The following is a 57,671-nucleotide window of genomic DNA, read 5'->3' as shown; positions in this document are numbered from 1 at the left end:
TATAGTTTGGTGTTTTTGTTTCACGGAAATGGTACAAGTTTAGGTAACTCTACAAGTGAAGTGGTTTGTGTAGGTGTAGATGTTTCATTTACTGTTGATGTAACAAATCAAGGAATTGGAAGAAATTACAGTGGTTCAAAATATAGGGTTGATTTTGGCGACAGTTCACCTGTATTGGAACTAACGCAGGCAGAATTAATGGCAAATCCAACCATAACTCATACATTTACGTCGGTATCATGTGCTAAGACTGATGGTAATTTTATTATAAAAGAAACTCTTTTAAATAAAGGCGTTTACAATGGTGGCGCTAATGCAAATTACTGTACTGAATTTTATAAAAATGGAAATGGTGTTGAGAAAAAAGTAAATGTAAGTTTAGCCCCAAAAGCAGAATTTCTTTTATCAACAAAGCAATGCATCAATCTAGACATTATTGCAACTAATAAAACAATGTTGGGGTCGTATGGGAGCAGTGGAACTTGTCTTGATAAAGCCACCTTTACATGGTATTACAAAAAACCCGGGGATGTGAGTTTTACGGAGGTTAAAATCTCTAGTTGGATTGATTCTTCGAATAATCTGAAAATTCCCAAAGCATTAATTACTATTCCAGGTTGTTGGGAAATAAAATTAACAGCAATAAATGACGATTTATGTCAGACTGTTTCTGAAGTTACTAAAACCATAAAAATAGAGATCTCACCAACAGCTACTTTCACGAATACACCAGAAACACCGATTTGTCCAAATACACAAATCCAATTTACAAATACTTCAAATGTAATTAATCTTAGTTGTCAAGAGCCAATCTATTTATGGACTGTTTCACCTTCTACTGGTTATCAATTTGTCAGTCCGTCTAATTCTGCTTCAAAAGACCCTGAAATAGTATTTACAGATCCTGGTATTTATACTGTGAAATTATCTGTTACAAATTCTTGTGGAACTGTTGTGTCGACACCAAAAATTATTGAAGTTTTAGGAAGCCCTACAGTAAGTTTTAGTCCTAACACAATATCAATATGCAATCAGGCACCACCCAATTATACAATCGATTTTAGTCAAGTCGGGACGAAGCCAAATTATAGTGTCGCTCCTTATGCTCCAACAAGTTTCTTATGGTCTATTTCCGGTAGTGGTGTCACTGCATCGGATTACAGTTTTATCGGCGGGACAACGGCTAACAGTCAGTTCCCTAAAATAAACGTTACGACATTTAAAACGTATAATATCACTGTAGTCGTTAATGGAAATTGCGCAGGCTCAGGTCAAGCTACTTTTACTTTTACATTAAATAAATTCTCCAGTTTAATTGTTACAGATCCCTTAGCAGTTTGTTCTCCTGGGACTGTAGACATTACAGTACCAGCCATAACATTAGGTTCTGACAACGGATTAATTTATAGTTATTGGACAAACGCATCAGCAACAACAGCGATATCAGCACCATCTGCGATTACAGTTTCAGGTACATACTATATCAAAGCAACGAATACGAACGGTTGTTCTATAATTAAACCAGTAACAGTAGTTGTAAATGCTTTACCAGTTATAGGAGGGACATTGTCTACATGTATTGGTGCTAGCTCACAATTATCAGGTACAGCAACAGCATCCACAACTTCACCTTGGTCATCTTCAAATCCGGCTGTCGCTTCAATTAGCGATACTGGACTAGTTACTGCATTCACAAGCGGAACTACAATAATTACGTATACAAATTCTAATGGTTGCCAGAAAACAGAAACATTTACTGTGAGTATTAATCCAAGTATTATAACCCCACAAAACCAAACCATCTGTTCCTCTACCGCTTTTTCAATAGTTCCTTCAGACGGTGTGGGAAATATTGTCCCGGTTGGAACCACCTATTCATGGTCGGCTCCTGTGGTAACTGGAGGAATTACGGGAGGTGCAGCCTTAGTAAATCAAACAACTATAAAGGGTACATTAATTAATCCAACAAATGATGTTCAAACGGCTACGTATACTATAACTCCTAAATCTGGAACTTGTACAGGGCCAACATTTACAGTAATAATTACTGTTAATCCTTCTCCAAAAGTCCAATTTTCGGGAGTAAATCAAACGCTGTGCTCTGGAAGTGACAGTTCACTAATAAGTTTATCAAGTCCTACTACCGGAAATGTTACCTTCAATTGGACGGCTACTATTCCTGCGGGAATTTCTGGCGCAACACCTTCGGGAACAGATACAATAGCAACTCAAACGCTGGTAAATTCAACCACAAATCCACTAACTGTAATTTATACTGCGACCGCTACTTTTAAAAATAATGCGGTTTCTTGTTCGGGGGTGCCTTTAGTTTATAAAATAACGGTAAGTCCTGCCATTATAACATCCAGTATTCCTTCTAATTTTAATGGATTTAATGTGAGTACTATTGGTGCAAGTGATGGAGCAATTAATGTTACCGTTACGGGAGGTTCGGGCGCTTATACTTATTTATGGTCAGGACCAAGCGGTTTTTCGGCTTCAAGTCAAGATATTTCACTTGTTCCAGCGGGCGCATACTCATTAACCATAAACGATGGACTTTGTAATCCTGTCATATTAAATTTTACCTTAACGGCACCATTAGCTTTGCTTATCCAGGAAGATACAGCAGCACAAATAAATGTTTTGTGTTTTGGTTATTTGACTGGAGCTATTAAAGTAGATGTTACACAACAATCTGTTGGACCTTATGATTATTTATTGACTTTGCAAGGAAGTGGAACAATTAATAGTATTGTTGATTCAGCAGCTACTACTTATACTTTTACGGGTTTGGGGGTAGGCATTTATGATATTAAAATTACCGATGCAAATGGAAGTGTGAAGACAATTTCTGGAATAGTAATTACGCAGCCTAACGGTATAACAGCTTCCATATCATATCCTACGAATATCAGTTGTGCTGGCAGTGCAACGGGTTCGGCAACGGTAACCGCAAGTGGTGGTGTAGGAACTTTAACCTATTCTTGGAATACGAATCCAATTCAAACTACGGCAACAGCGTCAGGTTTGAAAGCAGGAACTTATACCGTTACGATAACCGATGAAAATACTTGTTCGATACAAAAACAGGTTATGATTACGGAACCAAACGGTATTATTACATCCATTACATCTCAAACCAATGTGTTCTGTTTTGGAGATAACACGGGTTCAGCAACGGTTTCTGCCACCGGAGGTACAGGAACTTTAACCTATTCATGGGACACTATTCCAATTCAGACAACGGCAACAACAACGGGATTAGTAGTAGGTACTTATAATGTAACCATAACAGATGCCAATGGTTGTTCAAAAGTGCAAACAGTACTTATTACTCAGCCTTCTGCCGGATTGACCGCTATGATTTCGAATTCAACTAACGTGAGCTGTTTTGGAGGAAATAACGGAAATGCTACTGTCTTAGTTACTGGAGGGACTTCCCCTTATTCTTACTCTTGGAATACCAGCCCAATTCAAACCTCGGCAACAGCTATCGGGTTAAAAGCCGGAACTTATAATGTAACTGTTACTGATGCGAAAGGGTGCATTATTTTAAGCTCCGTAACAATAACAGAACCAGCAGGAATGTCTGCAACTATAACCGCTCAAACGGATGTTTTATGTTCAGGAAATAGCACCGGTTCAGCAACTGTGACTGCTACTGGAGGCACAGCGCCTTTCAGTTATTCTTGGAACACAACACCAGTTCAAACTTCAGCTGTAGCAATAAATCTGACAATCGGCACGTATACAGCCACAATTACAGATGCTAAAGGTTGTACTACAGCAGCACAAGCCACGATCACAGAACCAAACGGAATTATAATTTCAATAGCCTCACAAACCAATGTAAATTGTTTCGAAAATAATACAGGTGCAGTTACCGTTTTAGCAAGTGGTGGAACGGGAATATTGACATACTCTTGGGATACAATTCCAGTACAGACTTCGTTAAATGCAACAGGATTAATTGCAGGAACTTATCATTTGACCGTTACAGATGCTAAGAATTGCTCGAAGGTTCAAACAGTAAATATTACGCAACCCGACGATATTGGTATAACTACTGATTTAGAAAAAGACATTACTTGTTTTAATGCTGCCAATGGTGAAATTAAAATCACAATCACTGGCGGTACATTAAATTACAATTATGCTTGGACGAAAGATGGAATTTCTTATGCAACCACCGATGATATATCCAATTTAAGTCCCGGAATATATAAAGTAACCGTATCGGACGCTAATAATTGCAACCCAAAAACTGCGACATTTACCATAACAGAACCACCTGTATTAGCGGTTAGCCTAATCAGTAAAACTAATATATTGTGCTCTGGAGAATCTACAGGAGCGATACAGATTGCAGTAGTTGGAGGAACACCTACACTTTCGGGCTATAGCTTTGCTTGGACTGGACCTAACGGATTTACAAGTTCCAATAAAAATCTCACTGCTACTTCAGCTGGAACTTATAATGTACAGGTTACTGATAATTCAGGTTGTTCTAAAGTATTAAGTGTTACACTTACCCAACCAACTGCCATTGTTTTGTCAGCCACAACCACACCAATAATCTGTTATGGTTCTAATGATGCTTCTATACGTCTTGTTATAAATGGAGGTCTTGCACCCTATCGAATCGTGTGGAGTAATCTTGGCAGCGGCACGTTTCAGGATAATCTTACGGCTGGTGATTATCTAATCACCATTACAGATTCAAATAATTGTGTAAAAACACTGAATGTAAATATCCCCGAAGCCCCCATTTTTACGATCAATCCTGTAGTTAAAAACATTTCTTGTTTTGGTGCCCAAGATGGTAGTATAAATCTAAATATTATTGGAGGGATTGCTCCTGTAAAATTGGTTTGGGATGATAGTTCAGTAGCTGGAAATGTTAGAAACAATTTGAAACCAGGCTCTTACGTCGTAACTATCGTGGATGGTAAGCCTTGCGCAATCAAAAAAATTTTTATAATATTAGAACCTCAACCTTTAATTTTATCCGCTAATACTACCAATGCCTTTGATTGTGACAATGCCAATAGTGGTACAATAAATCTTCTGGTTGCTGGAGGGACACCACCTTTTACGTATTCTTGGTCAAATGGATCTACAACTGAGGATTTAGTGAATATTCCAGCAGGAAATTATCTGGTTACAGTAACTGATAGCAGAGGCTGTTCAAAACAGGCGCAATATAGCATCAATCGACCGCCACCTATCGTTATTGGAGTGGCAACCAAAACAGAATTTGATTGTGAAACCAAATACGTTAAACAAAACTTTGTAGCCCAAGTTTCGGGTGGGGTTCCGCCTTACCAATTGTCTTGGTCCAATGGAACGGTCAGCGGTTCAAATAATGAAATAATGAATACCAGTCAAAACGGAACGGCAATATTATATGTAACTGATGCCTTGGGCTGTAAAGCAAATTACTCCTTCAATGTTAAATTGCAGTCTCTTGGAACACCATCATTTAATGTAACATCATATTCTTATTTAACGTATGGTAGTTATTCTATAATGGATCCAATACAGTTTACCAATACCGCTACTGGTGATTACATCAGTATGATTTGGGACTTTAGCGACGGTAGCTTTTCAACAGATCTAAATCCAGTACATACCTTCATAAATCCAAAAGAATATACGGTAACACAAACAGTTACTTATCCGTTTGGATGCATCTATGTACAAAAAATTAGTTTTATCGTTGAAAAGGGGTATGTGTTGGTTGTTCCCACTGCTTTTACACCCAACAACGATATTGTCAATGATACATTCAGACCTGTGGCGAAGACCTTAAAAAATGTTCGCCTGGATATTTATGACACCTGGGGTTCACTTATTTATTCAGAAACCGGAGACACATTGAAAGGGTGGGATGGTAAAATAAAAGGCCAGAATGCGGAGAATGGTAATTATTATTGTAAAGTTAGCGCAGAAACTTTTTATGGAACTATTGTCACTGAAAATCACCCTTTTGTAGTAATAAAATAATCAACAACAGAGAATGAAATTAAAATTTGCTTTGTATATCCTGTTAACTTCCATATTTATTACAGAAGTTAACGCACAAGATCCTGTTTTTACACACTATTATTTTGTCCCAGAAACGCAGAACGGCGCGTTTACAGGAACCGTAAACACGTTAAACACCGGAATTTTACACCGAACACAGTGGCCCGATGGAGTTAGAAGAGTGGATACTGATTATGCCTTTATCAATGGTTCCATTGGGAATTTATCAGAAGATTCCCGTCCGAATGATTCAAATCTTCAAAATATTGGAATCGGTATCACCGTACTAAATCAGTATGAGGCTTTTACAAACTATAATTACACTCAAATTAACGGTGTGTTTTCGCTAAATCTTGACTTAGATAATTTTTATTCCGGATTAAGAATGATTTTAGGAGTAGAAGGGGGTTATGGAACTAAAAATTTTAATTTCAAAAGCCTTTTGTTTGAAGATCAAATTAATAGTAACGATGGTAGTATTGGTGATGGTAGTTCAGATCCAAGTCTTATAGGTCTACAAAATAAAATAGATTTCTTAGATATTTCATCTGGTCTTTTACTTTATACCGATGATTTTTGGCTCGGAGCTTCAGTGAAGCATCTCAATACTCCCAATATTGCCTTCGACTCTCAAGGTAAGCTCCCTTTAGATATGAACATTACTCTTCAGAGTGGATATGCATTTAATCTGGACAGTAATCCCGCTTTATCATTTTTACCGAATGATTCCAAATTAGTACTTACATCAAATTTCATGAAACAAGGACAATATAATCGATTGGATTTTGGTAGTATTGTTCATTTTAATCCATTTATTCTGGGAGTCATTGCTGCAACAAATCCTATGATTAAAAGTAGTGAAAGCCATATACTTACTTCAGTAAATCTAATTGGTTCTATTAAAATATATAACTTCACTTTTGGATATTCCTACGATGTAAGTACATCAAAAATAAAAAATACCCAAGGAGTTCATGAGTTTTCGCTTACTTGGCAGATAGGTAGGGAATGTCATAGTTGTAATAATTATTTAGCAAGAAGACCCTGGGGTAGGAATTATGATGATTAACATTTTAAAAGAAAAAACAATCAAACGAATTAATCATACTACAATCTTCTGCAACAATTAAAATTCTGAAAATTTGGTTGAAAGAGACGCGGTACACATGAAAACTACATTGCATGTTTGCCGTGTCTGTATCATACTTAAAGAATTATCAGCTCAATTCATAAAATTCGTCACTTCGGTGCTCACTGGAGTAATCAGAGGGCGATGTTTTTTGAATTATTTCCAATAAAAAACCCTAACATATTGATGTTAGGGTTTTTGCTTTGGTAGCGAGACCGAGATTTGAACTCGGGACCTCAGGGTTATGAATCCTGCGCTCTAACCGACTGAGCTATCTCGCCATAATTAGGGAAAAACCTTCCCTGAATGCGGGTGCAAATATAAAAATAAAAATATTGGATGCAACTATATTTTTAATAAAAAAATATATTTTTAAAAACACTTTTTTTATGTAGTTATATTCTATATATTTCCGAAAAATTAAATGTAGGTCATGGATCAAAAAGTACGTTACGAAATCGAGTTTCCCATAAATTCTTCTCCACAATTATTGTATCAGTATATCTCTACTCCATCAGGTTTGTCTGAATGGTTTGCAGATAATGTAAACTCTCGTGGTGAATTTTTTACTTTTATTTGGAAGGATTCCGAAGAAAAAGCAAGGCTTGCCTCTAAGAAAGCAGGTGAGAAAGTAAAATTCAAGTGGGTCGACGAGAATAGTAAAGACACGGAGTACTTTTTTGAATTGCATATTTTAGTAGATGAACTCACTAAAGACGTTTCTTTAATGGTAGTAGATTTTGCTGAAAAAGACGAGGTAGACGAGGCCACATTACTGTGGGAAAATCAAATATCGGATCTTAAACATCTAATAGGATCTGTATAGTAAAATCATATTTTATGACTTATATTTGCCTTGAATAAAATTTAGGGCTTCTTTATGATTAATTTTAATGGAACTATTGTGTCTCAGGACACCAATGTATTGTTTCAAAACCGTGCTTTTCTATATGGTGACGGTGTTTTTGAAACAGTTAAAATAGTAAATAATACAATTCTTTTTCTAGAAGATCATTATTTCAGGTTAATGTCTTCTATGCGGGTGGTGCGTATGGAAATCCCAATGAATTTCACCATGGAATACCTGGAGGAACAAATTCTCTCTTTAGTAAAAAAAACGGGTCTCTCTCTTTCCTCCCGAGCCAGAATTACAGTATATAGAAACGATGGCGGGTATTATTTGCCGCAAAATAATACGGTTTCTTTTTTGATCCATTCAATAGCGCTTGAGAACACTTTGTATTCAATTGAAAAGAAAGAATATGAGGTAGATTTATACAAAGACTTCTATATCACAAAACAATTGCTATCGTCGATCAAAACGACTAATAAAATTATCAATATAACAGGAAGTATTTTCGCTAATGAAAATGGCTTGGACAATTGCTTATTACTCAATGATAGCAAGAATGTAGTAGAAGCATTGCAGGGGAATATCTTTATGCTAATGGGTGATAAATTGATTACGCCTCCGGTTTCTGAGGGGTGTTTAAACGGCGTCATGAGAAAACAGATTTTAAGTCTGGCTAAAAAAATAGAAACTTTAGAGGTTGTCGAGGAAGTGATCTCTCCGTTTGACCTGCAAAAAGCGGATGAATTATTTATAACGAACGTAATAAAAGGCATTCAACCCATAACGCGATACCGCAAAAAAATATTTACGACTCCCGTATCGACTCAATTATTAGAAAAACTCAACGAAATAGTCCGAAATACTTAATTTAGGTATGGATTTTCCGGAGCATTAGACCAGATGAGGTATTCGCCGCCTAATTCCATAATCTGTTCTTTCCAGAAATGAGTGGCTGATGTTCCAATTATTTTGTTTTCATAGCTGTTTGCCGTTATAATCCACGAGCGACTTTCCATTTCGCTTTCTAGTTGGTTTTCATGCCAGCCGGTATAACCTAAAAAGAATCGGATATTGTCTTTGCTTATTTCTCCTTTATTGATGAGCTCTTTAGTCGCTTCAAAGTCACCACCCCAATATATTCCGTTAGATATTTCAATGCTATTTGGAATTAATTCAGGGATATTATGAATGAAATACAAGTTGTCTTGTTCTACTGGACCACCATTATAAATCTTAAATCGTGCCGCTATCTCCGGAATTAAATCGTGGATAGTGTACTTTAAAGGTTTATTAATTATGAACCCTACGGATCCTTCTTCATTATAATCAGCTAATAAAATTACCGATCTATTGAATGATAAATCCCCAATTATCTTAGGCTCTGCTATAAGCAAATATCCTTTTTTTATCTTATCTGTTATCATCGGATTAGATTTTTCATTAAATTTAGGTTTTTTATTTTAAGGGCGCCATATAAAATCGTTGAAACGTATAAAAAAACCTTCCAGATGGAAGGTTTTATTATATTTAGGAAGGATAAAAATTAGTTTACTGCACCTTCTAATTCTGCTCCAGCTTTAAATTTCACTACATTCTTAGCAGCGATTTGAATAGTTTTTCCTGTTTGAGGATTTCTACCGTCTCTTGCAGCTCTGGCAGATACTGACCATGATCCGAAACCTACTAAAGATACTCTTCCACCTTTTTTCAAAGTTCCGCCTACGTTACCTAAAAATGACTCTAAAGCTAATTTTGCTGCAGCTTTTGTAATTCCTGCATCAGCAGCGATAGCATCGATTAATTCTGATTTGTTCATAATAATTAGTTATTAATTGTTGGTTAAAAAAAATTGTTAATACACAAATTTAGTAGGAAATACGTTCCTTGCAAGCGTTTTGTGTTAATTTAGAGTATTTTGTTGATAACTTATTTTTTTTGTTGATAAAGTAAAGATTGTTTCTTGTTAAAGTGTATGAGGTGCCCTTTTTGTTGGTGTTAATAGACTTTTGCGTCAACAGAAAATACAATCCCGTTCAGAAATTCAGAAGTATTCATTTTCTTTTTGCCTGGAAACTGTAGAGTAAGTATTTGGATAAATCCTTTTTTTACAGCTACCCTCATTTCTTTTTTGGTGCAAATTAAACTCCCGACAGCATAATTATGTTCCTCAGTGATTATTTTGGCTTCGTATAGCTTTACATTCCACTCTTCACTCTTGTCGCCAAAGTAACTCCAAGCCGCTGGGTACGGACTCAAACCTCGGATCAGATTGTTTATTTCCTGCGCTGATTTTGTCCAGTCTATTTTGCAATTCTCTTTGTTGAGTTTGTAGGCTGTTTTGATATCGTTGGTGTCTTTTTGAATCACTGTCGATACACTTCCTTTTTCGATCAGTGCCAAAGTGTCAATAACGGTCTCGCTTCCTAATTCCATTAATCGGTCATGCAAATGTCCCGCATTTTCGGTTTCATCAATTGGAATTTCCGAACTTAAAATCATTGCGCCTGTATCAATTTTATCATCGATAAAAAAAGTGGTGACACCAGTTTTAGTTTCTCCATTAATGATTGCCCAGTTTATGGGTGCCGCGCCGCGATAATTCGGCAGGAGCGAAGCATGAAGATTAAAAGTGCCTAAAGAGGGCATTTCCCAAACTACTTTTGGCAGCATTCTAAACGCAACTACAGTTTGCAAATTAGCATTCAACGCTTTTAATTCAGCTAAAAAAGTTTCGTCTTTTAAGTTTAAAGGCTGCAATAAAGTTAGATTATTGGCTAGTGCGTATTCCTTTACTGCTGAGTATTTTAATTTTTGTCCGCGACCTGCAGGTTTGTCTGCAGCAGTAATGACACCTACGACTTCGTAGTTGTTTTTAAGTATCGTGTCTAATATTCCCACGGCAAATTCGGGCGTACCCATAAAAACTATTCGTAATTTTTTCATTATGATCGTAAAGTATATTTATTATTTGGTTTAACCAAAATTGTGTTGTTTTCTAGTAAATCCTGAAGTACAAAGATAACTTCGTCTGGACTATTTTTAGTTTTATTTTGAATGTCTCTTGAGTTTAAATCTTCTGCTTGTAATAACGCAATTATTTCTTTGGAAAGTACCGATACCTCTTTTTTCTTTATTTTTTTAGTAATGCAAAAGGAGCAAACGCCGCAATCAACGGTTGTTTTTTCGCCAAAATAATTTAGAATCAACTTATTTTTGCATACTTTTTTTTCACTTATATACTGAATTACGGATTGAAGCTGTTCTTTTTTTAACTGATTTTGATTTTCTAAATGCTTCGAAACTCGATTGATGGTTCTGTCATCTTCCCGAACTTCATTGAAAATTAATGTGGCGTCATTATTTTTCGAATGGTACTCTATAATTTTCTTTTCTTTTAATTTATGTAAAACAGCCTGAATTTCAGTTTCCTTATGGTTTGATTTTTTAGCAATCAGTTGCAGGTTGAATGCTGTTTGCATTTCGTAAATTCCCGGATACGTGCGCAAAATGGCTAAAATAATTTCCTCGTCATTTGGATTTAAACTCATATACCGAATCACTTCTTTGGAGGGAATAAGAAACTGCATGGTGATTTTTTCTGAAAATTCTTGAGACAGGCTAATAATTCCTTGTCGGTCCAGGAATTGCATTGCATGGTACGTTTTTAAGGTTGGGAATTCATATTTTAAACAAAAATGATGTAAATTGAAGGTAAACTGTTCATTGATTCCTTCTCCGTAAGCGATTTGAAAATAGTTGCAAAGCTTGACATACATGAGATTCAAAAACTTTTTATCAGGAAGAATAGTGATAAATTGGCTTTGAGCCTGAATGATGTCAGAGGGACTGGTTAATAAAACCGCAAAAGCTCTTTCTCCGTTTCTACCCGCACGTCCGGCTTCCTGATAATAATTTTCCATATTTTCCGGAAGCTGAATGTGAATGACCGTTTTTACATTGGCTTTGTCAATTCCCATTCCAAAAGCATTGGTTGCCACAATAACCTGTACATCCTCATTCATCCAGGATTCCATGTTTTTATCTTTTTCTTTGGACGAAAGTCCGCCGTGATAATACGTAGCTTTAAATCCTAATGAATTCAATTGAGAGGAAATATCCAGACACGATTTCCTGTTTCGTACATATATTATGGAAGGTTGTGGATTTTTCTTCAGGATTTGTTCGATTCGGAACAGTTTATCCTCGACCTCAAAAATCATATAAGCAATATTTTCTCTGGCAAATGATTTTTCAAAAATCTGTGGTTTATGTAGTCCCAGTTCTGCGATGATATCTTTTTTGACTCTTGGCGTTGCAGTAGCGGTTAAGGCTAAAAATGGTACTGTTGGAAAATGCTTTTTTAGTTCTGAAATTTTTAAATAAGCTGGTCGGAAATCATGTCCCCATTGGGAAACGCAATGCGCTTCATCGATTGTGATTAAATGGATGGGAAGATTTTTTATTCGTTCTAAAATCCAATCGGATTGAAGACGCTCTGGCGATAAATAAAGGAATTTGTAATTTCCGAATTGGCAATTGTCCAATAAATCAATCATTTCTTCGGATCGAATTCCGCCTGTCAGCGCTATGGCTTTGATGTTTCGCTGTTGCAAATTGGCGACTTGATCTTTCATGAGCGCTACCAATGGCGAGATAACCAGGCAAATGCCTTCTTTCATCATTGCCGGAATCTGGAAACAAATTGATTTTCCACCGCCGGTTGGCATCAATGCAAAAGTATCTTGACCACTTAAAACGGAATCGATGATTTCCTTTTGCAGTGACCTGAATTTGTTGTGCTTCCAATATTTTTGAAGAATAGCTTCTGCTTCTTGCATAGAGTATAGATTTCATTTCATTGAAAAACAGTCCAAAGCATAGATCCTAAACCTGCAGACTATCTGGAAATTTCATCTAAGATAAAAAGAATTCGGTTATCCATCGTATCTTTTGGAACTTCTATGAGTTTGTACCCATAATTTTCATAGGTTTCAGTGAGATGATTGTAGATGAGTTTCGCTTGTTCGAAGTTTTCATAACGTTCGTGGTCGCTGATATAAATTTCTTCCCAAGGTGGGAGTATGAATATTTTTGAGTAGGTGTGTTCGCGGCAAGCCGTATCAAAAGTAGCAGGATAACTATCGCCTATGTAATGCATATAGGCCAAAACATCCGGAATTCCTCTGTCTATAAATACAATATCGTGGATTTCTTTAGAAGCATTTTGAAATTGTTTTTTTCTTCCTTCAAGAAGCAATTCGCTGAATAACAGTGGTTTTTCTAGGAATAATTGCTCGATTCCTTGTTTTTTTGCTTCCAATGTTACTTCCCGGGAAATTTCGGGATAACAACAATGTCCCTGAGCTATCAATCCATCGATGATAGTAGTTTTACCGGTTCCTGGACCGCCAATGATAACTATAATTTCTTTCTGCACTTTTAAAAAATAAGGGGCAAATTTACTTAAACTTATTGGGATTTGAAAAAATCATTGCGGTTAAAGTGCGATTAGACAAAAAATCATATTTCAAAATTCATAATTCACGTTTGAAACCGTATATTTGCCTTTATTTTTAAATAAAAAATGGATAAGAAGACGGAAGAATTTTACGATAGATTAAAAGTAGAGTTGGATATGAGCAATACATGGCCAGCAGAATATTTATTTAAATTTATTGTGCCAACAGAAAGTGATAATGTAGAACGTGTTGAGTTGGCTTTTGATTGTATGGGAGCAGTTATCAAAACCACAAAATCCAAAACAGGCAAATTTACCAGTATATCTGTTGATGTGACTGTGAAAGATGCACAAGAAATAGTAGATAAATACCTAGAAGTCTCTACAATAAAAGGCATTGTTTCTCTTTAGATATAAAAAAATTGGGATGGGTGTTCGAATGATTCCACTATTCGAAAAAGAAAACACGTAAATCAAAAAAATATATACATTCAAATATGAATTCAAAATATAGTAAAGAAAATGCGAACGATGTAGTGCATCATTTGGAATACAATGCAGAGCGATCGCATTTGATTATTCCGGAGTACGGGCGTCATTTGCAAAAATTAATTGATCAGGCAACTAAAATTGAAGATGATGTAGAACGCAATAAAGCGGCAAAATACATTATTCAGGTCATGGGTAGCTTGAATCCGCATTTGCGTGATGTTCCTGATTTTCAGCACAAATTATGGGATCAAATTTTCATAATGTCTGATTTTAAACTAGTGGCGGATTCGCCCTACCCAACTCCATCTCGCGAAGTCTTGCAGCTGAAACCGGATGTGTTGAGTTATCCTCAGAATTTTCCTAAATACAGGTATTACGGCAACAACATAAAATACATGATTGACGTGGCCAATAAATGGGAAGATGGCGATATGAAAAGTGCCTTGGTGAAAGTAATTGCCAATCACATGAAAAAATCATATTTGAGTTGGAACAAAGACACAGTAAAAGATGATGTCATTTTTGAACATTTATTTGAACTCTCTGATGGCAAGTTGAATTTGATTCAAAGTTCAGAGGAATTATTAAATACCACTGATTTATTACGAACCAATAAGCGGGTTTCGAATAAAATATTGCCGGTAGGACAACCCAAAATTCTTAGCAATAAGAATACAAAAACAGGAAAACCAAATCCGATTCACAAGAACCAAAATAGGAAACCTTTGTAAGTCAGTTATAAATTGGAGTTATAAGTTTTGAATTTTGTTCTATTACTTTTAGCTCGTAACTTTTTAACTCATAACTAATAATTTATAACTCATAACTGTAAAAAATGGGAATTTTCAAAATAGAAGGTGGCATCAGTCTAAAAGGAGAAATCACGCCACAAGGGGCAAAAAATGAAGCGTTGCAAATTTTATGTGCCGTTCTTTTAACACCTGAAAAAGTAATTATCAATAATATTCCTGATATTATTGACATCAATAAACTAATTACGCTTCTAGGAAATTTAGGAGTAAAAATTCAAAAAAATGGATCAGGCTCGTATACTTTTCAAGCTGATGAAGTGAATATAGAGTATCTGGAAACCGAAGCATTCAAGAAAGAAGGCGGTTCTTTAAGAGGTTCTATCATGATTGTTGGACCACTTTTGGCACGATTTGGAAAAGGATATATCCCAAAACCAGGTGGTGATAAAATAGGCCGTCGAAGATTGGATACGCATTTTGAAGGATTCATCAATCTGGGCGCTAAATTTCGTTACAACAGAGAAGATCATTTTTATGGCGTTGAAGCACCAAAAGGATTAAAAGGGGCCGATATGTTATTAGACGAAGCCTCCGTAACCGGAACCGCAAATATTGTTATGGCTGCCGTTTTGGCCAAAGGAAAAACAACAGTGTATAATGCAGCTTGTGAACCTTACTTGCAACAATTGTGTAAGATGTTGAACTCTATGGGAGCTAAAATAACTGGAGTTGGGTCTAACTTATTGACTATTGAAGGAGTTGAAAGTTTAGGTGGTTGCGAGCATAGAATTCTTCCAGATATGATTGAAATTGGGAGCTGGATTGGCCTGGCTGCAATGACAAAATCAGAGATTACAATAAAAAATGTCAGCTGGGACAACCTTGGTGTTATTCCTACGACCTTTAGAAAACTTGGAATTACGCTGGAACGTCGTGGCGATGATATATACATTCCTGCTCACGTAGATGGATATGAAGTAAAAACAGATATTGACGGTTCTATTTTGACAATTGCTGATGCACCTTGGCCCGGATTTACTCCGGATTTATTGAGTATTGTGCTTGTAGTTGCCACTCAGGCAAGAGGTGATGTTTTGATTCACCAAAAAATGTTTGAAAGCAGATTGTTCTTTGTGGATAAATTGATTGATATGGGAGCAAAAATTATGTTGTGCGATCCGCATAGAGCAGTTGTGATGGGGCATGATTTCAAATCGCAGCTCAAAGCCACCACAATGTCATCACCGGATATTCGTGCGGGAATTTCATTATTGATTGCTGCGCTTTCCGCAAAAGGAACGAGTACAATTCAAAACATTGAACAAATCGACAGAGGATACGAACGTATTGACGAACGATTGAGAGCTATTGGTGCAAATATTGTACGTGCATAAATAACATAAATCATAAAAATTTTCGTTTAAGTAAGCCAGAAAGAATTTAAATCTAAAATTTAATTCGGTTTACTTAAACGATTTTACTTTTATTTCATCTTTAAACAAAGCGCATGTCAAGCGAACAAACAGCGATCAAGGCGACTTATTTTAGCATTATAGGGAATACTTGCCTGGCTATTATTAAAGGGTTGGCCGGTTTTTTCGGAAATTCGTATGCACTAATTGCAGACGCAATTGAATCAACGACTGATATTTTTGCTTCTTTTTTGGTGTTGTTCGGAATTAAATATTCCAACAGGCCAGCGGATAAAAATCATCCGTACGGACATGGTAGAGCAGAACCTTTGATTACTTTTCTGGTGGTAGGTTTTTTGATTACTTCGGCCACAATTATTGCCTATGAAAGTATTGTAAATATTGGAACGCCACATCAATTACCAAAACCATGGACATTACTCGTTCTGGCTGCAATTATTATTTGGAAAGAATATTCGTTTCGACTGGTGATGAAAAGAAGCATTCAAACCAATAGTTCCTCACTACGAGCTGATGCTTGGCACCATCGAAGTGATGCCATAACTTCTGTGGCGGCATTTGTTGGAATTTCGATTGCCTTGATTTTAGGGGATGGTTACGAATCTGCGGATGATTGGGCTGCACTTTTTGCTTCGGGATTCATACTTTATAACAGTTACCTTATTTTTAGACCCGCTTTGGGCGAAATAATGGACGAACATTTATACGACGATTTAATAGCTCAAATCCGAATGGTTTCCATTCAGGTTGACGGAATTATCGATACCGAGAAATGTTTTATTCGAAAAGCCGGCATGCAATATCATGTAGATTTACATGCTACGGTCGATTCAAATATTACCGTGAAAGAAGGACACGATCTGGCTCATAAACTAAAGGATACTTTGCTAGAGGAAATTCCGGAATTGGGACAGGTGTTGATTCATGTGGAACCAAATGATTAATATTGTGGTGTATGATAAAACTAAAAAAGACACCAAAACTATTTTCGAGTGCCTTTTTTTAATTCGTTATGTTTTTGTCACATCGAGCGCAGTCGAGATGCCGTTATATTTTCCGACTGTACTGCAACTGACAAATAGATTCTTTTTTATTCCAATATATTCAAAAATTTGAGCCCAAATACTACTCCGTCTCCTTGAAATCCATTTTGGTACGAACGAACATAATCGATACGGAGCATTTTAAATTTACCGAAACCTAAATTGTCTAACCCAACTGTAATTTCAGTATAAGGTTTGTTGTTTGGCGTAGACAGCGCGTGAGCACCCAGTGTCAAAGTTGATTTTAGTTTGTTCAATAAAGGTATTTTATTCATGATATAGCCTTTGTCGTTGTATTCCGTATGCACTTCAAAATAGCTGTCGTTCGTACTGTTAGAGTAATACGGCAGTAAGTTAAATACATTCAAATAGCGCGCTGACTGCCCAATGTGGGTTTGATTGCCATTAAAATGCTTGTAATCTATAAAAGCAATGTTATCTGCATTCAGAAACTTCCCCGCTTTTAGATTCAACCCTAAAACACCTTTATTTTTCAATGTCAAATCATACGTCAATCGGCTATTGAAATGGTCAAACTCATACTTCTTTTCATTAGCCGCAATTGCTTTTTCATAGCCTAAATAAAGAGTTGGATATTTTTCATTTCGGATGTTAAATTTTCCATCGGGACGGGAGGAATATTTGTTTCCAAAATTGATTTTTGCAAGTAAATTAATTTTCGTCAAATGGTGTTTTTCAAAACCGGGAGTGGTGAAATCATTTGGTACCAACGGATTATTCGAAGTGTATAATTCGTCCTTGTTAAAAAAAGAAAAATCCGTATTGTTGAATACTGGTTTGCGTTGCTGGTATTCTATCTTTCCATTGAGATTCACGCCATTTGCAACATCTTGGCTGTAGCCAATTGCCGCTGATTCCAGATTATACAACTTCATAAAATTGTTCTTGAATGCTAGGGAACTGATTGTGTTTATTACTTTACTGATGGGTTCATTCGGATTAAATTGCTTTACAGAACTGCCTCCTGTCATATATAAAGTGGCATAATTCTGATTGTTGAACCGGTGGATAAATTGTCCGGTGACACGCAAACGATCTTCGGCAAAACCGTAATTGAGTTTTGTACTTATGGAAGTGTAGATTCCTTTACTTTCCTGATTTTTCCAGTTGGTGTATTTAAATCCTGAGTCAAAATTATATCCTTGCACCGTATTGAAACTCAATGAACCAAGATTTAATAATCCTTCATAACTAAAACTGTGTTTTTTGCTACTGTTTTTATAGGTGTAGCCGCTCAGTAGCTTCAAGATTTTGAACTTGTTCTCTTTTGTGTCTACTGAATCCAGGTATTTTTCGGAATTTCGGACCTTGTAAATGCTGTCTTTTCTAAAATAATCCATGCTTTCTTCATTTGTTAACGGAATGGGTCTGTTGGTATTCCAGAATAAGCTGTCTTTTTTATTGGCATTTATTTCGATTCTCGTAATTTCATTTGTAAATGTTTTGGGTGCAAAAGCATTTATGAATTCATAATTGCTATACACGTAATTGTATTTTCCGGTAAATTTTATCCCAAAAGCACCTGCTGTGATTTCGAGACTTTGGGTATTTTTGGCCCAGATTTTATTGCTGTTGTTGTAACTGAAATTTTGTTTTAAGGTCATCACATCCATAAATTCTTCTTTTATTCGGTAGCCTTTTATATCCAGATCAACGGCGTAAATCGCCCAGGAGTCTTCCACTATATAAATGTACCCTTCAAAAACGGGTTCACTGTCGCGCTTTGCAATCACTTTTATTTTGTTGATCATGTTTGTATTCTCGTCAAAAAAAGTGCTTTCTAAGGTGTAATTATAGTAGTTGAACGCGTTGTTCGCTATTGGAGAAATCATTTGGACACTAAAATCGATGGTGTTGTCATAAAAATCGTAGAATGAAGATGTAGCCGTATTGTAGCTGTAGCCATTGTCTCTGCCACTTACTTTTGAGGCAGTAACTACTTCTTTTAAGTTATTGGGTTTCTCAAATGCTATTTTTGAAAACGTTTCAGATAAGGAAATGATTCCGGTTCCGGTAGAATCCAGTGCGCCATCAAGATCACCAATTTTTTGGCCTAATATTTTTTTTGGGGCATTTTTTAGTTTAAAAATACCGCGGGAATAAAAGTTAGCGTTGAATCGATTTGTTTTTTTGGTGTTTTGTTTTCTGCTGGCAATGGCACTTTTTATTATCGCTAAAGCCGGATTGTTTTTTTTGTTGATGATTACTTCGTTCAGCGAGAAACTTTCTTCGATCATTTTGATGTGCAACGAATAAGGGAGTTTGTCTGTTTGTATAACTACTTTCTGGGTTTTAAAACCTAAAAATTGAAAGACAACTGTTTGTTTTTCCTTTTTCTTTAAGTTGAATTCATAGTTTCCTTGCTCGTTTGAAGTGGTTCCATTATAGGTGTCCTCCTGAAAAATAGTCACAAAAGGCAAGGGATTTCCTTTTTCGTCCGAAACGGTTCCTTTAATTTGTGCAGTACTGACAAATGAAACTAATAAAAGCAGTAGTAAGTAGTATTTTTTCATGAAAGTTTTTTCTTTCACAAAAATAGAAGAAGTTACAAAAGAGCGTATTAATTATTTGTTAAAGATTTATCTAATGGCTTATTTTATTTTGATACTACAAAAATGACTGAATCGCCAGCTCATAACTCTTTAAACCAAAACCCAGAATAACACCTTTGGTATTTCCAGAAATATAGGATTGATGTCTAAAACTTTCACGGGAAAACGTATTCGAAATATGAACTTCAACCACTGGAGTGGTAACGGCTTTTACAGCGTCGCCAATTCCTATAGAAGTATGTGTATACGCTCCGGCATTTAGGATTATGCCATCAAATGAAAAACCAAATTCCTGAATTTTATCAATTAATTCCCCTTCAATGTTACTTTGGAAATAAGTAAATGCTATTGCTGGGTATTTAATTTGTAAAGTAGTGAAATATTCTTCAAAAGTTTGATTTCCGTAAACTGAAGGCTCGCGTTGACCCAGAAGATTGAGGTTCGGTCCATTGATGATACTAATTTTCATAAGTAGTTGCTATTTGTTTTTTATTTGAATATCGAATTCCCATGTGGCTTATCTGGTTTTCATTACATTTCCGATACGCTCATTTTATAATTCCTGCTTCTGTAAAAATAAAAAAACCGTTCCACTTTATAGAACGGTTTTAATAAATTTAATTTTTTATTTTTTTAGAATGTAAATCCTGCTGAAATTTGAAGAACAGAGTTCTTAACTTCTGCTTGTTTTGAAGCTTCAGTTAATCCTAACACATAACGACCTTGAAGGAAAATGTGTTTAGTTACATTTAGAGTTAAACCACCGGCTACTCCAAATTCAAAAGTTTCTGCATTTTTTACATCAAATTCTCTTCTTTCACTCAATAGGAATGAGGCCTGAGGGCCAAGATCTAAACTGACTGTTTTGTTGAAATGAAATTTAGCCATCACTGGAATAGATAAATATCCTAACTCTTTTTTGAATTCTGTAGCCGCATATTTATATGATGCTCCCTGAGTGGAATACAATAATTCGGGTTGTATCGAAAAACCATCTGTCAATTTCAGTTCAGCTACTAGACCCGCATGATAACTCGTTATAGCTTCTTTATCATAATTACCGCTGTTGATGGTGATATCAGTTCCTGATTGATTGGCGTAATTTAAACCCCCTTTAAACCCAAACTTTATCAATTGTGCTTGCATGTCTACTGACGCGGCAAGAAGAACTACTGTAACAAGAATTATTTTTTTCATATTTTTTTTTTTAAATTAATTTAATGAGTACATTTATTACAAACTGTTTTGTTTGATTATTATTGTTGTCTTCTCTCTAATCAAAAATTAGTCCACATTTTGTTAATAGGAATAATAGTTATTTTTTTTAATTATTATTCTTGGTTAGTTTGGATTAAAATGTTACAATTGAGTGCGTTGTGTATTTGTAAATTTATAATTATATTTTTTATGTGAAGAAAAATACTGTGAATTTTAAAAGTTATTTTTTTCATAAAAATCGTACAAAATATTTAGCATTATCTACTTTCGTTCCAATAAAAACAAATCAATATGAAAAAAATTATGCTGTCCGGTATTGCCTTTTTTGCTTTTTTAGTTGCTCAAGCTCAAGAAAATGAATTGCAAATGCAAGGAAATCAAGGTTCTAACGGAAAATGATTGATTGAAGCAAATACAGGTTTTGGGCAAAATGTAGGCAATACTTCTTTGTACTTTAAAACATCTGATGGTGTTACCGCCTATAATATAGGGCTTGAAGGGGGTTATTTTATTAAAGATAACTTAGCAATTAAAGTGGGATTAGGCTATGGCGACGATGGTGTCAGTACTCTCACGGACCCAATTGCGTATAAATTAGGATTGAAGTATTATTTTAAAAGTAAAATTCCGGTCGAGATTTCCTATAATGGTGTAGGCTTTGGCGATACAGATGCAAATCCTGCCTACATTGGTTTTCAAGCAGGATACGCTTTTTTTCTTGGCAAAAATGTAAGTATGGAACCAGGTATTCGCTACAATAATGCGGTTAACAAATCGTTTTATGATTCAAATTTTCAATTTAATATGGGTTTTGCATTGCATTTCTAAAGTTTGCATAGTTACATTCAAAAGCCTCTCAATTTGGAAGGTTTTTTAATGAATAAAAGTGTTACTTTGTGTTTATGAATTGGACTGCTTACATAAAAAGGTATCAATCGTACTTAAAAATTGAGCGCGGTTTGTCTCACAACACAATAGAAAATTATTCGTTTGATGTACAACGATTGTGTCTTTTTTTGACTGAAAATAAAATGGAAGTTTCACCCATTCAAATTGATGAAGAAATACTTCAACAGTTTATTTACAGTGTTTCAAAAGAAGTGAATCCCCGTTCACAAGCCCGAATTATCTCTGGTCTTAAAAGTTTTTTTGGTTATTTAATGTTTGAGGACTATCGAACAGATAATCCATTAGAACTTATAGAAACACCCAAAACGGGCAGGAAACTTCCAGATATTTTATCTGTTGATGAGATCGATACTCTTATTGCAGCCATTGATTTGACCTCTAATGAAGGGGAACGCAATCGCGCTATGATGGAAACCCTTTATGGTTGTGGGCTTCGGGTTTCGGAATTAGTGGCATTAAAAATGTCCGACTTGTTTTTTGAAGAGGGTTTTATAAAAGTTACCGGAAAAGGAAACAAACAGCGCTTTGTACCTGTAGGGGATTATACTCAAAAATTCATCATTATCTACAGGGATACAAAACGAAATCAACTGAATATAAAAAAAGGTTTTGAAGATACGTTGTTTTTAAATAGAAGGGGAAGCCAATTGACAAGAGCCATGATTTTTACGATAATCAAAAATTTAGCGTCAGTCATAGCGTTGCACAAAACAATTAGTCCACATACCCTGCGGCATTCTTTTGCCACACACCTTTTAGAAAACGGGGCTGATTTGCGTGCAATACAATTGATGCTTGGTCATGAATCAATCACCACAACGGAAATATACGTACACCTTGACAGAACATTTCTTACTCAGGTTCTAAATACTTTTCACCCAAGAAAGTAATATTTTTATTAGCTTAACCTGTTGGTTGTAATTAGATTTTGATGAAAATTTTCGTCAGTTCGAGTGATCCCGCTTTTAGGCGGGATTATATCGAGAACTAGAAAATTAGTATTAATAACGATTCTCGATACACGTCACTTCGAGTGCGAAGCGTATCGAGAAGTTTTGTTCCGTTTTACTCTACAAAAAACACTCGAACTGACGTTTTGAACAATTGTACCCAACGGGTTAGTTTAGTTTAGTTGAAATTTTATAAAATTGATACTTTTTTTATGTTTGAATAAAAATAAAATCTAAATTATAATCGCATTTAAATGATATAAAAAGTAATTATGGTTTTTGATGTTCCCTAAAACGAAAATTACCAAGAGATAAATAATTTTTAAAAACCGTATTTTCAGTGCAAAAAAAAACTTCTCCATACGGAGAAGTTTTTTTGTTTCTTATAATGGGAATAAATTATTTAGCAATATTCACAGCTCTTGTTTCCCGTATTACGGTTACTTTAACTTGGCCCGGATAGGTCATTTCTGTTTGAATTTTTTGTGAAATATCGAAAGATAAGGTAGCCGCATTTTCATCCGAAACCTTTTCGCTCTCTACGATAACCCGAAGTTCTCTACCAGCTTGAATGGCATAAGCATTTTTCACACCGCTAAAGCCGTACGCTACTTCCTCAAGATCTTTTAGACGTTGTATATAAGAATCCAAGACTTGTCTTCTTGCTCCTGGTCTTGCACCTGAAATAGCATCACAAACCTGAATGATCGGGGATAGTAATGATTTCATCTCTATCTCGTCATGGTGAGCACCAATCGCATTACAAACCTCTTCTTTTTCACCGTATTTTTCAGCCCATTGCATTCCTAACAACGCGTGTGGTAAATCACTTTCAGCATCTGGAACTTTACCAATATCGTGCAATAAACCAGCTCTTTTAGCCAGTTTTACGTTTAAGCCAAGTTCAGCTGCCATGATTCCACATAGTTTAGAAACTTCCCGGGAGTGTTGCAATAAATTCTGTCCGTAAGAAGAACGGTATTTCATGCGTCCTACTACTTTAATCAATTCAGGGTGTAATCCGTGAATTCCTAAGTCTATAACGGTACGTTTACCCACTTCTATAATTTCATCGTCAATTTGTTTGGCAGTTTTTGCTACTACTTCTTCAATACGAGCCGGGTGAATTCTTCCGTCAGTCACTAATTTATGTAATGCTAAACGTGCAATTTCTCTTCGAACCGGATCAAAACAGGAAAGGATAATCGCCTCCGGGGTGTCATCTACAATGATTTCTACTCCTGTAGCTGCTTCCAGTGCACGGATATTTCTACCTTCACGGCCTATGATTCGTCCTTTTACATCATCAGATTCAATGTTGAATACTGAAACGCAATTTTCTACTGCTTCTTCGGTTCCAACTCTTTGAATGGTGTTGATGATTATTTTCTTAGCCTCTTGTTGTGCTGTAAGTTTCGCCTCTTCAATCGTGTCTTGTATGTGAGACATTGCTTTGCTTTTAGCCTCGGCTTTAAGTCCTTCAATCAATTGATTTTTTGCTTCCTCAGCGGATAAGCCGGAGATTACTTCCAATTGTTGCAATTGACTCTTATGAAGTTTGTCCACTTCAGCCTGTCTTTTGTCTAAAATATCTATTTTAGAGTTGTATTCTACCGTTTTTGCTTCAAAATCATCATTTACTTTTTTAGCTTTTGATAATTCATTTGAAATTTGAGATTCTTTGTCCCGAACTCTTTTTTCTATTTCAGCGACTTTTTTATCACGAGAAAGGATCACTTGCTCATGTTCTGATTTTAATTCAATAAATTTTTCTTTCGCTTGAAGAATTTTATCCTTCTTTATATTTTCAGCTTCAAGATTGGCATCTTTAAGAATCGATGCGGCTTCTTTTTTTGAATTCTTAATCAAGTTAGAGATATTGCTTTTTTCTATCATTTTTGCGATGGCAAAACCGCCTGCAATACCTATAATTCCCGTAATAATAATCGTTAATATGTTGTCCATGTTTGTTAAAATTTATAAATAAAAAAGCCTACATTAGTTGTGTTGAATAAACTCGGAAAGACAAGTTTTGAGCTAACTCACTGTTCAAGTTTCCTCGCCGGGGCGTGGCATGCTTTAGTAGTGATGATTTGCTCATTCTAAATTGTTAGTGTTGAGTTTACCAAATGTGAACTAATGTAGGCAGTATCTTAGTTTTTGTAAAGAACGTTTATTTGTCGAGATATTGATCTAAAACCGCATTGATTTTTTTAATTCTTTCAATGGTTTCTTCTCCATCAATTGCATTATCAATTTGTTTTTGTTCCGTTTGTGAGGCAAATTGCAGGGCACACATTGCTAAAACATCCTGCTTATCACGAACGGCATAGTTTTCTTCAAATTGCTTTATCATTTTATCAATTTTTTTTGAAGCACTTCTCAGTCCTTCTTCCTGTGAAAGATCAACCGTTAACGGGTAGACTCTGTCTGCAATTGATATTTTAATTTTAAGCTTTTCGTCCATATCTTTTATTAGTCTGATAGCTGGGCTATACAATAATCAATTTCGCGAATTAATGAATTTATTTTAAACTTGGTATCTCTTTTATTATCGTCACTGCCTAGTAATGCATTCGCTACTTTGAGTGTTTCATACTGCGTTTTTAAGGCCTCAATCTGTTGTGATTGAGTTAGTATTATAGATGCAGTTTTTGTTAATTCGTTTCTTAAATCTTGATTGTTTTGTTCCAAACTTTTCATTTTTATGAAAAGTTTTTCAACTTTATTTTCAAGAGTATCAATAATTTCTGCAATTGCACTCATTATATATTCTAATTCATTACATAATCATACAAAGTTAGTATTCCTTTTTAATTTTGCAATATTTTATTATTTTTTTTGCATTTATTTAGTTAAATAACAGTTAAACAATTGATTAGGAACTGTTTTTTTTTAGAACTGTTTTTGCATACTTTTTTTTTACCTTAGCAAAAATGTAAACAATGAAATTTTCTCTTTATTTAGTATTTTTTTGCAACTTTGTTTTTGCGCAAGCGGAGTATCCAAAAGATTATTTTAGGTCTCCATTAGACATCCCGATGCAATTGTCAGGGAATTTTGGAGAATTACGACCCAACCATTTTCATGCAGGATTTGATTTAAGAACCCAGCAAAAGGAGGGTTTCAAGGTGTATGCAGTAGCCGATGGGTATGTGTCCAGAATAAAAATTTCTACTTTTGGTAATGGAAAAACAATTTATATTAATCATCCTAATGGTTTTACATCCGTTTATGGGCATTTAAAAATGGCCAATGGTGCCATTGAAAGCTACATCAAAAACAGCCATTATAAAGAGGAATCATTTGAAATTGAAATGTTTTTTAAACCCGATGAAATGCAGGTTAAAAACGGGGATGTTATCGCTTTTTCTGGTAATACAGGATCTTCTCAAGGTCCTCATCTGCATTTTGAATTTCGAGATTCCAAAACGGAGTTCATAATCAATCCCATGCTTTTTGGCTACGATACATATTTAAAAGACACTAAAAAACCAATTGTTTCAGCCGTTTACGTGTACCCTTTAGATTCAAAAACAACAGTTAACCATTCCAAACGACCAATAGCCCTCAATGTTTCGTTACAAAAAGATGGGACATACCTGTCTGATAAAGTAACCGCAAATGGCGTGATTGGTTTTGGTATTTCCGCTTCTGATAGTGATGATGTCTCGTTTAATGTTAACGGAGTGTACAAGGTGCACTCCTTTTATAATGGGAAACCAAATTTCGGGTATGAATTCAATACCTATTCCTTTGATGAGATGCGTTACATTAATGCTTTGATTGATTATCCCAGATATAAAAAAACGCAACAACGGGTTCAGAAACTTTTTATGAAAACTCCGTATAATTTGAGCATTATTCAAGCCGATGAAAATAAAGGTGTGTTGCAAATAACGCCAAATTTAGCTTCGTTGTATCGCATTGAAGTGTCGGATTTCTTTGGAAACAAAAAAATAATAGCGATTCCTATTCAATATGATTTATTGCCAACGGTTATAAGCCCGGAACCTGCGGTGTCAAATTATTTTGTGAACGCTAACGTAGATAGCAATTTTGCTTTAGAGAACATGTCAGTTTTCTTTCCTGCGGGAACATTTTACGATGATTTTAATATGAATTTTGATGTAAAAAACGACATTTTATGGTTGCATGATGATACCGTTCCTGCCCATAGTAATTTTACTGTTTCTATTGAAGACACAAAAGCTACGGAACTGCAAAGAGAGAAAATGTTTATTGGCAGAATCGACGGAAAAGCTACAAATTACAATCCAACATATAGAAAAGACAACGTATTTAGCACCAAAGTCAAAATTTTGGGCAAATATGCTTTGGTTTCTGATACCGTTGCTCCTAAAATCACCATGAATGCACCTGTAGAAGGAAAATGGATCAGTACACAAAAAAGGATTCAGCTTTCTATATCCGATGATTTGTCAGGCATCAAATCATACAATGGGTATTTGAACGGAAAATGGGTATTGTTTGAATATGATAATAAAATCAGAAAAATTACTCATTATTTTAGTGATGGGATTGTTGCTGAAGGCGCCAATGATTTAAAAGTGGTAGTGACGGATAATGTAGGAAATTCAACTACCTTTGAAACGCATTTTTTTAGAAGTCAAAAATAATAAAAGCCAAACCATTTGAGCACGAATCGATTATTACCTGTATTCTTTTTTTTTCTTCTGAGCCTTACTGCAGTAGCCCAAACGGCTAGGATCAAAGGGGTGATTTTGGATGAAAACAACCAGCCTGTGGCAAGCGTAAATGTTTCGTATTCCGGTAGTGGAACAAGCTCCAATCAAAATGGATTTTATGCGCTAAAAGTTCCTGCGAATAAACAAATTACGCTTGTTTTTACACATGTTTCGCTAAAAAAAATAACGGTGACTTTTGTATTGGAACCAAAGGAGGAAAGAGAGTTCAACCCTGTAATGACGAATCGGAAGGAGCAAATGGGAGAAGTTATTATAACGGCAAATAACAGAAAACAGATCCAGGGAATTACTACAATTGAGCCAGAAATGATCCGAAAAATTCCTGGGGCTAACGCGGGTGTCGAGAATATTTTGAAAACATTGCCGGGAGTAAACTCAAATAACGAATTGAGTACGCAATACGCCGTACGCGGTGGTAATTACGATGAGAATTTAGTTTATGTGAATGAAATTGAAGTCTATCGTCCGTTTCTAATTCGGTCGGGGCAACAAGAAGGGTTGAGTTTTACCAATACGGATTTAGTGCAAAATGTTGATTTTTCAGCGGGTGGTTTTCAAGCGAAGTTTGGAGATAAATTATCCTCGGTTTTAGATATTACGTATCGAAAACCGATTAAATTTGGCGCAAGCCTTGAAGCGAGTCTTCTTGGCGGAAGCCTTTCTGTAGATGTGGTTTCCAAGGATAAAAAATGGTCTGCGGTTACGGGAGTCCGCTATCGCAACAACAGTCTTCTGGTGAATAGCCAGGAAACACAAACAAATTTCACGCCTTCCTTTGCAGACATTCAAGCCAATATAAATTATAATGCTTCGGCGAAATGGCAATGGAGTTTTTTAGGTAATATTTCCCAAAACAAATACCAGTATCAACCATTAACCAGACAAACTAATTTCGGAACTATAGATAATCCAATGCGTCTTTCTGTTTTCTATGAAGGACAGGAAAAGGATCAGTACGACACGTATTTTGGCGCGGTGAAAACAACCTTTAACGTTTCGGATAATTTTACGTTGAAATTTATTGGTTCTGTTTTTCATACTTTAGAACAAGAATATTTTGATATTTTTGCCCAATATCGCTTAGGCGAAGTGGATTCCAGTATTGGTTCTGAAACCTATGGCGAAGTCGCTTTTACAAGAAGAATTGGCTCCCAGCTCAATCATGCCAGAAATGACTTAGATGCACTGATTGTTAATACGGAAATAAAAGGATTTCAGGATTGGAAAGAAAGCCAATTTGAATGGGGAATAAAGTATACACGAGAATCCATCCGGGATCGAATTATAGAGTGGGAGGTAATCGATTCAGCCGGTTTCTCGTTGAATCCACCTGTTATTGATTTGCCTAAAAACGACCAGCCCTACTCGCCTTACACAGGACCGTTAGTGCCCTACCAAGACATTCGTGCGACTAATTTTAATTCGATCAATAGATTTTCAGGCTATGGCCAATGGAGTTTGAAAAGTACTATTGGCAGGAGTGAAGTTTGGTATAATGCCGGAGTCCGGATGCATCAATGGGAAGTATCAGGTGCTACTATAATTGGTAAATCCCAAATAACGATTAGTCCCAGAGCACAATTTGCCATAAAGCCGGATTGGCAGCTCGATATGATCTTTAGACTTTCCGGAGGTTTATACCATCAACCTCCGTTTTACAGGGAACTGAGAAATGCAGATGCACTGGTGCAGCCCAATACCAAGGCGCAACAATCCATTCATTTTGTGATTGGGAATGATTTTAGTTTCACGATGTGGAATCGCCCTTTCAAACTAATATCTGAGTTGTATTACAAATCACTGTCGCATGTAAATACCTATACGATTGACAATGTGCGCATTAGGTATGCCGCTAATAATAATGCTACAGCGTACGCGCAAGGAGTAGACATTCGGTTAAACGGGGAATTTGTTCCCGGAACCGAATCATGGTTTAGTTTTGGGTATTTGAAAACAGAGGAAAATAGCAATAACCAGGGTTTTATCGCAAGACCAACAGACCAGAGATTAAAATTTGGTCTGTTGTTTCAGGATTATATGCCCAATATTCCAAGTATTAAATTGTATTTGAATTTAGTGTATAATACGGGACTGCCGGGAGGTTCGCCGTCTTATGCAGATCCTTATGCATACCAAAACCGATTGAATGATTACCGCCGTGTGGATGTAGGTTTTTCTAAAGTTTTTATAGATAACACAACAGTAAAAAAGAATACGGGTTGGTTTAAAGATTTTAAAGAGTTGGCGGTAGGATTGGAAATTTTTAATCTTTTTGACAATCAAAATGCCATTACGAATACTTGGGTTCGCGATGTATATTCTAAAAATCAGTATGCAATTCCTAATTACATGACTACCAGAGTTTTTAACGTGAAATTGAGTGCTAAATTATAGTAGTATGCGATATGTCGTATTTTAGATAAAAGTCGGACTCTATTTTAATTAGATAAATCGACAACGGAATACGATTGTCATTTTTTAAAAATGATTATATTTGAATTTTAAAGCACAGCATCATGAAAAAAATACAGATCACTCTTATAGGAATAGCCGTTCTGCTTTTGACCAGTTGTAAAGAAGAGGTTGAAAAACCTAAAGTAACTTACGATGGAACGAGCAAAGCAAAGGTAATTGCCCGAGTGGATTCTACTCAAATACAAATTGCTGACTTACCATTGCAAATGGAAGGGACGGATTATTTGATTCATCCTGTGGCCGATTTAAGTATCCGTGAAAGAGGAACTAAAGCGCGATATGGATCTTCGAGTGTAAATGATTTAAGTTTTACGATTTCTAATTATGGTGAATTTGAAATCACCGGTTTTTTGCAAAATTTAAAATTTCAAAAAGTAGATTCGGATTCCATCAGGAAATTGACAGACAAACCTGTTTTGATTCAAACAGCGACGTATTTGAAGTCCGTTGCTGACAAAACCAATAACCAGATTATGGTCTATACGATGGTCGATGTGGATACTAATAAAGATGGAAAACTAGACACAAGCGATATTAAGGCCTTGTATTTAAGTGAGATTAGCGGCAAGAAGTTCACAAAGATGTCACCTGATTTTCAGGAATTGATCGATTGGAAATTGATCGGTTCCAAAAATCGTTTGTATTTTAGGACCGTTGAAGACACTAATAAAAATGGTGAATTTGATAAAAAAGATGTCGTGAATTATTACTATATCGATTTGTCCAATAAAGAGTGGAAAATAATTGGGTATGAGCCCGTTTAGAAGCACTGATTTTAGATCAAAATATCACTTTCCAAGTCTGATTTTTCAATGGTAAAATTAAATCCCAGTTGTTTCACTAACTGAATGACCAGGTTTTTATACCAGTTTTCGGATTTGGGATGGATGTATATTTTTTCAATTAACTGATTGATGTCTACATTGATTTTTAAACCATCATTAATTTTTATATCGCTTTCTCCAATGTCCGTGATGATGCGCACTTCACCTTCATATTGAAAACTTTTTCGCTTGAACAAAAAAGGAAAAAATAGATCATCAAACGGGATGTGTTCTTTTTTGTAATCAATATAATTTACTTCCCCAATGTATTGATTAAAATTTGTTTCCGGACCAAGTGCTTGCTGTAAACGCCCAATCGTAGATTGAATGGCTAAACCTTCACTGTTTTGCGTGAAAATTTGCCACATAGCAAATGATTCATATTCGTTGATGTGCCAGCTGCTAATCGCTACTTTTTCCCGATGTGTTTTATAGTAGTTTAAAAAGTCAGGATTGTCAATAGAAAGTTTTTTTATTTCCTCAAAAGTAGGCTCGCTAAAAGTGCCTTCGTATTGATCTTCAAATTTATCGGATCGGGACATAAATAGCTTTTGTGACAACAACAAGTCCAGAAACTTAGACAAATCGAGGTATTTCCAAACAACAGTATTGGGGTCCTCGGGAAGATTTATGTTTGGATTATTAATGTACATTTTTAATTTAAAGATTTAAAAATCTGTCAAAATCATGTTTTTACTGTCGCAAATTCATTTCATCAGCGTATCATAAGACGCAAGAGTTATTCGAATGACTGCATCGTCACTAATTTATGATAGGTTCCATCAAGAGCAATTAATTCGTCATGTGTTCCTTGTTCTACTATTTTTCCTTTTTGCATCACCACAATTTTATCCGCTTTTTGAATGGTTGATAGTCGGTGCGCAATCACAATCGAAGTTCGGTTTTGCATCATGTTCTCTAAAGCGACTTGAACGAATTTTTCGCTTTCGGTATCCAATGCTGATGTGGCCTCATCCAGAATCATAATTGGTGGATTTTTCAAAACGGCTCTGGCAATCGATAAACGTTGTTTTTGACCTCCGGAAAGTTTGTTTCCGCTGTCGCCAATGTTCGTGTGAATCCCTAACGGTAAATCTTTTACAAATTCATAGGCATTGGCAATTTTCAACGCTTCGATAATTTCCTCATCGGTTGCGTCTAATTTTCCCAGGGCAACATTGGCTTTGATCGTATCATTAAACAAGATGCTGTCCTGCGTAACCAAGCCCATCAAGCCCCGAAGCGATTTTAAACTAAAATCTTTTATGTTAACTCCATCAATGGTGATTTCGCCTTCACTGGTGTCATAAAAACGGGTGAGCAAATTGGCAATGGTACTTTTTCCGCTCCCAGATTGCCCAACAAGAGCCACCGTTTGTCCCTTTTTTACTTCAAGAGTAAAGTCTTTCAACACATTCTCTTTTTCGTATTTAAAGTTAATGTTTTTGATTGTGATATTGGAATCGAAAGTGTTTTTTTCGATTGCATTTTCTTTTGAAATGATTTCGTTTTCGACTTCTAAAACTTCAAAAACTCGTTCTGCAGCGGCTAAACCATTTTTCACGGCATACGATGCTTTCGAAATAGCTTTGGCAGGAGTAAGAATGTTGAAGGCCAGCGTAAGAAAAACAATAAAAGCGGCACCTTCAAGGGTTTTGTCAATTAAGACTAAGTTTCCACCATACCATAGCAAGGCAGCAATAGTCGTAATTCCTAAAAATTCGCTCAATGGCGTTGCCAAATTATTTTTGTCGCCTATACTATTGGATAAATTCAATAATCGGGTTACCGAATCGTTGAATCGGTTTTTAAAATTAGGTTCGGCATTATAGCTTTTAATCACTTTTAAACCACCTAGGCTTTCATCAACTATTGAAATCAGAAAACCACTTTCTTTTTGTGCCTGTAAAGATTGTGCTCTCAGGTTTTTAGCGATTTTTGAAATGATAAATCCCGAAATCGGAATAAAGATCAAAACGAAAAACGTTAGTTCAACGCTTATGAAAAACATGGTGACTATTGCAAAGACTATAGTCAAAGGTTCTTTTACGATAAGTTCCAGTATTGAGAAAAAAGAGTTTTGAACCTCATTGACATCGCCCAGCATTCGCGCCATAATGTCTCCTTTTCTTTTTTCGGAATAATAGGATATGGGCAATTCAACTATTTTATCATACATTGATTTTCGTAAATCGCGTAATACACCATTTTTAAGGTGCATGATGTGATGCGAAGCGAGGTAATTGAATAAATTTTTGAATAAAAAAGTGACAATGACTAATGAAACGACTAATAAAAGCGCAAACTGAGCACTATTGTCTTTTGTTAATTCGGTTATTTTAAAATATAAAAGATCAGTCCCGTAGTCTTTTATATTCCCTATTCCGGTATATATTGGCTCTTTTTCTACTGTTTTGACTTTGCCAAAAAGCACCTGAAGTACTGGAAGCAGCGTCAACATTGAAATGGTACTAAATAAAGCATACAAAATATTGTACACCACATTCCAGATAATATGTGTTTTGTATGGTTTTGTAAAGGGAATTAATTTGATTAAATTTTTGTCCATTAGTTCAATTGCATTGCAATAATAATATTTTTAATTTTCTCGTTCAATACGGTTTCTACTTCCTGAAAATCTTCTACTGAATATAGTTCAGCATTTACACTGATGTAGAATTTTATTTTTGGTTCCGTACCGCTTGGTCTGGCACAAATTTTAGACCCGTCTTCCGTGTAATAAATCAACACGTTCGATTTTGGAATGGTCATTGTAGACTCGGATCCGTCCAAAAGGTTTTTAGCGATTGATGATTGGTAATCTTCCAGCATAATCACGCGTTGTCCGTTGATCTCTTTCAGTGGGTTCTCCCTCATGTCAACCATCATCTGATTGATTTCCTGTAAACCATCCATTCCTTTTTTAGTCAACGAAACCAAGTGTTCTTTATAAAATCCGTTATCAACATAGAGTGTTAATAATTCTTTGTACACCGTACTTCCTTTGGCTTTAGCCTGAGCTGCAAGTTCGCAAATCAATAAAGTAGCTGCAACAGCATCTTTATCCCGTACCGCATCGCCCACCATATAGCCAAAACTTTCTTCACCACCACCTATGAATTCCAATTCAGGAAAGTCTTTAATCATTTTGGCAATCCATTTAAAACCAGTCAAACCCACTTTGCATTCTACATCGTAGTTTGTCGCTAATTCCATCATCATAGGTGTGGAAACGATCGTAGAGCCCACAAATTGTTTGCCATTAATTTTACCTGCTTTTTTCCATTGTTCCAATAAAAATGCAGTCATCAAAATCATGGTTTGATTCCCGTTTAGCAACGTCATTTTACCTTCATTGTCTCTAACAGCAACTCCCAAACGATCACAATCAGGATCCGTCCCAATAACAATATCCGCATTTACTTTATCGGCAAGTGCTAACGCCATGGTCAAGGCTTCCGGTTCCTCCGGATTTGGCGATTTCACAGTAGGGAAATCACCATTGGGTACTCGTTGTTCTTCCACTATATTCACATTTGGATACCCCGCTTGCGCCAAAGTATCAGGAACTAGTTTTATAGAGGTTCCGTGCAAGGAAGTAAATACAATATTCAGCTTTTCTTTGGCTACAGCCGAAGTTCCAAAACTAGCATTTTCGATCGTCGATTGGATAAAAGCCGTATCAATTTCCGTATCTATATAATGAATCAAATCTTCATTGGCAGTAAACTTGATCTGATTGTAATTTAAATTTTCAATGACAGTAATAATTCCTTCATCTTCCGGTGGCACAATTTGTCCACCATCTTGCCAGTACACTTTGTATCCGTTATATTCCGGCGGATTGTGTGATGCCGTAAGCACAATGCCACACTGGCACCCCAAATGTTTCACCGCAAAGGACAATTCTGGTGTAGGTCTCATCTCCGAGAACAAGTACACTTCAATCCCATTGGCACTAAAAACATTCGCAACTAACTTAGCCAACGTATCGCTATTGTGACGGCAATCATAAGCAATAACCGCTTTCAAAGGCTGGTTTGGAAAGACAGTGTGCATATAATCCGAAAGACCTTGCGTGCTTTTCCCAAGCGTATATTTATTGATCCGATTGTTTCCTACGCCCATGACACCGCGCATTCCGCCGGTTCCAAATTCCAGGTTTTTATAAAAACTTTCCTCCAGCTCTTTTGGTGATGTAGTCATCAATTCAGTAATTGCTTCCTGAGTCGCAGTATCAAATGTTGGCGTAAGCCATTCATTTACGGCGTCTAAAATGTGTCGTTTAATTTCCATTTTTATAAATTTTTCGGAGCTTTTTCCTGCTATTCATTTCAATCTTTTTTTCGGTAAAAACCTCAAAAAAGGATTTCCATTGCTATCAGGGCTAGTACTCGTTTTTTCAAAAATTATTTTTTGTACCCAATTCTATTTCGTTCAGAATCCTTTTGAGTCGTATTATCTTTATTTACCAAATAATTTAATGCGTTGTAAATATCCAGACTCGAGTCTGAAAGACGAACAGGCGAAAGCAAATTGATTTTCTATTGCTTTTTTTAGACAATCAAGAGCATTGCGATCCCTTGTTCTGTAAACGCAAAAGGCAAAGCAACACTAATATTGCTTTTTTAGGGTGTCACAGCTTGTGATACCAGTTAGTTTGTCTCAGTTGCGGTCAGCATAAACATAAAATTTCTGGGGAATCGAGAGCTGTTTCTTCGTACGACTTGCTATAAAATGCGTGTTTCAACATTGTATAACAAGGCTAAACCAAAATCAAGCATCACGTTGAATTCTCTTATCTCCACTATTTTTTTGTGTATAATTTTTAATTCTATAACTTCTAAATGTTTGAGGTCACAATTTGGGACCTTAAAAAAAATAATTATACAAAAAGATTGATCTCGTTAATTCAGTTCTTTCGAAATTTTATAGCGTTCCTCATTATTTTTTGTTCGCAAAATAATTTCGCCCAGAAAGCCAGCTAAAAACAATTGTGTTCCCAAAACCATTGTCGTTAGCGCAATATAAAACCAAGGATTATTCGTTACCAGGCTATAGCGCATGTCATTGTACATGTGGTATAATTTGGAAACACCAATATATCCGGCAAGCATAAACCCAATGATAAACATCAACGATCCCATGGCGCCAAATAAATGCATCGGTCTTTTTCCAAAACGAGAAAGAAACCAAATGGTAATTAAATCCAGGAAACCATTGATGAAACGTTCCATTCCAAATTTTGTTTGTCCGTATTTTCTAGCTTGATGTTGCACTACTTTTTCACCAATTTTTCCAAAACCGGCATTTTTTGCCAAAACCGGAATGTAGCGGTGCATTTCACCCGAAACTTCGATATTTTTTACCACAACATTTTTATAAGCTTTCAATCCGCAATTGAAATCATTCAATGCTACACCAGAGGTTTTTCTGGCAGCCCAATTGAATAATTTAGACGGAAGGTTTTTTGCCACTACGGAGTCGTAGCGTTTCTTTTTCCATCCGGAAACCAAATCATATTTGCCATTGGTGATCATATCGTACAAACCTGGAATTTCCTCCGGGCTATCTTGTAAATCGGCGTCCATGGTGATAATTACATCACCCTGCGCTTTTGCAAAACCAGCATGCAACGCTTGTGATTTTCCAAAATTTTTCATGAAACGAACTCCCTTTACATGAGGGTTCTCTTGGGCAAATCCTTCTATAAGTGTCCAGGAATTATCCGTGCTTCCATCATCCAGAAAAAGGATTTCATAAGAATAATTATGAGATTGCATCACTTTGATAATCCAGCGGTAGAGTTCATTAAGGGATTCCTCTTCATTAAGAAGCGGTATGAGTATAGATAAATTCATTACTTTTATTCTTGTGTAGTGTTACTTTTAAAGAATGCTGCCATGATTAATCCTAATATGGCACAAAAAAAGAGTACGAAAACAGATCCTTTTAATTGTTCAACGATCGAATACGGATCCGTTTCTCTTAATTTTGAAACGGTTTCATTCAATGAGGATGCCGGAACCCCAAACTGTTCAGACGTACTAATTAAATATTTTATGGTTAAGTCTAAAAGAGTCTCCTTTACGGAAGGATCAATAAAATTAAATAAAATGATTTTAAAAACAACAGAAATAAGAACGGCAACCACTGCTGATATAAAATAGGTAGTAAAGGCCTCTTTAAAAGAAAGAATGCCATTTAATTCCTTTTTTGTTTTTGACAGCATTATGATAGGAACGATTATAAAAACAGAGAAGCTTAAAAGGGTAGTCCACCATGCGATGAATAATTTGATATCTATAGCGTACATAACAGCAGTTATCAATGATAATAGTACTCCTGCAATTACACCGTAGGTTACACCGTTTTTTTTAATTATTTCGTTGATCATTATGTGTTGTTTTAGAATTAATCTACAAATATAACAATTCCCAATATATTCGGGACTAAAAATCACTTTTTACGATTATATAAAAAAAGTGAGACAAAGATTTGTTTATTGGAAAAAAATTGTAAATTTGCAGACTCAAAATAATAGTGTAAAAACAAAAAGTTATAATACATTTATACCTTTTCTGTCAGAAGAAAAGCTTCAAAATGACTTATAGCCAAACAAATAAAAAAGAATAACAAGATGAAAAAAGGTGTACACCCAGAAAATTACAGATTAGTTGCTTTTAAAGACATGTCAAATGAAGATGTTTTTATCACTAAATCTACTGCAGATACAAGAGAAACGTTAACAGTTGACGGAGTTGAATATCCAGTTGTAAAAATGGAGATCTCCAGAACTTCTCACCCTTTTTACACCGGTAAATCTAAACTTATCGATACTGCAGGACGTATTGATAAATTTAAAACGAAATATGCTAAACACGCTAAATAATAAAAGCTTGTTTTTAATTATAGTAAAGCCTTCCTCCCGATACTTCGAGATGGAAGGCTTTTTTTATTTTTATCTATTTGAAAACTTTGTAACTTTGGCACTGCTTAAAAGTACGGACAAGTCACGACTTGTCCGTACGGATACATTTTAAAAAAAAATATATGAATTACATACTTTTTGACGGTCCCGCTCGAAACGCCTTACTGCCTTTTACGTTTACACGTCCTGTTGCGGATATTCTTATTGGGATTATGACCATTCGTCAAAAATGGGAAATGCATTTAGGCTCTACCACAACTACTTTGACGGAGGACTATTTGTCTGAAAAATTCCCTATGGTGGAACTAGAAGAAAATGTGATGATCAATGCTTCTTTTCTGCCCAATGCTATTTTGGTAGAAATGATTAGTAATCTGGAACCCAATCAGGCCATTTTTAGAGCAGATGAAGTGATTGCTTTTTACACCACTGAAGAACAAGAAGAAGTAGATTTTGATTCCTATGAAATTATAGAATTTCAGGACGATTGTTTGACGGTTCAAAATACATGGGATATTTTTTCGAAAAATGATGCCGCCATTCGGGAAGATTTCGAAATCTTAACCGAAGACCGCAGGTCACAGCCCATCCCAAAAAGTGTCAACGTCATCGCTCCCGAAAATATATTTATCGAGGAAGGCGCAAAGTTAGAGTTTGTTACTTTAAATGCTTCAACAGGTCCAATATATATAGGTAAGGATTCTGAAATTATGGAAGGTTCTGTCATCAGAGGTCCTTTTGCCTTGTGCGAAAACGCAACCGTAAAAATGGCTGCCAAAGTCTACGGAGCAACAACCGTAGGTCCGCATTCCAGAATTGGAGGCGAAGTTAATAATTCGGTATTGTTTGGGTATTCGAATAAAGGACATGATGGTTTTTTAGGGAATTCTGTTCTTGGCGAATGGTGTAATATTGGCGCGGATAGTAACAATTCAAACTTAAAAAATAATTATGAAGAAGTAAAATTATGGAGTTACGAAACCGAAGGTTTTGCTAAAACCGGACTTCAGTTTTGTGGATTGATGATGGGAGATCATAGTAAATGCGGAATTAATACGATGTTTAATACCGGAACGGTAGTAGGCGTAAGTGCTAATATTTTTGGCAGCGGCTTTCCACGCAATTTTGTACCGAGTTTTTCTTGGGGCGGGGCGTCCGGTTTTACGACCTATATTACCAAGAAAGCATTTGAAACAGCCCGATTAGTAATGAGTCGCCGAAACGTAGCTTTTGATGAAAGAGAAGCGGCTATTCTTGAACATGTTTTTGAAGAAACTAAAAAGTGGAGGAAGGAGTGATGGGATTAGTTAAATAGGTAGATTTTTAGACTTCTTAGATTGAATCTATATTTTAAAAATTCGATAATTCACATAGTAATCTATGTGAATTATCGAATTTTTAATTTTAAACAAAATGTATTTTTTTTTGGATTGTCTAACCGTTAAAAATTTGCAATAGATTCTAAAAATCTAATTGTGTTGTCCAATTCTTTAATTAATCTATCTTTGCAACTTCAAAAAAAAAGGTTTAATCGGGAAATGACAACTTTAAATTTTTGAACATTAAACTTTAAACAAAAATAATGATTACAGTTAACGATATTTCCGTACAATTTGGTGGAACGACACTTTTTAGTGATGTTTCTTTTGCCATAAATGAGAATGATAAAATTGCCCTAATGGGCAAAAATGGAGCAGGAAAATCGACGCTTCTTAAAATTATTGCGGGTCAAAGTAAGCCTTCAACTGGGAATATTTCGGCACCAAAAGATGCGATAGTTGCTTACTTGCCTCAGCATTTATTAGCTACCGATGGCGCAACGGTTATGGAAGAAACCTCTAAAGCCTTTGGTGAAATCTTTGGTATGAAAGCCGAAATCGATGAAATCAATGAACAATTGACGATTCGCACCGATTATGAAAGTGATGCTTATATGAAATTGATCGAAAGAGTTTCTGACTTAAGCGAGAAATTTTATGCTATTGAAGAAGTAAATTATGAAGCCGAAGTGGAGAAAATTCTACTTGGTCTGGGATTTGTTCGCGAAGATTTTAACCGTCAAACTACGGAATTTTCTGGTGGTTGGAGAATGCGAATTGAACTTGCCAAAATTCTTTTGCAAAAACCAGATTTAATTTTGCTGGATGAGCCTACCAATCACATGGATATTGAAAGTATTCAATGGTTAGAGGATTTCTTGATTAATTCCGCCAAAGCGGTTGTGGTTATTTCGCACGATAAAGCTTTTGTCGATAATATTACGAATCGCACCATCGAAGTTACAATGGGACGTATTTATGATTATAAAGCCAAGTATTCACATTATTTAGAACTCAGAAAAGACAGACGTGTGCATCAGCAAAAAGCGTATGACGAGCAACAGCGCATGATTGCGGATAACAGGACTTTTATTGATCGTTTTAAAGGAACTTTTTCTAAAACGGATGCTGTACAGTCCCGTGTAAAAATGTTAGAGAAACTCGTTATCGTTCAGGTAGATGAGGTAGATACTTCTGCTTTGAAACTAAAATTTCCACCAGCTGCTCGCTCCGGTCAATATCCCGTAATTGTAAAAGATTTATCAAAATCGTATGGAGAGCATGTTGTTTTTTCGAATGCAAATATGGTGATCGAAAGAGGCGAAAAAGTGGCTTTTGTAGGGAAAAATGGAGAAGGAAAATCGACGATGATCAAAGCCATTATGAAACAAATCGAAATCAATGGTGGTAGTTTAGAAATTGGCCATAACGCCCAAATTGGTTATTTTGCTCAAAATCAAGCCTCTTTATTAAATGAAAATGCGACTATTTTTGAAACCATCGATGACATTGCCGTGGGGGATGTTCGAACTAAAATAAAAGATATTTTGGGGGCTTTTATGTTTCAGGGCGATGATGTAACCAAAAAAGTGAAAGTGCTTTCCGGAGGAGAGAAAACCCGTTTGGCAATGATTAAATTATTATTGGAACCGGTGAATTTATTGATTCTGGATGAGCCATCGAATCATTTGGACATGAAAACCAAAGACATCATCAAAGAGGCTTTGCGCGATTTTGATGGTACATTGATTATCGTTTCTCACGATAGGGATTTCTTAGACGGATTAGCCACTAAGGTTTTTGAGTTTGGAAACAAAAGAGTAGTGGAACATTTTGAGGATATTGCGGGTTTCCTAGCGCACAAAAAAATGGACAGTATGCGAGAGATAGAGAAGTAATCGCTTGAAAATCTGCATAAAAAAAGAGGCTGTATTCAAGAATATAGCCTCTTTTTTTTAGAGTCTGATTCCCGGAGGAAGCAACTCTTTGTAAATAGGGTTCTTTTTAAAAAAAACAACTATTTTTGGAAGGATAGGAACAACTTTAAATTTTCGTTCTATCGCAATTTCCATAATGTTTTTTAGAAATTTAGAAATGAATTCCTCATCTTCAAAGGATTCCGGTACATTTATTTTTGTCAAAAATATTTTTTTCTCCTGAAACGAATATTCAACAGAAACTAATCCTTCGTCGACCATAGTTTCAAATTGTCTTGCAAAAGTGTTGTCTTTGATTTCCATAGTGATTGCTGCCTCCATAATAATTAACGCTAATTCATTGGTACCTCTACCAAAAGTATTTTTGATTTGGTAATAATCTTGATTTCAAATGCCTCAAAATCGGTTATTCCCATGGCATCTCTTGCCTTCAAAACATGGTTGTTAACTTCTATTTCGCCTTCGATTAAAAATAAGTACACACCGTTATTAGGAATTCGAACCTGATAGGTCGAACGAGTGTTGCTGTCAAAAATTCCTAAATGAAAAAAGGTTTTCTGGTAAACCCAAAGTGCATTGCCATCATTCATATCATTTGGCGAAACGATATTTACAAAGGTATTGATTTGATTCTCAATATCAAATGATTTTTGGTCGTATCTTGGTGTAACTTCTTCTTTGTCAGGAAAGACCCAAAGCTGTAGCGTTTTGGCTTCGTCTATGTGGCTTGCGTTCATTTCAGAATGTTCTACTCCAGTCCCGGCACTCATTACCTGAACTTCTCCAAAACCAATGACACCTATGTTTCCCATGCTGTCACGATGTTTCAAGCCGCCTTCAAGAGGAATGGTGATAATTTCCATGTTGGCATGACCGTGAGTCCCAAAACCCATTCCGCCCTTGATGATATCATCATTTAAAACACGTAACATTCCAAATTGCAAACGTTCCGGATTGAAATAATTTCCAAAAGAAAAAGAAAAATTGGCTTTTAGCCAGCCAAAATCAGCTTTGCCCCTAGTGTTTGATTCAAATAGTTGTGTAGTCATAAATTATTAATAATATAAGATGATAAGTAATAACCATGGTATAATGTCGTATTTTAAAATCAGGATAAAATTATGTAACAATCTGATTTAAAGCTATTTTGCTTAAAGTTAATTCTTTTGACTTTACAACTTTTAAACTTTCGACTTACTTAGTTACAGCAGGTTCCAATAAAAAAATTAATTTTATACAAAATTCGCTATAAAAAAGGGGAATGTTGTTATAAAATCGTTAAAACAATTATGAGTAAAATTCCAGTTTATTTAATGCCAGGATTAGCGGCAAGTACCGCTATTTTTGAACGAATTGCACTTCCGGAAGATCGTTTTGAGATCCATTTATTAGAGTGGGAGATTCCGTTGGACAATGAAGCGCTGATGGATTATGCCAATAGGATAGCTAAGAAAATCAAGCATAAAAATCCCGTTTTGATAGGCGTTTCATTTGGAGGTATTTTGGTTCAGGAAATCGCCAGATGTATAGCTGTCTCAAAAGTGATTATCATTTCGAGTGTCAAAAGTAATTTAGAATTTCCACGCCGATTAAAAATTGCTAAAACAACGAAGGCTTATAAGCTGATTCCTATGAGTTTGATTTTGAATCTGGAAAACCTGGCTAAATTTTCGTTTGGAGAAAAAGTGAATCAAAGATTAAAATTGTATAAAAAATTCCTTTCGGTTCGGGATATTCGCTATTTGAATTGGGCAGTAGAGCAGGTTGTTCTTTGGGACAGAACAGTTGCAGACCCAGACGTGATTCATATTCATGGAGATATGGATGATGTGTTTCCTATAAAATATATTAAGAATTGTATCGTTGTAAAAGGAGGAACACATATTATGATTTTGAATAAATACAAATGGTTGAATGAAAATTTGCCTTCCATTATATTGGAAACCAAAAAAGAAACAAACGCACTTTCGCAACTACTCTAAAGGTATAAAAAAGAAAAGATGAAAGTAATGAATAAAGTGATTCTAGTGCTTACCGTAGTTTTTGCGAGTGGGATATTAGTTTTTGCCACTACAAATCCGGACGTTGAAAAAGTGTTAAAAAGAGAATCGGCATCTTTTTTTTCTGAAAAACTGAATTTTTCAGGGGAAGCAACTCCGTTGAAAATAGCAGATGTCAAGGAACGATTTGACCGGGAATTACAGGTGAATGTCAATTTACATGCTTCTACAATTTTGGCAATAAAAAGAGCCAGTCGTGCTTTTTTAGTAATTGAGCCTATTCTAAAAAAGAACGGTATTCCGGATGATTTCAAATATTTGGCCGTTATTGAAAGTGGATTAGTGAATGTAGTTTCTCCGGCAGGGGCAAGGGGAATCTGGCAATTTATGCCGGAAACGGCCAAAGAACGCGGCATGGAAGTCAATGAAAATGTGGATGAGCGTTATGATCTTGAGAAATCAACCCAGGCAGCGTGCAGTTATTTTTTGAGTGCCAAAGGTAAATTTGGCAGTTGGACTTTGGCAGCAGCCTCGTATAATGGCGGAATGACAGGAGTAAACAAACAAATTGAGATTCAAAAAGTATCGAATTATTATGATTTGTTACTTACCGAAGAAACGTCCCGCTATGTTTTCAGAATTTTAGCCTTGAAAGAAATTATGGAAAATCCAGAAAAATACAATTTTAGGATTGCTCCCGAAGAATTATACGCAACGCTGCCCACTCGGAAAATAGAAATTGACAGTTCGATTGCAGATTTAGCTGATTTTGCAAAAAGCCAAGGGATTAACTATAAGATTTTGAAAATTCATAATCCTTGGCTTAGAGAAACAAAATTAATAAATGATACCGGTAAGAAATACCAAATCGATATTCCGTTAAAAGGATATTAACTGATTTTTTTGAACCATATAAGGCATTTAAGAAAATAGAAATGTCCGCAAAGTGTGCCAAGCATTTTTTTGACACGGATTTCAAAGATTTGCACAGATTTTATTTTGTATTTAAGAAATCAGTTGAATCTTTTTAATCTGTGGCTAATTTTATCAATTTAGTATTAATAACGGATATTGATATAAGAAAACATGAAGCAGTTTTATTCCAAAAATTAGGATATATACCAAAGAAAAAGGGTCAAATGTGTATCATTTGACCCTTTTTTCGATAATTATAAAAACTATATTTTCTTCATTTGTTGTTTCATCATAGTAATCTGCTCTTTCAGCATATTCTGTTTGTCTAATTTTTTGGCTTCGTTCAATAGGGAAGTGGCTTCAAGTTTACGACGACGTGTCATGGCAACTCCGGCCAGATTCAATTTGGCTACAGCCAAGTCCATGTCCATTGATAATCCGAGTTCAATGGCTTTCTTAAAATATTTCTCTGCTTGATTGATATTCGTTTGCGAAAGCATGATCCCGTGCAGGTAATTAAAATAGCCTTGCTGTTTTTGTATCAAAGCCGTTTCCGGATTTTTGATGTACGCCAACCATTTTTTGGCACCTTCAAAATCTTGTTTTCGTAGTTTTAAGAAGGCTAATAAGATGAATTCGTTTTTAAAGTAAAGGAAAATAGGGATTACAGCTAATAATATAAGGAATATTCCATTCCCAATATTACTTTCTTTAAATTGCCAAATGCCAGTAGCTATAATAAGTCCGGCGATAATAAGTTTAATATTTCTGTGAAACATAGTGTGATTATTTTAAGATGACAAATATAGTAAAATGAATTGAAAATATTTTTACAAAACTACTTGTGAGAAAAAAAAGTCTTTGTATATTTGCACTCGGTTTTAGAATAACAGTTATTCAAAAATAGGAAGACATATAAATAAGATTTTAAAGATACAAAGCAATGAGCAAAAGAACGTTTCAACCATCGAAAAGAAAAAGAAGAAATAAGCACGGATTTATGGACAGAATGGCTTCTGCTAATGGAAGAAAAGTTCTTGCGCGTAGAAGAGCTAAAGGAAGACATAAATTGACTGTTTCTTGCGAACCAAGACACAAAAAATAATGTTTGTATAAACATAAATAAGGCGTTACTTTTTTTAGTATCGCCTTTTTTTATACCTAATCGTTAAAAAATGTTTAAGATTTACAGTTAAAAGATTTGAGTTCAGTAATTTTAATCTTTTCAAAACAACAACTACACAACACTATAATTACACACAATGCCAAAAGATACATCCATAAAATCAGTTTTAATAATAGGTTCAGGTCCTATTGTTATTGGTCAAGCATGCGAATTTGATTATGCGGGATCGCAATCTGCACGTTCTATTCGTGAAGAAGGAATCGAAGTTATTTTGATCAACTCGAATCCGGCAACAATCATGACCGATCCTTCAATGGCGGATCACATTTATTTATTGCCTTTAACGACAAAATCGATTATTCAAATTTTAAAAGAACATCCTCAGATTGATGCAGTCCTACCTACAATGGGAGGGCAAACGGCTTTAAATCTCTGTTTAGAAGCCGATGAAAAAGGGATTTGGCAGGATTTTGGCGTGAAATTAATTGGGGTGGATGTTAACGCCATTAACATTACTGAAGACAGAGAACAGTTCAAACAGCTTTTGAAAAAAATCGGAGTGCCATCTGCTCCAGCAGAAATATGTACGTCTTATCTGAGAGGAAAAGAAATTGCTCAGGAATTTGGTTTCCCATTAGTAATTCGTCCTTCGTTTACTTTAGGTGGAACAGGAGCGGCTATTGTTTATAAAAAAGAAGATTTTAACGAACTTCTAACCCGAGGTTTAGAAGCATCTCCTATTCATGAAGTCTTAATTGACAAGGCTTTAATGGGTTGGAAAGAATACGAATTGGAGCTTTTGAGAGATAAAAACGATAATGTTGTGATTATCTGTTCGATCGAAAATATGGATCCAATGGGAATCCACACCGGTGATTCCATCACTGTGGCGCCAGCAATGACATTATCTGACACGACTTTTCAAAGAATGCGTGATTATGCAATCTTGATGATGAGAAGTATCGGAAACTTTGCCGGAGGTTGTAACGTGCAGTTTGCCGTTTCTCCTGACGATAAGGAAGACATCGTAGCGATTGAAATCAATCCTCGTGTATCTCGTTCCTCTGCTTTGGCATCAAAAGCAACGGGATATCCTATTGCAAAAATCGCTTCCAAACTAGCTTTGGGGTACAACTTAGATGAACTGCAAAATCAAATTACCAAATCGACTTCGGCATTATTCGAACCAACTTTGGATTATGTGATTGTAAAAATTCCACGTTGGAACTTTGATAAATTCGAAGGAGCTGACAGAACGTTAGGACTTCAAATGAAATCTGTTGGGGAAGTAATGGGAATTGGACGTTCGTTCCAAGAAGCATTGCACAAAGCGACTCAATCATTAGAAATCAAAAGAAATGGTCTGGGTGCTGACGGAAAAGGATATACTAACTACGAACAGATTATCGAGAAACTGACTTTTGCGAGTTGGGATCGTGTTTTTGTGATTTATGATGCTATCGCGATGGGAATTCCATTGAGCCGCATTCATGAAATCACTAAAATCGATATGTGGTTCTTGAAACAATACGAAGAGCTTTATACGTTAGAGAAAGAAGCCTCTACTTATAAAGTGGATTCTTTACCCAGAGAATTGCTATTAGAAGCCAAACAAAAAGGTTTCGCCGACAGACAAATTGCTCACATGGTAGGTTGCTTGGAAAGCCAGGTACATACGCTGCGAACTACAATGAACATCAATCGTGTATTCAAATTGGTGGATACGTGTGCGGCGGAATTCAAAGCAAAAACGCCTTATTATTACTCGACTTTTGAAGCCGAAATAGAAAAAGCGGACGGAACCCGTTACGTTGACAATGAAAGTATTGTTACCGATAAAAAGAAAATAATCGTTCTTGGGTCAGGCCCAAATAGAATTGGACAAGGAATCGAATTTGATTATTCTTGTGTGCATGGTGTGTTAGCGGCTAAAGAATGTGGCTACGAAACGATTATGATCAACTGTAATCCGGAAACAGTTTCGACGGATTTTGATACAGCAGATAAATTGTATTTTGAACCGGTTTTCTGGGAGCATATTTACGATATTATTCAACATGAGAAACCAGAAGGGGTAATTGTGCAGTTAGGAGGTCAAACGGCCCTGAAACTAGCCGAAAAACTGTCTAAATACGGTATTAAAATTATAGGAACGAGTTTTGATGCATTGGATTTAGCCGAAGACAGAGGTCGTTTCTCAGAATTGTTGACCGATTTAAAAATTCCTTTTCCACAATTTGGAATCGCTGAAACAGCGGATGAAGCTTCAGCTTTGGCGGATACTTTAGATTTTCCATTATTGATTCGTCCTTCGTATGTGTTGGGTGGTCAAGGAATGAAAATTGTAATCAACAAACAAGAACTGGAAGAGCACGTAATCAATTTATTGAAAACGATTCCAGGAAATAAATTGCTTTTAGACCATTATTTAGATGGTGCAATTGAAGCGGAAGCTGATGCGATTTGCGATGGCGAAAATGTGTACATCATAGGAATTATGGAGCACATCGAACCTTGCGGAGTGCACTCTGGAGATAGTAACGCGACTTTGCCACCGTTTAACTTAGGTGAATTTGTAATGCAACAAATAAAAGACCACACTAAAAATATTGCGTTGGCTTTGAGAACCGTTGGTTTAATCAACATTCAGTTTGCAATCAAAGATGATATCGTTTACATCATTGAAGCAAATCCTAGAGCGTCTCGTACGGTGCCGTTTATTGCAAAAGCTTACGGAGAACCGTATGTGAACTATGCGACCAAAGTAATGTTAGGGCATAATAAAGTAACCGATTTTAAATTTAATCCGCAATTGAAAGGATATGCCATCAAGCAACCGGTTTTCTCTTTCAGCAAGTTCCATAATGTGAACAAAGCATTAGGACCAGAAATGAAATCAACAGGAGAAAGCATCTTGTTTATTGATGACTTGAAAGACGATCAATTCTACGAATTGTACTCCAGAAGAAAAATGTATTTGAGTAAGTAGAAACTTGAATTTATTATATGTAAAAAGCCCCGATTGGGGCTTTTTTTGCTTAGATATGAAAAATGGCGGATAGCCATAAATGCTTTTTTTAATGGCACAATTTGATTTTATTTTTAACAATTTATAGTTATTTGAAATTAACGATTTCGAAGCACAGAACTGTCAACTTCCACTAAAGTTTAATTGTTAAACAGAACTTCAATAAACCGCTAATTTCTTAAAGACACTATTGTTTGCTGGTCTTCTTCTTCCGTCTGTTTTATAGAATTGTATTTTATTTCTTTAATGTTTCTGAAAATTTTATTGCTATTGATGTTCCTATTATGAAATTATTGTTTGTTGGTGTTGTCTTAGTTTCAAAAATTTTGTCTTTACTGTTTAACCAACGTCCTTCAAGTCTGCAAATTATATTTCGAGTCGGGGAGTAATCAAGATTGACTGAAAGTCCTGTTGTCTTAAATCCGTTTGGCGTGGTTGTTGGGATAATTATTCCCGTTTCATCTTGATAATATTCTGCTCTTATGGCTGTTTTCCAATACTTATTTATGGCATATTGTCCGATAATTATTGGGCTATACCATAAGTCACAATCTGAACTTCCTTTCATGCTTTGCTGTATTCCAATGTCAAGCCCTGCGATTAAGCCAAATTTTTTTGTCAATTGAAATTGTCCATAAAAATTGTTGAAGTATCTCATTCTTCTTATTATGTCAGGGTCGTCTGTTCCAATGAACGTACTCCAATTAAGAATAACTTTTTCAGTCGGACTAAATTTTATTTGGGTGCCAAAAGAAGGTATTGAATTTCCCTGAAGTCGCTGGATGCGTTGCCAACCGTTTACAATTAGACCTGTTATTTCCCATTTATCGTTTGGGTTATAGGTTAATTTTGCTCCTGATAAAAAATAGGGTGAATTTTCAGCTAACAAGGAACGTGTCATTGTCCAATTGTCACTGGAAATAGCACTTTCAAAACCAATATGTGAAGCAAAAATACCGGCATCTATCCAAAGATTATTTTTTTTATTTAATGACAAACCAACATTCGCTTCAAAAATATTTTTCAATATACCTGGCTCTGCTGAATAGTTGTCGTTTGCATACGTTCCAGTCTGTAAAGCTAAATTTGCTCGATACTTTGAATGTTTCACATCAAGTTTTACAAAACCTAAGTTTAAGTTAAACTCGTTGTGGCGGTTGTGGTTAAATAAAAATGTTTGTCTTTCTGTTTTTTGTGGTTGGTTAAAATCATATACATAAAAAACATCCAAAAAGCCCGAAATATTCAGTTCAGGCTTTTGGTGCCAAATGCTATCATTTTGAGCAAGAAGAATACTACTTGAAAAACAAGAAATAAATAGAAGTAAGCTCCTAACCTGTGATTTAAAATTCATTTATTTCGATACTATATATTTTCTTAAATCAGAGGTTAGGATGTCATTTAATTCCTTTTTATTACTGGCAGCACTTTCAATAAAAGCAAATCCAAATACAGGATATTTATTTATATCTAATTCTCTAATTACTATCGGTTTTTCAAAATCTTTAGCAAGACCTGAATAGTTAAATCCTAAAATATCCGAAGGGATTATTCCCGAATTATTATCCAAAATAATGACACTAAATGTTTTATTCTCTTTTCCTTTAAATATAGTATCCCAGTCTGGTTTTTTGTTTTCACAAAAGCATTTGTATTCATTAAAACCTAAAGTTACTCCTAGAAGGTCGGCCGTGGTGCAAAATCCACCAAAGCGTAAAGGGTTTACCTCGATAGGGATTATTTTCCCATTTTCATCAATGCGGACTTCTGCATGAGCCGGGAAATTTTTTAAATGTAACTCTTTACCAATTTTACTTAAAAAATATTCAAGATCAATTTTATACTTTTCAATGATTGCTTTGGATGTTGAATAAACCCGATCACTTGTGTCTGTTCCGGATGAAAAGAGGTGGTGTAAAACGTTTAACAAAACAGCATCTCCATTATTGTCGTAATAATAATCGATTGCATATTCTTCTCCACGAATAAATTCTTCAATAATAAAATTACTTGTGTTTAATACATTTTCAGGAAATATACTTTTAAGTTTATCAGGTTGTAACTCACTTTTAGCTTTTATCCAGTCTTTCTCGTTTTCTACGATATGAACTCCTATGCTAAAGAAACCAACAGCAGGTTTAATTACAAATGGGAACCGAATCTCATCATCGGACAATCGTTGGATTTCTTCAATACTTATTTGCTTAAAATAAAAGTCGGGAAACAACTCTTTTATAAGTTCTCTAAACTTTACTTTATTTTTAAAAACGTGTAATTGACTTGATAATTCACTTTCTCCATAGTATTGATCGATCCAAGCTAATGCGTTCTCTGAATTGCTATAAAGAGAAATTTCTGGATTATTTTTTAGTAAAGTGATTGCTTCCTCTTCGGCTATCCATGCCAAAGAATCATCTTTTACCAATTCTTTTGCTACTTTGGTTGCAATTATTTTATAATTATTATCTTTTATTGTTTTGATAAGAAAATCGGAAACAAATGGCTTGTCTATTAAGAACATAATAGTTAGTTATTTTTTACTTTTTATTTCAATAGTTAAAGCAGGACGTTTGGCACTTTGAGCAACTCTCCATCCGGTTTCATAAATCCACTTTGTCATCTTAGTAAGTTTTACGTAGTCAATTTTATCTGGGCTATCGAAGGGGGTATGGTAGTCAGGGTGTAATAAGGTGGTAAAAAATATTGCTGGAACATTAGCTTGAGCATAGGGAAGATGATCGCTTCGGAAGTACCAATTCTCTGGGTGATCTGCAGCATCCCAAGAAGTATCTACTTTGAAGTTGGCAATACTTTTATTAGCTGCTAAAGTGATAGCTACAAGGTCAGAAGAATTAAGATGAGGTTCTGTTACGCCTAATAGCGCCGCAGAATCAGGTGCATTGCGTCCTATCATATCACCATTTAAAACAGCAACTATGGAGGGCAGTTTAACGGTGGGATGGCTAACAAAATAGCGAGAACCCAATAAACCCCTTTCCTCAGATCCGTGCCACACAAATAAAGCCGATCGCTTAGCGGGTTGTGTACTCCACGCACTCCCTATTGCAAGCATCGCTACCGTAACTGATGCATTGTCATCAGCACCGTTCCAGATAGGATCCCCGTTAACAGCAGGTCCTACTCCGTCATGGTCCTGGTGACCGCTGAATAAAACATATTCCTCTTTCAGTTTAGGATCAGTTCCATCAACCTTTGCAATAACATTAATAGAAGGATAGTCAAAATTCTCTACCTTCAAATTAGTTTTTAAATAAGCGCCTTGTTTAGAAAATATATTCTGTAATTGTTTACTTGCCAATATAATTGGTACCGTAGCTGCAGTAGAGGAATCGGCACCTTCAATTCCATAACTTCCTTCTTGATAATGAAATCCCGTAAATGAGATAAGTGATTCTACAGTATCATCAGCAACAAAAATTATAGCAGTAACACCGCGGCTGAGGAGTTCTTTTCCCTGCTGGTTCATGGCAGAAGCGGTATAACGATATTGCCAGAGGCTCACCCAGTCTTGAATAATGGGGGTTGGAGGCATAATATTCATAGCTACAATTTTGCCTTTCAGATCGACAGTATTATCCGGTATTTTGTCCAGCCAAACTACGGAGCCTTCTAGGGTAGTGTCAACCAAATTAGTTGGCCAAATCTCTTTCCAAAGATCAAGTGCTTTACCATTTACACTAACAGTACTACTATTGGCCACACGGCTGCGTTTCAGATTAAAGAATTGGAAGTAGGTTCCATCTTCGCCTGCAGGTTTAAGGCCAGCTTCACGGGCCTTTTGAGCCACCCAAACAGAAGCTCGCATTTCGCCAAGTTCTCCTCCTCTTCGTCCCCGAAAGGCGTCACCCGCCAGTTCATATAAATCATCTTTTAGATCTTGCTGCTTAATTTTATCTAATTGTGGTGCTGTGCTTTGCGCAAAAAGCGAAGTGGAAATAAATAATATCAAAAGAAGAATTTGTTTGTATTTCATAAGATTTATTTTTAAAAATTGAAAAGTTTAAAATCGTAAAGGATCTATGAGTATTGGCAGCCTGTCTGTAATCGCTGTTGAATAGCCTAGTCTTTCCAAATGTATAGATAATCTTTTATTACAAATCATCAAAATGACTTTTTTTTTGCTGAATACTTTTGGTACTTCATTGACTATGAGTTTTTCTACTATTTCGCTCTAATAATTCCCGAATATAGCGTAAATCCGTTTCGTTTACTAAGAAATGTGTCGCATAGGGATTCTATTTGGGACTTTATTTGGTATCCTGGTTTCTTAACTTTTTATGCTGGTAAAGTTAGCATGTCCACGCTACAAAAAAAGAGGCTCGCTTGCCTCTTGTAATTCTCTCTAAAAACTTTACGACAACTCCATAGTGTTAACGGACGTACAATCGGTTCTCCCGTAAAAACGGGACAGGCTGTTCAACCCGGGTTTACCTCATTGAATTTATTTTTGTTGGATTCGGTGATTATAATTCATTGTTGGTGCTGCGCACGCAACGAAACCCTAGCTGTTGGCAGTCGTACTTTTAATAAGTTTGAATTAAAACGTCAGTTGGTATATGAAGCCTTTCGTGTAATTGTCTTATCATTTCCAAAGAAAGCTTTCTTTTTCGGTTTAAAATTTCGCTTGCACGACTTTTCAGACCTATAATATTTGCTAAATCATTTTGGTTGTAACCCATTTGCTCCATTCTAAATTTAATTGCTTCAATGGGGTCTGGTAAGCTGATAGGAAATTTTTCATTTTCATATTTGTCAATTAAAATACCGAGCACCTCAAGTTCGTCTCCTTCAGGAGAGCCATTTTTTGCATCAAAGATTATTTCAAGTCTTTGTAAAGCTTGATTGTAATCGTTTTCTGTTTTTATAGGTTTAATTTCCATAATATTTAAATTTCATTTGCATTAATCTTGTCATATTCTGCATGCGTTCCAATAAATCGAATCCAAATCATTTGATATTCATAAGTTAGTTTAACTATCAATCTGTAATTATTTCCTTTAATATTGAAAACTATTCTATTGTCATTTAAAATACTAGCACTAGGATAATCTAACTTTATTTCGTTTGGGTTTTTCCATTCAGCTGTACTTGCTTCTTGAAACCATGATTTTAATTGTTGTTCACAATCACCATGTATCTCCCAAAAGTCTTTTAATATTTTTTTAGCTACTACTCTCAAATGTATTAATTTTTTTCAAAGATAATAAAAAAAAGTTCCCGAAATGGGATTTCTATTTTTTCCGTCGCAAGTGTGTATGACTGCCAACGTCAGTTCGTCTAAAAATCTCTAAACGAACTGTATTTTGTTACTCATTGAGTAAATACCTGTGATTTAAACTACAATTAAAATTCGTTCTGGCAAAATTCGCTTATGAATATTAAAATATAACAGTCCGTAAAAAGGGTTAAAAATTGTTTTTAGAGTCCCAAAATATAAAGCCATCTTTTTTAGGAGATTGCACTGAATACGAACAAATCCGTCAGGATTTATGGCGTAAGCCTTGGGTTGTATTTGCTAAGAAACCGTTTGGAAGTCCAAAGTCAGTGGTGGAATATTTGGGAAGATACATTTCACCCCATTAGAAACCCCGATACATTTTTGATTACTATTTTTTTTGGATTTGTGTTTCTAACGGGGCACGTAAAATTGCCATTAGTAACAATCGAATTAAAAGCATTGACAATGAAAACGTAACTTTTGTTTACAAGGATTACCGAGTAGCGGGCGTTAAAAAACAAATGACGCTCACGCATAAGGAGTTTATTAGAAGATTTTCGTTGCATATTTTGCCCAAACGTTTTGTAAAAATACGGCATTACGGTTTTTTGAGCAGCACTTGGAAGCGTCAAAAGCTCAAGCTTTTGCAGGAAAAGCTGCAAGTGAAGGTGTTAGAAAAAGTAGAAAAGAAGCCTTTTTTACCCAAGTGTCCGTGTTGTAAAACAGGAAATTTACACCGGATAGCAGTCTTTGACCAGCGTGGTCCACCTGCTTGGTATCTTGGCGGTAGCCAAAGTTCAAATTCCTGTCCCGCTAATTAGCGGGATGGGTAAGGGAACTTGTGCTCAAAAGTGATGAAAAACACGAAAAAAAACAAGCTGAAACCACGCTACAAAAAAAGAGGCTCGCTTGCCTCTTATAATTCTCTCTAATTTTTTTTCGATAAGAGCATAGCGTTGACGGACGTACAATCGGTTCTCCCGTAAAAACGGGACAGGCTGTTCAACCCGGATTTACCTCATTGAATTTATTTTTGTTGGTATTCGGTGATTATAATTGATTTTTCGTGCTGCGCACGCAACGAAACCCTAGCTGCTGGCAGAAGTGCAAATATTTACGGTTTTAGTCTTACGATTTGGTTATCTTTCAATATTATCAATTCGCTATTCATTTTCTTTTTGAATTCGATTAGTTTTTCATAAACTTTATCCATTCCTTCTAAAATCTTGGTTTGATTTAATGTTCTTTTATGCTTTTTCATTGTAATATTTTTTAAGTTTATCGAATTTCATTTCATTTAAAATGTTTATTTCTGTTTCTAAAGTTTTTTCAGCAATCAATTCAGGTTTCCCTCCTGAATTATCAAAAATCATAACTTCATCAACTATTGAAAGATAAATTTCAAATAAGTTTTTAATCCCGTTTTTATATCTACGTCGAATAACTTCTGTCTCTATATTATGTCCACCTTCCAATACTCGTGTTTTTACTCTTTCAATTGCCAAATCTACGTTTTGCAACCAAAAAAAAAGTAAAGTAACAGTATAATTTTTACTCTGAGCTTTTATTACTTTTGACTTATAACTTTTGGTAGCTAAAGTAGTTTCAAAAGCAAAATTTTCATTAATTTCAAGAAGTTCATTAACTCTCTTTATCATTATTCTTCCAGCTTCAAATGAAACTTTTTCGGGCTGAAATGGCGATAATCCTTTTGCTATTTCGTCAGCATTTACAAATTCTTTACAGTCTAAAATATCAGGTAAAATAGTAAAAGAAGCGGTTGTTTTCCCTGCTCCGTTGCAACCTGCAATTATGTAAAGGTTTTTATTCATAATTGCAAATATAATCAAATTCAAAATTGGAAACTATTCTTTTTCGATTTCTGGATTTTTTTGAGATTACTGCCAACGTCAGTTCGTCTAAAAATCTCTATACGAACTGTATTTTGTTACTCATTGAGTAAATACCTGTGATTTAAACTACAATTAAAATTCGTTCTGGCAAAAGTTGCTTTATAGATATTCCGGGTCAAACTGGACCGGTGATTCCGGAGCAAAGTGAACACCTCATTCCGGTTCAAATTGGACAGTTTTGATGATAATTTTTAGCTTCGATAGCGCGGATTTGCAATCCGTGCCCGTAAACAATATCGAAATAATTCTAATAAAACCACTTCTATTTCACACTCTAAACGGGCACAATTTCTTGCTGAATCATTCTCTTTGTGGGCACGGATTACAAATCCGCGCTATCGTTGTCCGAAAAATCAGATATCCGCGCGATCGGGGCTGGAAAAAGCCCGAGCGCAAAAGGAAAAACCTGATGTGATTAGGGATTGACAAAGACCATGCTTATGCTTGGAGCAGAACCAGAAAAGGAGGCTGGCGAATCGCCCAGAGTCCGATTCTAACCACTACAATTACCCTACTGCGACTTAAGAAGAAAGGCTATCAATCAATGTTGGAGATTTACATGGAACTCAACCCATCACTTTGCGAACCGCCGTATACGAGACCCGTACGTACGGTGGTGTGAGAGGCGCACTCCGTCAGTTTCTGGCGGAGCCGTCTACTCGATTACAGGAAGCCTTTTTTGTTCAGTTTTCATTTATAAGTTGTAGATTTTGTAAGTTCGGCGCATACCAATCAGTATATATTTTCACATAATCTAACAGTATTTTTTGTGTTTTCACATCGTATTTTTTTAAATAATCCTCTATTTTAGATTTATCTTTTTCATCATAATAAAACAGATAATTACAGTCTTTTTCGAGAATTCCCCAATAGTTTAGTGCGTGCGAGCCTAGAGAATAAAAACGAACTAATAAAACATTATTCTTTTCTAGTTGAATAGGAAAAACCTCGATACATTTTATTACTCCCATACTGCCAGAGTAATTTTTAATTATTATTTCCCCTTTTTCTTTTTTTTCAAGCCATTGTCCGTCAATCAAGACTTTAATTATTTCTTTTTGATATTTCTCAATCCTATAATCTTTATCTACGTAAAAACCTTTTTGTCCATAAATGCTTGAGACAAAAAAAAGTAGATTGATAATTAGTATTGAATTAATGTTTCTCATTAAATTTTAGGGTGTATCATTTTAGTTTTGGTGAGCCAAGGTTTCTTGCAACGTCCTGCGGCTCTCACGATGTTCAGGGGAAAGCCTTCCTGATTTTTAATTCAAAACTAATTTCGACAAACACAAAACAGAAATTAAATTAATCACTATTTCCTGAATATCTTGAAGCCGCTGTTAGCAAATCGGCTTTGTATTTATTACTATTTTACTTTCCAAATATAATTCTTTTTTATACTTTCGGTAAAAAATATTTATTATGAATAAAAACATTAATGATTTACTATTAGAATTATCTCTATTAAATACTGCGGATAAATTTGATAAAGTAGTTTCGGAAATAAATGCGCTTATAAAAAGCCTACCTCTAGACGCGGAGGATAATAAAAAATATAAACTTTGGCAAGATACTTACTTACAATACTATAAAAACGAAAAACTTTCAAATTTAAGAATACCCAATACTATGGAAAATGCTGAAATATTTATTTCAGATTTAATTTTTGATATAGAGAATCGTAAGAAGTAATAATTTCTAAACAAACTTCTTTTAGCAATTCTGGATTATCATAGGTTTTTATATGAGGGTCTTCTGGAGAAGTGTAATTTTTCTTTACGTTTTTTAATAAGTATTCTATATTTTTTTTATTTCCACTTTCCAAGTTTTCTTCAATCTGCCGTATTATTTCCAATTTATATATTTCTGCCATCTCATTATCTGTAAACGGTTTCTTTATCTTTAGTCTTTCTTGTATAGGCAGAGAAAGGTGCTGGTTATATTGCTCAACTATGTTCATTTTTATTACTTTATTTAGTAACGCTTTCAAACTGCTATTTTTCCGTTTTAGTTTTCTGCGGATTTTTGGTTTAAGCTGTTTGCCAACGTTATGCCACTTTGAGATGGCTGGAAGTTCGTAACCGCTCAATTTTCGGCTTAACGAAAACTTGATGCGAAACGATAATTCCACTAAATTCCAGCTAGCTCAAAATGGCGGTTGGCGGTAGTTTTTATTTTTTCGCTATCACAATTGTTTTTTCTGATTTGTCTTCTGTGTCGTAAATATATTTCTCTTTATGATTCCATTCTTCGTTCGCGAGTTCTAATTCTGAACCTTTAATTTCATAAGAATTAAAAAAAAGAGACATTCCATTAGAGGGCACTGAAAAACTTCACTTATTTTGATTAGCATCCTTTTTTAGACAATAAAAAAACGCTTATAACAGGATT

Annotated in this window: 49 protein-coding genes, 1 tRNA gene and 2 pseudogenes (1 of these 52 running past the window's edge); 23 read left to right on the top strand and 29 right to left on the bottom strand. The window is 35.5% G+C overall.

All coding sequences use genetic code 11. The features are described from left to right. A protein-coding gene (locus tag EKM05_RS12915; protein WP_126555890.1) for a PKD-like domain-containing protein crosses the window boundary here: on the top strand, nt 1-6,009 show its 3' portion. It extends 714 nt beyond the left edge of the window; the window shows 6,009 of its 6,723 coding nt (coding positions 715-6,723); its start codon lies off the left edge, out of view; it ends in the stop codon at nt 6,007-6,009. 13 nt (nt 6,010-6,022) lie between these two features. Further along, on the top strand, nt 6,023-7,099 hold the full coding sequence (locus EKM05_RS12910; protein WP_126555887.1) for a PorP/SprF family type IX secretion system membrane protein: 1,077 nt from the start codon (nt 6,023-6,025) through the stop codon (nt 7,097-7,099). Between the two features lie 264 nt (nt 7,100-7,363). On the opposite strand, the gene EKM05_RS12905 is transcribed toward EKM05_RS12910, so the two are convergent. Further along, nucleotides 7,364-7,440: transfer RNA gene (locus tag EKM05_RS12905), tRNA-Met, on the bottom strand. Between the two features lie 152 nt (nt 7,441-7,592). On the opposite strand from EKM05_RS12905, the gene EKM05_RS12900 reads away from it, so the two are divergent. Both EKM05_RS12900 and EKM05_RS12895 read left to right on the top strand, forming a co-directional pair. After that, nucleotides 7,593-7,985, top strand: a complete 393-nt coding sequence (locus tag EKM05_RS12900; protein ID WP_126463160.1) for an START-like domain-containing protein — start codon at nt 7,593-7,595, stop codon at nt 7,983-7,985. 54 nt (nt 7,986-8,039) lie between these two features. Continuing rightward, on the top strand, nt 8,040-8,879 hold the full coding sequence (locus EKM05_RS12895) for an aminotransferase class IV (RefSeq protein ID WP_126555885.1): 840 nt from the start codon (nt 8,040-8,042) through the stop codon (nt 8,877-8,879). Here the strand turns inward: EKM05_RS12895 and EKM05_RS12890 are convergent. The 5 genes from EKM05_RS12890 to EKM05_RS12870 form a co-directional block, all read right to left on the bottom strand. Further along, nucleotides 8,876-9,436 (bottom strand): YqgE/AlgH family protein, encoded by a 561-nt coding sequence (locus tag EKM05_RS12890; RefSeq protein WP_126454436.1) that lies wholly within the window; start codon nt 9,434-9,436, stop codon nt 8,876-8,878. The genes EKM05_RS12895 and EKM05_RS12890 overlap by 4 nt on opposite strands. 119 nt (nt 9,437-9,555) lie before the next feature. Further along, complete coding sequence (locus EKM05_RS12885; protein ID WP_073017033.1) at nt 9,556-9,828, bottom strand: HU family DNA-binding protein; 273 nt, start codon at nt 9,826-9,828, stop codon at nt 9,556-9,558. Between the two features lie 179 nt (nt 9,829-10,007). Then, a complete protein-coding gene (gene fmt / locus EKM05_RS12880) occupies nt 10,008-10,955 on the bottom strand; it encodes a methionyl-tRNA formyltransferase (protein WP_126555883.1) in 948 nt (315 codons plus the stop codon). After that, the gene (locus EKM05_RS12875; RefSeq protein ID WP_126555880.1) at nt 10,955-12,850 is read right to left on the bottom strand and encodes an ATP-dependent DNA helicase RecQ; all 1,896 of its coding nucleotides are present in this window, start codon (nt 12,848-12,850) and stop codon (nt 10,955-10,957) included. Before EKM05_RS12875 ends, fmt begins: the two co-directional genes overlap by 1 nt. A gap of 59 nt (nt 12,851-12,909) precedes the next feature. Then, nucleotides 12,910-13,449, bottom strand: coding sequence for an AAA family ATPase (locus EKM05_RS12870; protein ID WP_126463169.1), 540 nt, complete (start codon nt 13,447-13,449; stop codon nt 12,910-12,912). Nucleotides 13,450-13,596: 147 nt separating this feature from the next. On the opposite strand from EKM05_RS12870, the gene EKM05_RS12865 reads away from it, so the two are divergent. From EKM05_RS12865 to EKM05_RS12850, 4 genes are all read left to right on the top strand, one after another. Beyond that, a complete protein-coding gene (locus tag EKM05_RS12865) occupies nt 13,597-13,881 on the top strand; it encodes a DUF493 family protein (protein ID WP_126463171.1) in 285 nt (94 codons plus the stop codon). An 86-nt stretch (nt 13,882-13,967) separates the two neighbouring features. Beyond that, a complete protein-coding gene (locus tag EKM05_RS12860) occupies nt 13,968-14,693 on the top strand; it encodes a DUF4290 domain-containing protein (RefSeq protein ID WP_126463173.1) in 726 nt (241 codons plus the stop codon). A 104-nt stretch (nt 14,694-14,797) separates the two neighbouring features. Next, nucleotides 14,798-16,108 carry a UDP-N-acetylglucosamine 1-carboxyvinyltransferase gene (gene murA, locus EKM05_RS12855; protein ID WP_126463175.1) on the top strand — a complete coding sequence of 437 codons (1,311 nt, stop codon included), beginning with the start codon at nt 14,798-14,800 and terminating at the stop codon, nt 16,106-16,108. A 113-nt stretch (nt 16,109-16,221) separates the two neighbouring features. Next, complete coding sequence (locus tag EKM05_RS12850) at nt 16,222-17,091, top strand: cation diffusion facilitator family transporter (protein ID WP_126555878.1); 870 nt, start codon at nt 16,222-16,224, stop codon at nt 17,089-17,091. 146 nt (nt 17,092-17,237) lie between these two features. Here EKM05_RS12850 and EKM05_RS12845 read toward each other — a convergent pair whose 3' ends face one another. From EKM05_RS12845 to EKM05_RS12835, 3 genes are all read right to left on the bottom strand, one after another. Further along, nucleotides 17,238-19,724 carry a DUF5686 and carboxypeptidase regulatory-like domain-containing protein gene (locus EKM05_RS12845; RefSeq protein ID WP_126555875.1) on the bottom strand — a complete coding sequence of 829 codons (2,487 nt, stop codon included), beginning with the start codon at nt 19,722-19,724 and terminating at the stop codon, nt 17,238-17,240. A gap of 94 nt (nt 19,725-19,818) precedes the next feature. Then, the gene (gene aroQ / locus EKM05_RS12840) at nt 19,819-20,232 is read right to left on the bottom strand and encodes a type II 3-dehydroquinate dehydratase (protein WP_126555872.1); all 414 of its coding nucleotides are present in this window, start codon (nt 20,230-20,232) and stop codon (nt 19,819-19,821) included. Nucleotides 20,233-20,396: 164 nt separating this feature from the next. After that, nucleotides 20,397-20,960 carry a porin family protein gene (locus tag EKM05_RS12835; protein ID WP_126463181.1) on the bottom strand — a complete coding sequence of 188 codons (564 nt, stop codon included), beginning with the start codon at nt 20,958-20,960 and terminating at the stop codon, nt 20,397-20,399. Between the two features lie 420 nt (nt 20,961-21,380). Between EKM05_RS12835 and EKM05_RS12830 the strand changes: the two genes are divergently transcribed. Next, entirely contained in the window at nt 21,381-21,809 is a 429-nt protein-coding gene (locus EKM05_RS12830) for a porin family protein (protein ID WP_231507397.1), read from the top strand. Between the two features lie 74 nt (nt 21,810-21,883). Continuing rightward, complete coding sequence (gene xerD, locus EKM05_RS12825) at nt 21,884-22,780, top strand: site-specific tyrosine recombinase XerD (protein ID WP_126555869.1); 897 nt, start codon at nt 21,884-21,886, stop codon at nt 22,778-22,780. Nucleotides 22,781-23,239: 459 nt separating this feature from the next. Here the strand turns inward: xerD and rny are convergent, their stop codons facing one another. The 3 genes from rny to EKM05_RS12810 form a co-directional block, all read right to left on the bottom strand. Next, nucleotides 23,240-24,805, bottom strand: a complete 1,566-nt coding sequence (gene rny, locus EKM05_RS12820) for a ribonuclease Y (RefSeq protein ID WP_126463186.1) — start codon at nt 24,803-24,805, stop codon at nt 23,240-23,242. Nucleotides 24,806-25,013: 208 nt separating this feature from the next. After that, the gene (locus EKM05_RS12815) at nt 25,014-25,307 is read right to left on the bottom strand and encodes a cell division protein ZapA (protein ID WP_126463188.1); all 294 of its coding nucleotides are present in this window, start codon (nt 25,305-25,307) and stop codon (nt 25,014-25,016) included. A gap of 8 nt (nt 25,308-25,315) precedes the next feature. Then, nucleotides 25,316-25,606, bottom strand: coding sequence for a hypothetical protein (locus tag EKM05_RS12810; RefSeq protein WP_126463190.1), 291 nt, complete (start codon nt 25,604-25,606; stop codon nt 25,316-25,318). Between the two features lie 179 nt (nt 25,607-25,785). Between EKM05_RS12810 and EKM05_RS12805 the strand changes: the two genes are divergently transcribed. The 3 genes from EKM05_RS12805 to EKM05_RS12795 all read left to right on the top strand — a co-directional run bounded on the left by EKM05_RS12805 (nt 25,786) and on the right by EKM05_RS12795 (nt 30,809). Then, the gene (locus EKM05_RS12805; RefSeq protein ID WP_126555866.1) at nt 25,786-27,480 is read left to right on the top strand and encodes a M23 family metallopeptidase; all 1,695 of its coding nucleotides are present in this window, start codon (nt 25,786-25,788) and stop codon (nt 27,478-27,480) included. A 15-nt stretch (nt 27,481-27,495) separates the two neighbouring features. Beyond that, the gene (locus EKM05_RS12800; RefSeq protein ID WP_233590909.1) at nt 27,496-29,964 is read left to right on the top strand and encodes a carboxypeptidase-like regulatory domain-containing protein; all 2,469 of its coding nucleotides are present in this window, start codon (nt 27,496-27,498) and stop codon (nt 29,962-29,964) included. 122 nt (nt 29,965-30,086) lie between these two features. Beyond that, nucleotides 30,087-30,809, top strand: coding sequence for a hypothetical protein (locus tag EKM05_RS12795; RefSeq protein WP_126463194.1), 723 nt, complete (start codon nt 30,087-30,089; stop codon nt 30,807-30,809). Between the two features lie 11 nt (nt 30,810-30,820). Here EKM05_RS12795 and EKM05_RS12790 read toward each other — a convergent pair whose 3' ends face one another. The 5 genes from EKM05_RS12790 to EKM05_RS12770 form a co-directional block, all read right to left on the bottom strand. Further along, nucleotides 30,821-31,522, bottom strand: a complete 702-nt coding sequence (locus EKM05_RS12790) for a hypothetical protein (RefSeq protein ID WP_126555863.1) — start codon at nt 31,520-31,522, stop codon at nt 30,821-30,823. Nucleotides 31,523-31,608: 86 nt separating this feature from the next. Further along, nucleotides 31,609-33,438, bottom strand: coding sequence for an ABC transporter ATP-binding protein (locus EKM05_RS12785; RefSeq protein WP_126555860.1), 1,830 nt, complete (start codon nt 33,436-33,438; stop codon nt 31,609-31,611). Then, the gene (locus EKM05_RS12780; RefSeq protein ID WP_126555858.1) at nt 33,438-35,165 is read right to left on the bottom strand and encodes a phospho-sugar mutase; all 1,728 of its coding nucleotides are present in this window, start codon (nt 35,163-35,165) and stop codon (nt 33,438-33,440) included. Before EKM05_RS12780 ends, EKM05_RS12785 begins: the two co-directional genes overlap by 1 nt. Before the next feature lie 611 nt (nt 35,166-35,776). Next, nucleotides 35,777-36,730, bottom strand: coding sequence for a glycosyltransferase family 2 protein (locus EKM05_RS12775; protein WP_126463202.1), 954 nt, complete (start codon nt 36,728-36,730; stop codon nt 35,777-35,779). Between the two features lie 5 nt (nt 36,731-36,735). Then, nucleotides 36,736-37,266: a DUF4199 domain-containing protein gene (locus EKM05_RS12770; protein WP_126463204.1), complete on the bottom strand. Its 531-nt coding sequence runs from the start codon at nt 37,264-37,266 to the stop codon at nt 36,736-36,738. 243 nt (nt 37,267-37,509) lie between these two features. On the opposite strand from EKM05_RS12770, the gene EKM05_RS12765 reads away from it, so the two are divergent. The 3 genes from EKM05_RS12765 to EKM05_RS12755 all read left to right on the top strand — a co-directional run bounded on the left by EKM05_RS12765 (nt 37,510) and on the right by EKM05_RS12755 (nt 41,017). Then, nucleotides 37,510-37,761: a type B 50S ribosomal protein L31 gene (locus tag EKM05_RS12765; protein WP_126454388.1), complete on the top strand. Its 252-nt coding sequence runs from the start codon at nt 37,510-37,512 to the stop codon at nt 37,759-37,761. A gap of 161 nt (nt 37,762-37,922) precedes the next feature. Further along, on the top strand, nt 37,923-39,098 hold the full coding sequence (locus tag EKM05_RS12760; RefSeq protein WP_126454386.1) for a GlmU family protein: 1,176 nt from the start codon (nt 37,923-37,925) through the stop codon (nt 39,096-39,098). 284 nt (nt 39,099-39,382) lie between these two features. Next, complete coding sequence (locus tag EKM05_RS12755) at nt 39,383-41,017, top strand: ABC-F family ATP-binding cassette domain-containing protein (protein WP_126555855.1); 1,635 nt, start codon at nt 39,383-39,385, stop codon at nt 41,015-41,017. 57 nt (nt 41,018-41,074) lie between these two features. Here the strand turns inward: EKM05_RS12755 and EKM05_RS12750 are convergent, their stop codons facing one another. Together EKM05_RS12750 and EKM05_RS12745 are read right to left on the bottom strand one after the other, a co-directional pair. Then, nucleotides 41,075-41,359 carry a GNAT family N-acetyltransferase gene (locus tag EKM05_RS12750; RefSeq protein WP_126463288.1) on the bottom strand — a complete coding sequence of 95 codons (285 nt, stop codon included), beginning with the start codon at nt 41,357-41,359 and terminating at the stop codon, nt 41,075-41,077. Between the two features lie 29 nt (nt 41,360-41,388). Beyond that, complete coding sequence (locus tag EKM05_RS12745) at nt 41,389-42,105, bottom strand: pirin family protein (RefSeq protein WP_126555852.1); 717 nt, start codon at nt 42,103-42,105, stop codon at nt 41,389-41,391. 240 nt (nt 42,106-42,345) lie between these two features. On the opposite strand from EKM05_RS12745, the gene EKM05_RS12740 reads away from it, so the two are divergent. After that, nucleotides 42,346-43,038 carry an alpha/beta hydrolase gene (locus EKM05_RS12740; protein ID WP_126555848.1) on the top strand — a complete coding sequence of 231 codons (693 nt, stop codon included), beginning with the start codon at nt 42,346-42,348 and terminating at the stop codon, nt 43,036-43,038. An 18-nt stretch (nt 43,039-43,056) separates the two neighbouring features. Next, nucleotides 43,057-43,950: a lytic transglycosylase domain-containing protein gene (locus EKM05_RS12735; RefSeq protein ID WP_126555845.1), complete on the top strand. Its 894-nt coding sequence runs from the start codon at nt 43,057-43,059 to the stop codon at nt 43,948-43,950. A 284-nt stretch (nt 43,951-44,234) separates the two neighbouring features. On the opposite strand, the gene EKM05_RS12730 is transcribed toward EKM05_RS12735, so the two are convergent. Continuing rightward, a complete protein-coding gene (locus tag EKM05_RS12730; protein WP_126463217.1) occupies nt 44,235-44,750 on the bottom strand; it encodes a DUF2892 domain-containing protein in 516 nt (171 codons plus the stop codon). A 164-nt stretch (nt 44,751-44,914) separates the two neighbouring features. Here EKM05_RS12730 and rpmH point away from each other — a divergent pair, with 164 nt between their 5' ends. Further along, complete coding sequence (gene rpmH, locus EKM05_RS12725) at nt 44,915-45,076, top strand: 50S ribosomal protein L34 (RefSeq protein WP_007136275.1); 162 nt, start codon at nt 44,915-44,917, stop codon at nt 45,074-45,076. Between the two features lie 157 nt (nt 45,077-45,233). Then, the gene (gene carB / locus EKM05_RS12720) at nt 45,234-48,086 is read left to right on the top strand and encodes a carbamoyl-phosphate synthase large subunit (RefSeq protein ID WP_126555842.1); all 2,853 of its coding nucleotides are present in this window, start codon (nt 45,234-45,236) and stop codon (nt 48,084-48,086) included. A gap of 274 nt (nt 48,087-48,360) precedes the next feature. Here the strand turns inward: carB and EKM05_RS12715 are convergent, their stop codons facing one another. The 5 genes from EKM05_RS12715 to EKM05_RS12695 form a co-directional block, all read right to left on the bottom strand. Next, on the bottom strand, nt 48,361-49,479 hold the full coding sequence (locus tag EKM05_RS12715; protein WP_126555839.1) for a porin: 1,119 nt from the start codon (nt 49,477-49,479) through the stop codon (nt 48,361-48,363). Then, nucleotides 49,480-50,646, bottom strand: a complete 1,167-nt coding sequence (locus tag EKM05_RS12710; RefSeq protein ID WP_126555836.1) for an ATP-grasp domain-containing protein — start codon at nt 50,644-50,646, stop codon at nt 49,480-49,482. It lies immediately after the preceding gene. A 9-nt stretch (nt 50,647-50,655) separates the two neighbouring features. Further along, the gene (locus EKM05_RS12705; RefSeq protein WP_126555833.1) at nt 50,656-52,119 is read right to left on the bottom strand and encodes a M28 family metallopeptidase; all 1,464 of its coding nucleotides are present in this window, start codon (nt 52,117-52,119) and stop codon (nt 50,656-50,658) included. A gap of 550 nt (nt 52,120-52,669) precedes the next feature. Continuing rightward, nucleotides 52,670-53,026, bottom strand: a complete 357-nt coding sequence (locus tag EKM05_RS12700; protein WP_126456257.1) for a type II toxin-antitoxin system HigA family antitoxin — start codon at nt 53,024-53,026, stop codon at nt 52,670-52,672. Nucleotides 53,027-53,031: 5 nt separating this feature from the next. After that, nucleotides 53,032-53,325, bottom strand: a complete 294-nt coding sequence (locus tag EKM05_RS12695; protein WP_126463225.1) for a type II toxin-antitoxin system HigB family toxin — start codon at nt 53,323-53,325, stop codon at nt 53,032-53,034. A gap of 233 nt (nt 53,326-53,558) precedes the next feature. Here EKM05_RS12695 and EKM05_RS12690 point away from each other — a divergent pair. Next, nucleotides 53,559-54,185, top strand: a pseudogene (locus tag EKM05_RS12690) (transposase). Between the two features lie 293 nt (nt 54,186-54,478). On the opposite strand, the gene EKM05_RS14510 reads toward EKM05_RS12690, so the two are convergent. Then, entirely contained in the window at nt 54,479-54,625 is a 147-nt protein-coding gene (locus tag EKM05_RS14510; RefSeq protein ID WP_197037221.1) for a hypothetical protein, read from the bottom strand. Next, nucleotides 54,612-55,196 (bottom strand): zeta toxin family protein, encoded by a 585-nt coding sequence (locus tag EKM05_RS12685; protein WP_197037222.1) that lies wholly within the window; start codon nt 55,194-55,196, stop codon nt 54,612-54,614. Before EKM05_RS12685 ends, EKM05_RS14510 begins: the two co-directional genes overlap by 14 nt. Nucleotides 55,197-55,650: 454 nt before the next feature. On the opposite strand from EKM05_RS12685, the pseudogene EKM05_RS14695 reads away from it, so the two are divergent. Next, nucleotides 55,651-55,899, top strand: a pseudogene (locus tag EKM05_RS14695) (group II intron reverse transcriptase/maturase); the annotation flags it as partial. A gap of 61 nt (nt 55,900-55,960) precedes the next feature. On the opposite strand, the gene EKM05_RS12675 reads toward EKM05_RS14695, so the two are convergent. Then, nucleotides 55,961-56,446: a hypothetical protein gene (locus tag EKM05_RS12675; RefSeq protein WP_126555830.1), complete on the bottom strand. Its 486-nt coding sequence runs from the start codon at nt 56,444-56,446 to the stop codon at nt 55,961-55,963. A gap of 256 nt (nt 56,447-56,702) precedes the next feature. Between EKM05_RS12675 and EKM05_RS12670 the strand changes: the two genes are divergently transcribed. Next, nucleotides 56,703-56,972, top strand: a complete 270-nt coding sequence (locus tag EKM05_RS12670; protein ID WP_126555827.1) for a hypothetical protein — start codon at nt 56,703-56,705, stop codon at nt 56,970-56,972. On the opposite strand, the gene EKM05_RS12665 is transcribed toward EKM05_RS12670, so the two are convergent. Continuing rightward, on the bottom strand, nt 56,929-57,369 hold the full coding sequence (locus EKM05_RS12665; RefSeq protein ID WP_199749584.1) for a hypothetical protein: 441 nt from the start codon (nt 57,367-57,369) through the stop codon (nt 56,929-56,931). The genes EKM05_RS12670 and EKM05_RS12665 overlap by 44 nt on opposite strands. Nucleotides 57,370-57,671: the final 302 nt, after the last annotated feature.

Origin of the sequence: Flavobacterium sp. GSP27 (assembly GCF_003970395.1) — a bacterium.
GTDB lineage: Bacteria > Bacteroidota > Bacteroidia > Flavobacteriales > Flavobacteriaceae > Flavobacterium.
The sequence above is the reverse complement of the archived record's forward strand: the minus strand, read 5'-3'. Positions and strand labels throughout refer to the sequence as shown.

Excerpts from the sequence above, each read along its gene's own strand:
- EKM05_RS12910 (WP_126555887.1), top strand. The coding sequence starts at position 6,023 with ATGAAATTAAAATTTGCTTTGTATATCCTGTTAACTTCCATATTTATT.
- EKM05_RS12900 (WP_126463160.1), top strand. The coding sequence starts at position 7,593 with ATGGATCAAAAAGTACGTTACGAAATCGAGTTTCCCATAAATTCTTCT.
- EKM05_RS12895 (WP_126555885.1), top strand. The coding sequence starts at position 8,040 with ATGATTAATTTTAATGGAACTATTGTGTCTCAGGACACCAATGTATTG.
- EKM05_RS12890 (WP_126454436.1), bottom strand. The coding sequence starts at position 9,436 with ATGATAACAGATAAGATAAAAAAAGGATATTTGCTTATAGCAGAGCCT.
- EKM05_RS12885 (WP_073017033.1), bottom strand. The coding sequence starts at position 9,828 with ATGAACAAATCAGAATTAATCGATGCTATCGCTGCTGATGCAGGAATT.
- fmt (WP_126555883.1), bottom strand. The coding sequence starts at position 10,955 with ATGAAAAAATTACGAATAGTTTTTATGGGTACGCCCGAATTTGCCGTG.
- EKM05_RS12875 (WP_126555880.1), bottom strand. The coding sequence starts at position 12,850 with ATGCAAGAAGCAGAAGCTATTCTTCAAAAATATTGGAAGCACAACAAA.
- EKM05_RS12865 (WP_126463171.1), top strand. The coding sequence starts at position 13,597 with ATGGATAAGAAGACGGAAGAATTTTACGATAGATTAAAAGTAGAGTTG.
- EKM05_RS12860 (WP_126463173.1), top strand. The coding sequence starts at position 13,968 with ATGAATTCAAAATATAGTAAAGAAAATGCGAACGATGTAGTGCATCAT.
- murA (WP_126463175.1), top strand. The coding sequence starts at position 14,798 with ATGGGAATTTTCAAAATAGAAGGTGGCATCAGTCTAAAAGGAGAAATC.
- EKM05_RS12850 (WP_126555878.1), top strand. The coding sequence starts at position 16,222 with ATGTCAAGCGAACAAACAGCGATCAAGGCGACTTATTTTAGCATTATA.
- EKM05_RS12845 (WP_126555875.1), bottom strand. The coding sequence starts at position 19,724 with ATGAAAAAATACTACTTACTACTGCTTTTATTAGTTTCATTTGTCAGT.
- aroQ (WP_126555872.1), bottom strand. The coding sequence starts at position 20,232 with ATGAAAATTAGTATCATCAATGGACCGAACCTCAATCTTCTGGGTCAA.
- EKM05_RS12835 (WP_126463181.1), bottom strand. The coding sequence starts at position 20,960 with ATGAAAAAAATAATTCTTGTTACAGTAGTTCTTCTTGCCGCGTCAGTA.
- xerD (WP_126555869.1), top strand. The coding sequence starts at position 21,884 with ATGAATTGGACTGCTTACATAAAAAGGTATCAATCGTACTTAAAAATT.
- rny (WP_126463186.1), bottom strand. The coding sequence starts at position 24,805 with ATGGACAACATATTAACGATTATTATTACGGGAATTATAGGTATTGCA.
- EKM05_RS12815 (WP_126463188.1), bottom strand. The coding sequence starts at position 25,307 with ATGGACGAAAAGCTTAAAATTAAAATATCAATTGCAGACAGAGTCTAC.
- EKM05_RS12810 (WP_126463190.1), bottom strand. The coding sequence starts at position 25,606 with ATGAGTGCAATTGCAGAAATTATTGATACTCTTGAAAATAAAGTTGAA.
- EKM05_RS12805 (WP_126555866.1), top strand. The coding sequence starts at position 25,786 with ATGAAATTTTCTCTTTATTTAGTATTTTTTTGCAACTTTGTTTTTGCG.
- EKM05_RS12795 (WP_126463194.1), top strand. The coding sequence starts at position 30,087 with ATGAAAAAAATACAGATCACTCTTATAGGAATAGCCGTTCTGCTTTTG.
- EKM05_RS12790 (WP_126555863.1), bottom strand. The coding sequence starts at position 31,522 with ATGTACATTAATAATCCAAACATAAATCTTCCCGAGGACCCCAATACT.
- EKM05_RS12785 (WP_126555860.1), bottom strand. The coding sequence starts at position 33,438 with ATGGACAAAAATTTAATCAAATTAATTCCCTTTACAAAACCATACAAA.
- EKM05_RS12780 (WP_126555858.1), bottom strand. The coding sequence starts at position 35,165 with ATGGAAATTAAACGACACATTTTAGACGCCGTAAATGAATGGCTTACG.
- EKM05_RS12775 (WP_126463202.1), bottom strand. The coding sequence starts at position 36,730 with ATGAATTTATCTATACTCATACCGCTTCTTAATGAAGAGGAATCCCTT.
- EKM05_RS12770 (WP_126463204.1), bottom strand. The coding sequence starts at position 37,266 with ATGATCAACGAAATAATTAAAAAAAACGGTGTAACCTACGGTGTAATT.
- EKM05_RS12765 (WP_126454388.1), top strand. The coding sequence starts at position 37,510 with ATGAAAAAAGGTGTACACCCAGAAAATTACAGATTAGTTGCTTTTAAA.
- EKM05_RS12760 (WP_126454386.1), top strand. The coding sequence starts at position 37,923 with ATGAATTACATACTTTTTGACGGTCCCGCTCGAAACGCCTTACTGCCT.
- EKM05_RS12755 (WP_126555855.1), top strand. The coding sequence starts at position 39,383 with ATGATTACAGTTAACGATATTTCCGTACAATTTGGTGGAACGACACTT.
- EKM05_RS12750 (WP_126463288.1), bottom strand. The coding sequence starts at position 41,359 with ATGGAAATCAAAGACAACACTTTTGCAAGACAATTTGAAACTATGGTC.
- EKM05_RS12745 (WP_126555852.1), bottom strand. The coding sequence starts at position 42,105 with ATGACTACACAACTATTTGAATCAAACACTAGGGGCAAAGCTGATTTT.
- EKM05_RS12740 (WP_126555848.1), top strand. The coding sequence starts at position 42,346 with ATGAGTAAAATTCCAGTTTATTTAATGCCAGGATTAGCGGCAAGTACC.
- EKM05_RS12735 (WP_126555845.1), top strand. The coding sequence starts at position 43,057 with ATGAAAGTAATGAATAAAGTGATTCTAGTGCTTACCGTAGTTTTTGCG.
- EKM05_RS12730 (WP_126463217.1), bottom strand. The coding sequence starts at position 44,750 with ATGTTTCACAGAAATATTAAACTTATTATCGCCGGACTTATTATAGCT.
- rpmH (WP_007136275.1), top strand. The coding sequence starts at position 44,915 with ATGAGCAAAAGAACGTTTCAACCATCGAAAAGAAAAAGAAGAAATAAG.
- carB (WP_126555842.1), top strand. The coding sequence starts at position 45,234 with ATGCCAAAAGATACATCCATAAAATCAGTTTTAATAATAGGTTCAGGT.
- EKM05_RS12715 (WP_126555839.1), bottom strand. The coding sequence starts at position 49,479 with ATGAATTTTAAATCACAGGTTAGGAGCTTACTTCTATTTATTTCTTGT.
- EKM05_RS12710 (WP_126555836.1), bottom strand. The coding sequence starts at position 50,646 with ATGTTCTTAATAGACAAGCCATTTGTTTCCGATTTTCTTATCAAAACA.
- EKM05_RS12705 (WP_126555833.1), bottom strand. The coding sequence starts at position 52,119 with ATGAAATACAAACAAATTCTTCTTTTGATATTATTTATTTCCACTTCG.
- EKM05_RS12700 (WP_126456257.1), bottom strand. The coding sequence starts at position 53,026 with ATGGAAATTAAACCTATAAAAACAGAAAACGATTACAATCAAGCTTTA.
- EKM05_RS14510 (WP_197037221.1), bottom strand. The coding sequence starts at position 54,625 with ATGAAAAAGCATAAAAGAACATTAAATCAAACCAAGATTTTAGAAGGA.
- EKM05_RS12685 (WP_197037222.1), bottom strand. The coding sequence starts at position 55,196 with ATGAATAAAAACCTTTACATAATTGCAGGTTGCAACGGAGCAGGGAAA.
- EKM05_RS12675 (WP_126555830.1), bottom strand. The coding sequence starts at position 56,446 with ATGAGAAACATTAATTCAATACTAATTATCAATCTACTTTTTTTTGTC.
- EKM05_RS12670 (WP_126555827.1), top strand. The coding sequence starts at position 56,703 with ATGAATAAAAACATTAATGATTTACTATTAGAATTATCTCTATTAAAT.